Origin of the sequence: Psychrobacter sp. LFX-11D (genome assembly GCF_904846475.1) — a bacterium.
In the GTDB taxonomy this organism is placed as follows: domain Bacteria; phylum Pseudomonadota; class Gammaproteobacteria; order Pseudomonadales; family Moraxellaceae; genus Psychrobacter; species Psychrobacter cryohalolentis.
The window spans coordinates 115,343-173,013 of sequence record NZ_CAJHAV010000001.1; the positions used below are offsets into that span (position 1 = coordinate 115,343).

The 57,671-nt window shown below is 42.6% G+C and carries 50 protein-coding genes (2 of these 50 running past the window's edge); 15 read left to right on the plus strand and 35 right to left on the minus strand.

The window, feature by feature from the left end; genetic code table 11:
• The 4 genes from JMX75_RS00515 to JMX75_RS00530 form a co-directional block, all read left to right on the plus strand.
• Positions 1-80 carry the 3' end of a flavin reductase family protein gene (locus JMX75_RS00515; protein WP_133103926.1) on the plus strand. 1,243 nt of this gene lie to the left of the window's left edge, so only the last 80 of its 1,323 coding nucleotides appear in the window; its start codon lies off the left edge, out of view; the stop codon is at positions 78-80.
• A gap of 129 nt (positions 81-209) precedes the next feature.
• Positions 210-1,556 (plus strand): fatty acid desaturase family protein, encoded by a 1,347-nt coding sequence (locus tag JMX75_RS00520; protein ID WP_133103927.1) that lies wholly within the window; start codon positions 210-212, stop codon positions 1,554-1,556.
• Between the two features lie 182 nt (positions 1,557-1,738).
• The gene (locus JMX75_RS00525; protein ID WP_020442517.1) at positions 1,739-2,032 is read left to right on the plus strand and encodes a GNAT family N-acetyltransferase; all 294 of its coding nucleotides are present in this window, start codon (positions 1,739-1,741) and stop codon (positions 2,030-2,032) included.
• Between the two features lie 304 nt (positions 2,033-2,336).
• Positions 2,337-2,630 carry a 4a-hydroxytetrahydrobiopterin dehydratase gene (locus JMX75_RS00530; protein ID WP_133103928.1) on the plus strand — a complete coding sequence of 98 codons (294 nt, stop codon included), beginning with the start codon at positions 2,337-2,339 and terminating at the stop codon, positions 2,628-2,630.
• A gap of 147 nt (positions 2,631-2,777) precedes the next feature.
• Here the strand turns inward: JMX75_RS00530 and JMX75_RS00535 are convergent, their stop codons facing one another.
• Positions 2,778-2,933 (minus strand): DUF1328 domain-containing protein, encoded by a 156-nt coding sequence (locus JMX75_RS00535; protein WP_011512513.1) that lies wholly within the window; start codon positions 2,931-2,933, stop codon positions 2,778-2,780.
• A 455-nt stretch (positions 2,934-3,388) separates the two neighbouring features.
• Here JMX75_RS00535 and JMX75_RS00540 point away from each other — a divergent pair, with 455 nt between their 5' ends.
• On the plus strand, positions 3,389-4,687 hold the full coding sequence (locus JMX75_RS00540; RefSeq protein WP_133103929.1) for a saccharopine dehydrogenase family protein: 1,299 nt from the start codon (positions 3,389-3,391) through the stop codon (positions 4,685-4,687).
• Between the two features lie 464 nt (positions 4,688-5,151).
• The gene (locus JMX75_RS00545; protein WP_133103930.1) at positions 5,152-5,559 is read left to right on the plus strand and encodes a hypothetical protein; all 408 of its coding nucleotides are present in this window, start codon (positions 5,152-5,154) and stop codon (positions 5,557-5,559) included.
• A 135-nt stretch (positions 5,560-5,694) separates the two neighbouring features.
• Here JMX75_RS00545 and JMX75_RS00550 read toward each other — a convergent pair whose 3' ends face one another.
• The gene (locus tag JMX75_RS00550) at positions 5,695-8,217 is read right to left on the minus strand and encodes a Tex family protein (protein WP_133103931.1); all 2,523 of its coding nucleotides are present in this window, start codon (positions 8,215-8,217) and stop codon (positions 5,695-5,697) included.
• A 418-nt stretch (positions 8,218-8,635) separates the two neighbouring features.
• On the opposite strand from JMX75_RS00550, the gene ompR reads away from it, so the two are divergent.
• Positions 8,636-9,400 (plus strand): two-component system response regulator OmpR, encoded by a 765-nt coding sequence (gene ompR, locus JMX75_RS00555; protein ID WP_011279439.1) that lies wholly within the window; start codon positions 8,636-8,638, stop codon positions 9,398-9,400.
• A 43-nt stretch (positions 9,401-9,443) separates the two neighbouring features.
• Positions 9,444-10,631 carry a CobW family GTP-binding protein gene (locus JMX75_RS00560; protein WP_201530545.1) on the plus strand — a complete coding sequence of 396 codons (1,188 nt, stop codon included), beginning with the start codon at positions 9,444-9,446 and terminating at the stop codon, positions 10,629-10,631.
• A gap of 120 nt (positions 10,632-10,751) precedes the next feature.
• Here the strand turns inward: JMX75_RS00560 and JMX75_RS00565 are convergent, their stop codons facing one another.
• The 4 genes from JMX75_RS00565 to ubiG all read right to left on the minus strand — a co-directional run bounded on the left by JMX75_RS00565 (position 10,752) and on the right by ubiG (position 13,695).
• Positions 10,752-11,018 (minus strand): DksA/TraR family C4-type zinc finger protein, encoded by a 267-nt coding sequence (locus JMX75_RS00565; RefSeq protein WP_011512508.1) that lies wholly within the window; start codon positions 11,016-11,018, stop codon positions 10,752-10,754.
• Positions 11,019-11,141: 123 nt separating this feature from the next.
• Positions 11,142-12,017: a YciK family oxidoreductase gene (locus tag JMX75_RS00570; protein WP_227672970.1), complete on the minus strand. Its 876-nt coding sequence runs from the start codon at positions 12,015-12,017 to the stop codon at positions 11,142-11,144.
• Between the two features lie 102 nt (positions 12,018-12,119).
• Positions 12,120-12,830: an HAD family hydrolase gene (locus tag JMX75_RS00575; protein WP_201530546.1), complete on the minus strand. Its 711-nt coding sequence runs from the start codon at positions 12,828-12,830 to the stop codon at positions 12,120-12,122.
• 34 nt (positions 12,831-12,864) lie between these two features.
• Positions 12,865-13,695: a bifunctional 2-polyprenyl-6-hydroxyphenol methylase/3-demethylubiquinol 3-O-methyltransferase UbiG gene (ubiG, locus tag JMX75_RS00580; protein WP_201530547.1), complete on the minus strand. Its 831-nt coding sequence runs from the start codon at positions 13,693-13,695 to the stop codon at positions 12,865-12,867.
• 376 nt (positions 13,696-14,071) lie between these two features.
• On the opposite strand from ubiG, the gene JMX75_RS00585 reads away from it, so the two are divergent.
• Positions 14,072-14,692: a thiol:disulfide interchange protein DsbA/DsbL gene (locus JMX75_RS00585; protein WP_011512504.1), complete on the plus strand. Its 621-nt coding sequence runs from the start codon at positions 14,072-14,074 to the stop codon at positions 14,690-14,692.
• A 150-nt stretch (positions 14,693-14,842) separates the two neighbouring features.
• On the opposite strand, the gene yjgA is transcribed toward JMX75_RS00585, so the two are convergent.
• The 8 genes from yjgA to mazG all read right to left on the minus strand — a co-directional run bounded on the left by yjgA (position 14,843) and on the right by mazG (position 22,503).
• The gene (yjgA, locus tag JMX75_RS00590; RefSeq protein ID WP_011512503.1) at positions 14,843-15,355 is read right to left on the minus strand and encodes a ribosome biogenesis factor YjgA; all 513 of its coding nucleotides are present in this window, start codon (positions 15,353-15,355) and stop codon (positions 14,843-14,845) included.
• A 67-nt stretch (positions 15,356-15,422) separates the two neighbouring features.
• The gene (gene rapZ / locus JMX75_RS00595; RefSeq protein WP_181209381.1) at positions 15,423-16,385 is read right to left on the minus strand and encodes an RNase adapter RapZ; all 963 of its coding nucleotides are present in this window, start codon (positions 16,383-16,385) and stop codon (positions 15,423-15,425) included.
• A 59-nt stretch (positions 16,386-16,444) separates the two neighbouring features.
• Positions 16,445-17,308 (minus strand): pantoate--beta-alanine ligase, encoded by an 864-nt coding sequence (gene panC / locus JMX75_RS00600; protein ID WP_201530548.1) that lies wholly within the window; start codon positions 17,306-17,308, stop codon positions 16,445-16,447.
• Between the two features lie 51 nt (positions 17,309-17,359).
• Positions 17,360-18,160: a 3-methyl-2-oxobutanoate hydroxymethyltransferase gene (gene panB, locus JMX75_RS00605; RefSeq protein ID WP_201530549.1), complete on the minus strand. Its 801-nt coding sequence runs from the start codon at positions 18,158-18,160 to the stop codon at positions 17,360-17,362.
• A 67-nt stretch (positions 18,161-18,227) separates the two neighbouring features.
• Entirely contained in the window at positions 18,228-18,794 is a 567-nt protein-coding gene (gene folK / locus JMX75_RS00610; protein ID WP_201530550.1) for a 2-amino-4-hydroxy-6-hydroxymethyldihydropteridine diphosphokinase, read from the minus strand.
• A 34-nt stretch (positions 18,795-18,828) separates the two neighbouring features.
• Positions 18,829-21,090, minus strand: a complete 2,262-nt coding sequence (gene pcnB / locus JMX75_RS00615) for a polynucleotide adenylyltransferase PcnB (RefSeq protein WP_201530551.1) — start codon at positions 21,088-21,090, stop codon at positions 18,829-18,831.
• 164 nt (positions 21,091-21,254) lie between these two features.
• A complete protein-coding gene (locus JMX75_RS00620; protein ID WP_227672969.1) occupies positions 21,255-21,566 on the minus strand; it encodes a ComEA family DNA-binding protein in 312 nt (103 codons plus the stop codon).
• A 73-nt stretch (positions 21,567-21,639) separates the two neighbouring features.
• Positions 21,640-22,503, minus strand: a complete 864-nt coding sequence (mazG, locus tag JMX75_RS00625) for a nucleoside triphosphate pyrophosphohydrolase (RefSeq protein ID WP_201530553.1) — start codon at positions 22,501-22,503, stop codon at positions 21,640-21,642.
• A 156-nt stretch (positions 22,504-22,659) separates the two neighbouring features.
• Here mazG and JMX75_RS00630 point away from each other — a divergent pair, with 156 nt between their 5' ends.
• A complete protein-coding gene (locus JMX75_RS00630; RefSeq protein WP_201530554.1) occupies positions 22,660-24,147 on the plus strand; it encodes a phosphomannomutase CpsG in 1,488 nt (495 codons plus the stop codon).
• 150 nt (positions 24,148-24,297) lie between these two features.
• On the opposite strand, the gene JMX75_RS00635 is transcribed toward JMX75_RS00630, so the two are convergent.
• The 13 genes from JMX75_RS00635 to sdhC form a co-directional block, all read right to left on the minus strand.
• Positions 24,298-25,710, minus strand: a complete 1,413-nt coding sequence (locus tag JMX75_RS00635) for a UDP-glucose/GDP-mannose dehydrogenase family protein (RefSeq protein WP_201530555.1) — start codon at positions 25,708-25,710, stop codon at positions 24,298-24,300.
• Between the two features lie 37 nt (positions 25,711-25,747).
• Positions 25,748-27,415 (minus strand): glucose-6-phosphate isomerase, encoded by a 1,668-nt coding sequence (gene pgi / locus JMX75_RS00640; RefSeq protein WP_201530556.1) that lies wholly within the window; start codon positions 27,413-27,415, stop codon positions 25,748-25,750.
• Positions 27,416-27,418: 3 nt separating this feature from the next.
• Complete coding sequence (locus JMX75_RS00645) at positions 27,419-28,303, minus strand: UTP--glucose-1-phosphate uridylyltransferase (protein WP_181209372.1); 885 nt, start codon at positions 28,301-28,303, stop codon at positions 27,419-27,421.
• A gap of 53 nt (positions 28,304-28,356) precedes the next feature.
• Complete coding sequence (gene galE, locus JMX75_RS00650; protein WP_201530557.1) at positions 28,357-29,397, minus strand: UDP-glucose 4-epimerase GalE; 1,041 nt, start codon at positions 29,395-29,397, stop codon at positions 28,357-28,359.
• Positions 29,398-29,504: 107 nt separating this feature from the next.
• Positions 29,505-30,380, minus strand: a complete 876-nt coding sequence (sucD, locus tag JMX75_RS00655) for a succinate--CoA ligase subunit alpha (RefSeq protein ID WP_011512490.1) — start codon at positions 30,378-30,380, stop codon at positions 29,505-29,507.
• 104 nt (positions 30,381-30,484) lie between these two features.
• The gene (gene sucC, locus JMX75_RS00660; protein WP_011512489.1) at positions 30,485-31,651 is read right to left on the minus strand and encodes an ADP-forming succinate--CoA ligase subunit beta; all 1,167 of its coding nucleotides are present in this window, start codon (positions 31,649-31,651) and stop codon (positions 30,485-30,487) included.
• Positions 31,652-31,851: 200 nt separating this feature from the next.
• Positions 31,852-33,303 carry a dihydrolipoyl dehydrogenase gene (gene lpdA / locus JMX75_RS00665; RefSeq protein WP_201530558.1) on the minus strand — a complete coding sequence of 484 codons (1,452 nt, stop codon included), beginning with the start codon at positions 33,301-33,303 and terminating at the stop codon, positions 31,852-31,854.
• Positions 33,304-33,574: 271 nt separating this feature from the next.
• Positions 33,575-34,807, minus strand: a complete 1,233-nt coding sequence (gene odhB / locus JMX75_RS00670; RefSeq protein WP_201530559.1) for a 2-oxoglutarate dehydrogenase complex dihydrolipoyllysine-residue succinyltransferase — start codon at positions 34,805-34,807, stop codon at positions 33,575-33,577.
• A gap of 155 nt (positions 34,808-34,962) precedes the next feature.
• Positions 34,963-37,848, minus strand: a complete 2,886-nt coding sequence (locus tag JMX75_RS00675; RefSeq protein ID WP_201530560.1) for a 2-oxoglutarate dehydrogenase E1 component — start codon at positions 37,846-37,848, stop codon at positions 34,963-34,965.
• A gap of 811 nt (positions 37,849-38,659) precedes the next feature.
• Positions 38,660-39,370 carry a succinate dehydrogenase iron-sulfur subunit gene (locus tag JMX75_RS00680; protein ID WP_011512485.1) on the minus strand — a complete coding sequence of 237 codons (711 nt, stop codon included), beginning with the start codon at positions 39,368-39,370 and terminating at the stop codon, positions 38,660-38,662.
• 207 nt (positions 39,371-39,577) lie between these two features.
• Positions 39,578-41,428 carry a succinate dehydrogenase flavoprotein subunit gene (sdhA, locus tag JMX75_RS00685; RefSeq protein WP_201530561.1) on the minus strand — a complete coding sequence of 617 codons (1,851 nt, stop codon included), beginning with the start codon at positions 41,426-41,428 and terminating at the stop codon, positions 39,578-39,580.
• 445 nt (positions 41,429-41,873) lie between these two features.
• The gene (gene sdhD / locus JMX75_RS00690; RefSeq protein ID WP_227670405.1) at positions 41,874-42,260 is read right to left on the minus strand and encodes a succinate dehydrogenase, hydrophobic membrane anchor protein; all 387 of its coding nucleotides are present in this window, start codon (positions 42,258-42,260) and stop codon (positions 41,874-41,876) included.
• A 17-nt stretch (positions 42,261-42,277) separates the two neighbouring features.
• Complete coding sequence (sdhC, locus tag JMX75_RS00695) at positions 42,278-42,664, minus strand: succinate dehydrogenase, cytochrome b556 subunit (protein ID WP_191691306.1); 387 nt, start codon at positions 42,662-42,664, stop codon at positions 42,278-42,280.
• A gap of 1,033 nt (positions 42,665-43,697) precedes the next feature.
• Between sdhC and gltA the strand changes: the two genes are divergently transcribed.
• A complete protein-coding gene (gene gltA / locus JMX75_RS00700) occupies positions 43,698-44,978 on the plus strand; it encodes a citrate synthase (RefSeq protein WP_201530562.1) in 1,281 nt (426 codons plus the stop codon).
• A gap of 79 nt (positions 44,979-45,057) precedes the next feature.
• Here gltA and JMX75_RS00705 read toward each other — a convergent pair whose 3' ends face one another.
• Positions 45,058-46,011: a hypothetical protein gene (locus tag JMX75_RS00705; protein WP_201530563.1), complete on the minus strand. Its 954-nt coding sequence runs from the start codon at positions 46,009-46,011 to the stop codon at positions 45,058-45,060.
• Between the two features lie 100 nt (positions 46,012-46,111).
• Positions 46,112-46,609 (minus strand): type IV secretion protein Rhs, encoded by a 498-nt coding sequence (locus JMX75_RS00710; protein ID WP_201530564.1) that lies wholly within the window; start codon positions 46,607-46,609, stop codon positions 46,112-46,114.
• A gap of 329 nt (positions 46,610-46,938) precedes the next feature.
• Between JMX75_RS00710 and JMX75_RS00715 the strand changes: the two genes are divergently transcribed.
• Positions 46,939-48,228, plus strand: coding sequence for a replication-associated recombination protein A (locus tag JMX75_RS00715; RefSeq protein WP_201530565.1), 1,290 nt, complete (start codon positions 46,939-46,941; stop codon positions 48,226-48,228).
• A gap of 312 nt (positions 48,229-48,540) precedes the next feature.
• On the plus strand, positions 48,541-49,653 hold the full coding sequence (gene ribBA, locus JMX75_RS00720; RefSeq protein ID WP_011512477.1) for a bifunctional 3,4-dihydroxy-2-butanone-4-phosphate synthase/GTP cyclohydrolase II: 1,113 nt from the start codon (positions 48,541-48,543) through the stop codon (positions 49,651-49,653).
• Positions 49,654-49,758: 105 nt separating this feature from the next.
• Here the strand turns inward: ribBA and JMX75_RS00725 are convergent, their stop codons facing one another.
• The 6 genes from JMX75_RS00725 to JMX75_RS00750 form a co-directional block, all read right to left on the minus strand.
• Positions 49,759-50,244, minus strand: a complete 486-nt coding sequence (locus JMX75_RS00725) for an acyl-CoA thioesterase (protein WP_201530566.1) — start codon at positions 50,242-50,244, stop codon at positions 49,759-49,761.
• A gap of 90 nt (positions 50,245-50,334) precedes the next feature.
• Complete coding sequence (locus JMX75_RS00730; protein WP_201530567.1) at positions 50,335-51,285, minus strand: hypothetical protein; 951 nt, start codon at positions 51,283-51,285, stop codon at positions 50,335-50,337.
• A gap of 128 nt (positions 51,286-51,413) precedes the next feature.
• Complete coding sequence (locus JMX75_RS00735; protein ID WP_201530568.1) at positions 51,414-52,391, minus strand: uroporphyrinogen-III synthase; 978 nt, start codon at positions 52,389-52,391, stop codon at positions 51,414-51,416.
• A gap of 112 nt (positions 52,392-52,503) precedes the next feature.
• The gene (hemC, locus tag JMX75_RS00740; RefSeq protein WP_201530569.1) at positions 52,504-53,541 is read right to left on the minus strand and encodes a hydroxymethylbilane synthase; all 1,038 of its coding nucleotides are present in this window, start codon (positions 53,539-53,541) and stop codon (positions 52,504-52,506) included.
• A 183-nt stretch (positions 53,542-53,724) separates the two neighbouring features.
• Entirely contained in the window at positions 53,725-54,462 is a 738-nt protein-coding gene (locus JMX75_RS00745) for a LytR/AlgR family response regulator transcription factor (RefSeq protein ID WP_201530570.1), read from the minus strand.
• 195 nt (positions 54,463-54,657) lie between these two features.
• Positions 54,658-55,809 (minus strand): sensor histidine kinase, encoded by a 1,152-nt coding sequence (locus tag JMX75_RS00750; protein ID WP_201530571.1) that lies wholly within the window; start codon positions 55,807-55,809, stop codon positions 54,658-54,660.
• 116 nt (positions 55,810-55,925) lie between these two features.
• Between JMX75_RS00750 and argH the strand changes: the two genes are divergently transcribed.
• Both argH and JMX75_RS00760 read left to right on the plus strand, forming a co-directional pair.
• Positions 55,926-57,299 carry an argininosuccinate lyase gene (argH, locus tag JMX75_RS00755; RefSeq protein ID WP_011512470.1) on the plus strand — a complete coding sequence of 458 codons (1,374 nt, stop codon included), beginning with the start codon at positions 55,926-55,928 and terminating at the stop codon, positions 57,297-57,299.
• A gap of 145 nt (positions 57,300-57,444) precedes the next feature.
• Positions 57,445-57,671: the 5' portion of an oxidative damage protection protein gene (locus tag JMX75_RS00760; protein WP_011512469.1), read on the plus strand. Its footprint extends 64 nt past the window's final position; 227 of the gene's 291 nt are visible here — the first part of the coding sequence; its start codon is at positions 57,445-57,447; its stop codon lies off the right edge, out of view.

Below are 57,671 nucleotides of genomic sequence, written 5' to 3' on the forward strand. Positions count from 1 at the left end.
GTAAGATAAGTAATGATGGCTATGAGTCTATTCAAACCTGCATTAATGTACCAATGACTGATGTCATATTGGATATTTAAAAAATATTATCAAGGATAAGACAGCCTTGCATAAACATTTATTTGTAATGTTTATTAAAACTGACACCGATGATTAAACCGAACGTTGTGCTTGCGATTTATTGATGCACCTTCGGATAAGGACTATCTATGCGCTTATTACCCCCTATATTTAAAGCTAAATCTGCAGTCTCTGCTATAACTCCGTTAATCGATGCACCATTCAAAACCACGCGATATCCGACGTTAACGGGTACGCCGTTACCAAAAGTGCAAACCGAAGCGCTCGCTAATGAATTGAATACACTGTATCAAGGCGTGATGGACTCACTAGGCAGCGATGATGCGCGCTATATTCAGCGTGTTTATGGGACGGTGGTATATAGCGAGGTAATTTCACGGGCATTACTGGCATTTTCTGGGCAATTATCATCAAAACGTAGCAAACTTAGCGTTTGGCTACTTGGCACGTCCTTACTGAGTTTTAGTAAAATTTTAAACAACATGGAGCTTGGCCATAATGTCATGCATGGTCAGTATGATTGGATGCAGCACCCTCACCTTAACAGCCAAAAGTTCGATTGGGATATCGTTTGCCCTGCGCCCCTATGGCAGCATTCGCATAACTACTTGCATCATACTTTTACCAATATTGTCGGTCGCGACCATGATGTCGGCTACCACTTGATTCGCGTTACTGATGAGCAGCCTTGGACGCCAAGCGATCGCTATAACTTATTTAAGACGATGATATTGGCATTAGGCTTTGAATGGGCCGTCGCCTTCCATGATATTCAAATCAGTGTCGACGAGTACGCAGACGTACCAAAACTGACAGACATAATGCAGCCAAAAGCTCGTGCACTATTTGGCAAAATCGCCCGACAAGTTGGTAAAGATTACATTGCTTTTCCTACGGTGGTAGGTCTGACATTAGGTCGTGGTAGTGCTTTGACGACTCTAAGCGGTAATATCACTGCCAATATCGCTCGTAATCTATGGACATGGGCAGTGATATTCTGTGGTCACTTTACCGAGCAGGCTCATATGTATACCCATCTTGATGCCAATGAGAGCAAAGGTGATTGGTACGTGCGTCAAATTCTCGGCTCTAGCAACATTCAAGGTAATAAATGGTTTCATATTTTGACCGGTAATTTATCGCATCAAATTGAGCATCATATCTTTCCCGATATGCCTGCTAGGCACTATGCGAAGATTGCACCAAACGTACAAGCCATCTGCGATAAATACAATTTAACCTATAATACTGGGCACTTTAGTCATCAATTTCAACAAGTAATTGGACGCATTCGCCATTTTAGTAAACCAAATAGCGATGAATGGCATACTTATACACAATCGATATCAAATAATGATAGAAGCATTACCAACAAAAGCAGTAATAACCATGCCTCTAACAACGCTACTGAGACATTACGTGGTTTTAGAAGGTTTCTCCCTCAGGTTGTGCGCCAAGCTATGTTTTATGCCTGATTTTTTATTAACGAGACTGGCATAGTCTTTAAGCTTGAAAAGAGCTTTTAGAATAGAAGCCTGTTAAAAATATTAACATTTGCCCTATCTACTCTTACGCTAACAGCCTAGAGATGTAAACTAGAAATCTGCACAATAACAAGAGTAGAAATAATTATAATATTTGAAAATAGGGAGTTTTTATGAGTAACGTCGGTACAAAATCAGATATGAATATCGTCCATAATGAGGCAGCGAGACGCTTTGAGACTTCGATCGATGGGCAGACAGGTTATATCAGTTACAAAGAGCGTGAGGATAAGCTGGTATATGATCATACTATCGTCCCACAGGAGTTAGGTGGTCGAGGGGTTGGCTCGGCATTGGTAAAACATGCATTGGACTATGCTCGTGAAAACAATAAGAAAGTAGTACCGCAGTGCTCGTTTGTTGCCTCGTATATTGATAAAAATCCTGACTACAAGGATCTACTATAGTTCAAACTATTGAATAAGTATGTTTAACGATAAATAGCTACGATAGTTTGCTCTATTAACCGTTATACTAGCGCTATATACTCTCAATAATAACGTCATAGCCCTCCTATCTTCTTGATACTTCTATTATATTTTTTTAACCAAATATATAATAAAATGTCAGTGACAGGTGGGTTTTTTGTCCTATGACTTTTTATAAGCGTTTATTACATTCGTGAAGGCAAATAAAACTTACAGTAGTTGCCACACTATTTTATCGTTAATAATGATTTTTCTATCCACCATAATAATAAAGGATATCACCATGAGTAGTTTATCTAATCAACAAGTCGATTTGCAGTTAGAAGAATTACCAGGCTGGCAGCGCGAAGGTAATGCGATCGTAAAAACCTACCACTTTGGCGATTTTGTTGAAGCTATGAGCTTTATGAATCAAGCTGCTTTTCATGCTGAGGCCTTAGAGCATCATCCTGAATGGAGTAATACCTATAACGTAGTAGAAGTTCGCCTGACTACTGGCGATACTGGCGGCATCACCAGCCATGATGTTCGTTTAGCAAAACGCATGGAACATATCGTCCAGCCCAAACGCCTATAAATATCACGCTGTGCGCTCACTATGTATCACTTAGCAGATAGCTATATTTTAGCCATAAAAAAAGACCTCAGATAGTATCTGAGGTCTTTTTTACTAGCCAGTTTTCTAACTGGCTAATGTCTTTATAGGACGAGTATACTTTTCCTATTACATACGGCGGCTAACAAATGCCACGATGAATAGAATGACTGCTAATGCTAACAAGATATAGGCGAAGTTTGCAGACAATCCAGCAACACCACCAAATCCTAAGAAACTTGCTAACAATGCGATTACGGCGAAAATAATAGCCCAACGAAACATAATGATTCTCCTAAAATAGTAATTGAAAAGTCAAATAATAAGGTTGCTATAGTAATTACTAACTAACTCTTACATTACCAACCTCAGTCATCCGATATTTTGCTTTTTATTTTTTTACAGCTCTTAGTGTTTAAAAATATAGATAATGCTTTAGATAGTGCTTAGGAATATAGAGTAGCAATGATTTTCAATCTAAAAGGTTCATTTTGGTAATAATGTCGATAGGTTATGTAAACTTTGTAGCAAATCTTACCATTTAAAGATATTTTCAGTACTTATGTGTGGAAACGGTAAATAAACACTTAAGTACTACTAAGTCTATGAGAAAATTATTCAAAGATATTACGCTCGATTTTACAAATATTATTTATGATGCTTTTTTAAGCTCAATTGAACTTAATGATCATTTTCTTATAACAATCATTTGACAAAGCACACTAACAAGGAAGATAACGATGAATACGGATATAGCAAAGAGTACCAACTCATCAGGTAATAACAAAAAATCTAGTAGTGAAAAACGAGCTTATGCGGTGGTTTTATATGGGGCGACCAGCTTTGTTGGGCAAATCACTGCCCATTATCTGGCAAATTTTTTGTCTGCTAACAAAGATAAGAGCGGCTCTGAAATTAATTGGGCGATAGCAGGTCGTGATCAAAAGAAGCTCAACGAGTTGCAATCTAAACTGGCAAGCAAAGTAGATATTATTATTGCCAATAGCGATGATGCGGCAAGCCTTGATGCAATGACTGAGCAAACACAAGTCATTATCTCAACCGTTGGACCCTATCTTAAATACGGCGAACCGCTTATCAAATCGTGTGTTGATAATGGCACAGATTATGTTGATCTCACTGGTGAGGCAATATTTATCAAAGATATGATGGATAAGTATCAAGAGGCGGCAAAACAAAGCGGCGCCCGTATCGTCAACTCTTGTGGCTTTGATTCTATCCCATCAGATTTAGGCGTTTACTTTACGCAAAAGCAAGCAGAAGCGAAGTTTGACAGTGCTTGTGATGTGATTCATATGCGTGTGAAAGCCGCGAAAGGCGGACTATCAGGCGGTACGATTGCCTCAATGGCAACCATCTTTGAGGAAGTTGGACAAGATAAATCTCGTCGTAAGCAAGTGGCAAATCCTTATTTGCTGAACGATGATAAAGATGCGCCAAACGTACGTCAGAGCAATGTCAGCAAACCAGAATACGATAGCGAACATAAGCGCTGGCTTGCACCTTTTGTGATGGCAAGTATCAATACGCGCATTGTGCATCGCAGTAATCAGTTGCTTGGTTATGAATATGGACGCGAATTTAAATATGATGAAGCAATGTGGATGAAAGATGGTATCAAAGGTAAGCTGACGAGTTACGCCTTGAGTGCAGGCTTGCTCGGCTTTGCCACTGCCATGATGATTACGCCAAGCCGCGAGTTATTATCCAAGCACGTGTTGCCTAAATCAGGTTCAGGACCTTCTAAAGAAGAGCAAGAAAACGGCTATTTTGATATTCGTCTCTTTGGACAAACACCTAACAAAGACAGTATTACTACCAAAGTAACGGGTGATAAAGATCCAGGCTATGGCAGCACTTCACGTATGTTGTCGCAAGCGGCATTATGTTTAGCGCAAGATATCAGCAAAGAAGAAGTGAAGGGTGGTTTTTGGACACCTGCTTCAGCAATGGGCGACAAGCTACTTGGACGTTTAGAGAAACACGCTGGTCTGAGTTTTGATGTAATTGATAGCTAAACCTATGTCTTAAAAAGCAGTTTCTATACTATTCAATTAATAGTATTAAAATAACCGCATTTTGGTCACAAGGTGCGGTTCTTATCTAACAATAACACTACAATAATTGCACGATATCACTTATTAGTAGGAGTCTGTTAGATTTTTCATGGATGTACCACTGAATGTTTAGTATTTAAATTGTTATTATTGCGCTTAGTGTTTACGACGTCTTTTATATCTGACGTCTTTTATATCTATAGATAACGTTATGTAATGACCAGAATTTTTATACGAATCAATCATGATAGTCGCCTATTGATTATCATGATTTTATTTTTTCTATAGATTATATATTAGTTATCTTAAATATATATATTCTTTATTCTACATAGATAAGCACCATATCAGACCGCATTTAATCAAAGTTATCTCTACGACCATTTTAGCTGACATTATAAAAATATAAATTGAGGATTAAATAAATGAAAAACCATACTCTAGCTTTATCATTACTGATTGGCGCGGCACTTACTGTTCCGGCAATGGCAGCTCCAGCTGATACTAAAGCCGCTAAAAAGACGACCACCACTGCTGAGATGGCTGTTGAAGCCAAAGTTGAAAGCACAGGCAATGAGACTGATGCAAATACTTCTAAAACAAGCAAAATGACACCGTTTGCGATTAGCGAAACTCAAACGATTTCGCGCGCACGCGTCAATAGCAATATTAGTCAACAGCCAATGACTACTGAGATAAAAGCGCCAAACGGTCAACAACCGATGACTACCGAAATAAAAGCACCTGCAGAAGCTTTACAAAATTCAGAATTACAAACAACTGAGATTATCTCTGAAGATGTAGTGTTAGATGTAGAAGAAGATGAGCTATAAGTAAATATCTAAGTAATTATACTAAGTCGATTCTTGAAATAAATATAATGATTAAAAAACACCATTGATATATTTGATTTAATAAAAAGGCAGCCTAATGGCTGCCTTTTTTGTTTCTATTTAGAATAAGACGTCTTATTTCTTAACTTTAGTCACACCTGCTTCTTGCAATAGCGCGCCGAAAGTACCCATTTTGCTAGGCGCTTCTGCTTTTTCCGCACGAGGCGCCTTACTGCGACTGTCGCTATTATTGCTGCTACTAGGTTGACGCTTAGGCTTAGACGGACGCTTATCGCCAGCTGGACGATTGCTGCGCGGACGACTGGTATTCTCATCATTATTAGTAACATTTGCCGTCGCAGGTTTCGCTGCTGGACGTGCAGGTTTTTCAGCTTCAGGTTTCATACTAAAACCAATACGACCGCGTTTTTCGTCAATAGAGATGACACGGACCGAGACGATATCACCGGGCTTGACGCGGTTCATCGGGTCTGCGACAAAGTCATTGGCCATTTGCGAGATATGAACCAGACCATCTTGATGCACGCCAACATCGATGAAGCAACCAAAGGCAGTCACGTTGGTAACAACCCCTTCTAATGTCATGCCTTCGCTCAAATCTTTAATGCTGTTCACATCTTCACGGAAGTTAGCCGTCTTAAACTCAGGACGTGGGTCACGAGCGGGCTTAGCAAGCTCATCTAAAATCGCTTTTACGCTAACATTTTCATCATTAGCAGCTAGCGCTGTGGTATCGATGCTGTTTAATACACCATCGTTACCGATAACTTCTGGCAAGGCTTTACCTGTTTGGGCAAGTAAGCTGTCGACCAGCGCATAGCTTTCTGGATGTACACCAGTTGCATCAAGTGGATTGCTACCATCATGTATGCGTAAGAAGCCTGCGGCTTGCTCAAAGGTCTTAGCACCTAAGCGCGGCACATTTTTCAATGACTCGCGGCTATCAAAAGCGCCATGCTCTTTGCGATAGGTAACGATTTGCTGCGCAACATTTTTATTTAAGCCAGCAATGTGCGCCAAGATAGCGGGGCTTGCCGTATTCACATCAACACCAACGGCGTTAACGCTGTCTTGTGTGACTTTATCAAGACTATCTGCCAACTGAGCTTGATTGACATCATGTTGATATTGACCAACCCCAATGGCTTTTGGATCTACCTTGACCAGCTCTGACAATGGGTCTTGTAGACGACGAGCAATAGATACTGCCCCACGTACAGAGACATCTAAATTACCAAGCTCATCAGTAGCAAGCTCACTGGCAGAATAGACTGACGCGCCAGATTCATTCACGATGACTGCTTTGGCTTTTAGCGCATCATTTGCTGCCAAAATCTCTTTAATCATCGCATCGGTTTCACGGCTTGCCGTACCATTACCGATAGCCACTAGATCCACATTATAAGTACTTAATAATTCATCGATAACCACTTTGGCTTCAGTCATTTTATTATCAGGCGCAAATGGATAAACCGTTGCGATAACAGGCTTGTCTTCGCCATCTAACATTACATGACCTTGGGCATCAACAATCGCCATCTTAACACCATGACGGATACCGGGATCAACACCCAAAATAACTTTGCGACCAGCAGGTGCTGACATCAATAAATGCTGTAAATTATTGGCAAAAACATCAATCGCAGCCGCTTCTGCAGTCAGACGCTTTTCAGTCAATAAACGATGCTCGATATGTGGACGCCATTTGTCTTTCCATAAGCTGCTCGCCGCTTCTGTCAAAAATTCTTGACGCTCGGTTGGCGCTTTAGCATCAATCTCAAAATGCTTAATAATTTTTTCGATAAAAGGCGCATCTTCGCCTTCGATTTTTAGACCCAAGACGTTTTCTTGACGACCACGTAGCATCGCTAATAAGCGATGATTTGGCAAACGGGCAAGGCTTTCGCTATGCTCAAAGTAATCTTTGAACTTTTCACCGACTTCACGCTTTTCTTCACTGGCAACGCTCGATACGATACTGGCTGTTTTGGCAAAACTGCTACGTAAATGATCTAACAAGTCTAATGCTTGCGTCCATTCATCTACGATAATGGCTTGTACACCAGCAAGTTGCTTCTCGATATCACTAAAATCAACTTCAATCTCATTACCGCTTTCATCAGTAATGCTTGATTGTACTTGATAGTCTGCTAATGCATCGGTTGGCGTCACGTTTTGCGTTAACACTGCTTGTGCAGCAATATCAAGACCAGCAGCACGTGCTTTGGCAGCTGGTGAACGGCGACGTGGACGATATGGCAAGTAGATGTCTTCAAGCTCAAGTTTTGAGGTTGCATTATCAATACGTGTCTGCAGCTCGTCGGTCAAATTGCCTTGTGTGCTTAGTAATTCAATAATTTTAAGGCGACGGGTTGCCATATCACGTTCATAATTGAGAGACTTCTCTAGAGCTCGCAATTGCGCATCGTCGAGATTCTGCGTCTTTTCTTTGCGGTAACGGGCAATAAACGGAACGGTCGCGCCTTCATCGTACAGTTTGACAAACGCATTGACTTGAGCAGTCTTAATGCCAAGCGCGCGAGCAAGCTTGTCGTGAATATTCGCGTGTGTGGTTGCATCCAAAACCTGTGCATTTGTCGAGGTTTGAGATGGCGTTAAGGTATCAGTGCTACTCATAGACGTATCAATCGTTGAGAAATGTAGTTTTGCATTATAGCAAAAGCTGCATGAATAGAAATCCTTTTTATCTTTTCGTTATTTATCGTGTTATTTATCGCAAAAATCGTTTAATGAGCACACTCTTGACGCTTTATTAAACAAACACCTACAGCATTTGCCTTTATCAGTGATGCAATTATGACTGCAATCTTATACACTAAAGTCTCATCAGCACAAATATTGCTGTGTACCAACGTACTGAACAATAGTTCTCATTTTTATATTTTTTTGCCAATCGATGGAATGATGCTCAAATAGTTGCACTAATAAATGGTAAAAGTGGTATTCACACTGTTTTTATTGAGAGTAAATATACTGACTGGTGCGTTTTAACAATAATTTTTGCTAATAATAATTTTTATAAGAGGATGCCTGTATGTCTGAAAATAACAGCCCCGATACCTTAACTCAGCGTATTCTAGTCGTTGATGACGATGCACGATTGCGCTCTTTGTTACAGCGCTTTCTAGAAGACGATGGGTTTGTTGTCCGTACTGCCCACGATGGCAGTCAAATGGATAAGCTGCTACAGCGTGAGCTTTTTTCATTAGTGGTACTTGATTTGATGCTACCAGGCGAAGACGGTATCAGTATTTGTAAGCGTCTGCGCGAAGATAATGGCGACATCCCTATTATTATGCTCACGGCTAAAGGTGGCGACGCTGATCGCATCGCGGGTCTAGAAGCGGGTGCGGATGATTATCTACCAAAGCCATTTAATCCAAAAGAGCTATTAGCACGTATCAAAGCAGTACTTCGTCGTCAAAATCGTGAGCTACCAGGGGCACCAAGTCATCAGCTTGAAGTAGTAGAATTTGGTCCATGGACACTTGATTTATCGACACGTACGCTCAAACGCGACGGCAATGTTGTCACCTTAACGACGGGTGAATTCTCGGTACTAAAGGCATTGGTTCAGCATCCACGCGAGCCATTGACCCGTGATAAGCTGATGAACCTTGCTCGTGGTCGTGAATGGGGCGCGATGGAGCGTTCAATTGACGTTCAAGTATCACGTCTGCGCCGCTTAATTGAAGACAATCCTTCACAAGCACGTTATATCCAGACTGTCTGGGGCGTAGGATATGTATTCGTACCTGACGAAGCAGAAGTCGAAGCAGCTAAGAGCGAATCACTTTAAATTTCTAAGTATTGCTTGTGTCCGTTGATATATCATACTATTAATGGGTAATCCTATTAATACAACGGGCGCAACATTGAAATTCTCTATTATTCATCAAAATATACCCTGCACTTTGGTGACAGGGTTTTTGGGTTCTGGCAAAACCACACTTATTAATCAATTGATTGCCGATAAATCCACTGATGAGCGTTGGGCATTATTGATTAACGAGTTTGGTCGGATTGGTATCGATGCAGCCTTGGTTTCAAGCTCACAAGATAGCAATTCCGCTCAAAATGATATCGCCATTCGTGAAGTTAGCGGCGGCTGTATTTGCTGTACCAGCCAGTTACCTCTACAAGTAGCTATTGGTCGCTTGCTGAGTGACCATCATCCGCAACGTCTGCTTATTGAGCCAACAGGGCTTGCTCATCCACGTGAGCTTATACGGCAGCTGAGCGCGCCGCATTGGCAGACGGCTCTAAAGATGCAGGCGGTCATAACTGTACTTAACGCTCTGCAGTGGCAACGAGAAAAATATCGTGCTCACGAAGGGTTCCAAGCGCATATTCGTGATGCCGATGTCTTGGTCATTAATCGCTATGCCCAATTAAGTACTGACGATAAGCAAGCATTACAAGATTGGATAGCAGAGTTAAATACGCAAATCACTATTATTTGGGCAGAGTCTGATGATCAGACCACAATTAACGATATAAGCACATCGAATGACTATTCAGCAGTGTTAAGCACGCAGCTGAACAAGCATAGCCAGACTATCTCACAACAGCGGACAGTCAGTATCGCTCAGCCGAAAAAATCTGTGATTAGCTTGCAGCCGCTGAGTCATTCATTATCGAATAAGTCATTATTCAACCCTTCCACAAACGATAATAATATTCAGGCAGACAAAGACATCGAGCTGCCCTATCGTTATCATGAAATACAGCAAGATATCGTAGTTGCAGGTTGGCGATTACCAGCGGACTATAAATTAAATGCTGATAAGTTACAGGATTGGCTGCTAACGCTACCAAACTGGCAACGCATCAAAGGCGTATTGCATACGTCTAATGGCTGGCTACAAATCAATTTTACGCCTGATAGCTTGTCTACAAAGACAGTGAGCGTACAAGCCGACAGCCGACTAGAAATTATTTTGCAAACAAGTACTGGGCAAGAAGATGCGATAGAGGTTAAGCTAGATTGGGAAGCCTATGACCATGAACTCATGGCGTTGATACTATAGTTAATGATTGCATAGCCATCTATTGTAGTGATAGAAAGATTGTTGATAAAAATAGAACCACTAAAAAAGCCCACACTATTTTGGTAGTAGGGGCTTTTTTATTGAGCAGCATTGGTTTTATTAGCGTAACTGACTGTCTTTACTGCCACGGCGATTAAACAATTCCGCAGCTTTTGCTTCTTGCTCAAGCTCAGATTGACAGCCAACACAATGCTGCACACCCGGTACTGCGATACGGCGAGCTTCTGGAATCGCCTTACCACATTCATCACAAAACTCTGCGCTTTTACCTGTCGGTAATGCACGGCGTGCGCGCTCTAGCGCATCGTTAACGGTGGCATCCATTTGCTCATGCTCAGCACCATCTCTTGACCAACCACCTGCCATATTATTATCCTATTTATTTTTATTAATTATGCGTATTTTTAATCAAGCATAAAGGTCTTTGATAACAAATAGATGGGGTTAAATATCAGCAATTTCAATCTACCTGCGCAGACAAATTGTCGCTCAATCCTTGGGTTGTAACTCAACCACTTGTCCACGTACCCCGATACTCTCATCACTCATCAAGCACACATAACCTGCCATAATATCTTCAGGAGTTTTCAGACTCATCGGATTTTCACCTGGATAAGCGTGAGCACGCATATTGGTGCGAGTACCACCCGGATTGATACAGTTAAAACGCAGATTGGTGGTGTTTTGCGTCTCTTGGGTAAAGATATCGCTCATTCCTTCTACCGCTTGCTTAGACAGCGCGTAAGCACCCCAAAATGCGCGAGGATGCGTACCAACGCTGCTAGAAGTAAATACGATAGAACCATGCGGTGCATCTTTGAGTAACGGTAGTAGCGCTTGGGTAAGCATAAAGGTCGCTGTGAAATTAATCTTCATGACTTGAGCAAACATATCTACATCGTACATCTCAAGTGGCGTCAATGGACCAAGCATCCCAGCATTATGCAATATCCCATCAAGCTGACCAACTTCTCTATGAATCAAATTTTCTAGCTTTTGCATTTCTGCATAGGTAGCCCCTTCTAGATTCATCGGTAACATAGCAGGTTGCTTACCACCAAAGCTCTCGATTTCATCATAGACATATTCAAGCTTGCTACTGGTACGTCCTAATAGCAGCACCGTTGCGCCATAGCGTGCATAGGTCAATGCAGCGACCCGACCAATGCCATCGCCCGCACCTGTCACCAAGATGGTCTTGCCATCTAAGCAGTTTTCAGAGGGTACAAAGTCACGAATATCCCCGTGGGTTAATTTGGTTGCAGACGATTGCAATTCAGTCTGATGGCTTTCAATATTATTGGCTATATTGTCGGCTGAATGGTTTGCCGACTGATTCGCTAATGGGTTGATATTGTCACTCATGGCGTTACTCACTACTTATCGTTTAATAAATGGGATGGTTAACCATTATGCTATGTTGTTAAATATTACCTGATAACACGCTGATCTTATGGCTCATTGGAATTATAAATAGTCGAATTTACCAGAAGAAAGCAGTAATTTACTCAACTGCTCAGGGGTTTCCGTAATATAATCTGCGCCCCATTTCTTCAGGTTGTTTTGATCTTCAGGCGGAATATAACCATAAGCGGCCAGAATCGTGGGCATACCAGCGGCATTACCAGCTTCGATATCACGGATATGATCGCCAACATAAATCACACTTGCAGCAGCGCCGCGAGGGATACCAAGCTTCTCTAGTGCCGCATACATAGGCTCTGGGTCAGGTTTAGGGCGTGATACGTCATCAGGACAAACCAAAACTGCACAGCGCGTATCTAATTGCATGTTTTCTAATAACAGCTCTGACAAATAGCGCGGTTTATTGGTCACTATACCCCACGGTACACCTTTTTCTTCAAGAGCACTTAAAACGTCCTCAAGCGTGTCAAAAACATGACTATCTACACAAATATCCGCTTCATAATCGTCTAAAAACTGCTGACGAAACTCAAGCAACGTCTCTTCGCTAAAGTCTGTTTGCTCATTATGACGTAGCATAAGCTGCACCATCGCTGAAGCACCTGCCGATACTTGCTCACGAATCTCTGTCTCAGACGGCGCTTGCCAGCCGTTTTCTTGGCTCATTTTGCCAATAATACGTACAAAATCGGCAGCAGTATCTATCAATGTCCCATCTAGGTCAAATAAGACCGCTTTTACAAATTGGCTCATTACGAAGGCTCTTAATTAAGGTGATAAAAGGGTATTAAGCGAGAGGTTTCTGTACTGCTATCATATAGTTGACATCGACGTTTTGAGCTAGCCAGTAACGCTTGGTCAATGGATTATAGTGCAGTCCAATGATATCTTGGCGCGCAAACTCTGCATCAATTGCCATTTTATCGAGCTCAGCTGGCGTAATAAACTTGGCATAATCATGCGTACCGCGATCAAGCAAGCGCAATACGTACTCTGCACCCACGATAGCAAACAAATAAGATTTTGGATTACGGTTGATCGTTGATAGTAAGCATACGCCGCCTGGCGCCAACAGCTTAAAACAAGCATCTACAATAGCGGCTGGATCTGGTACATGCTCTAGCATCTCCATACAGGTAACCACATCAAACTGACCAGCATGGGTAGCAGCCAATTGCTCAACCGGAATATGCTGATAGCGCAAGGTATCTTGTAAGTTGCTTTGTTCAGCATGGAGGCTTGCTGCTTTAAGATTTTCTGTCCCAAGATCGATACCTGTCACATCTGCGCCGCGACGTGCCATCGATTCTGACAAGATACCACCGCCACAACCGACATCAAGAACCTTTTTACCCGCCAAGCCCATCTCTGCCGTTTTTTGACTATCAGCACTCACGTAGCCACGCTTCACATTTTCCTCTATCCAGTTTAGACGCAGCGGATTGATTTCGTGTAAGGTAGCAAAGGCACCGGTTTTATTCCACCACTCACCCGCCAATTTATTAAATTTTTCAACTTCGCTTGGATCGACATTGATAGCGTTTATGGTATCGTCAGCCATGCCACTATCATTTGCTTGAGTGTGCAAAGGCTGCCCAGAAAATAAAGCTTGGCTCATAGTTTTTCCTTTATTGTTATAGTATGTGACTAAAGACTCAATATTAACATGCGAGCCGCAAAGCTGCCGTAAGTACATCGTCACCGATTGAGAACTGCTTTATTGATGCTCTAAACGTCAATAAAAATAGAATAACAGGCTATAAGTAAGATACCTTAAATAATGACTGACAGCATTACAACCATTAGTTAAGAATCCGGTTCACAAACTGCCGCATTTTACGCTATTATAGTTGCTATTCTATAGTAGGTCGACTCAGTTGACCTATCGTCGTCTATTGACTTTGTCATTGCTTATTTGCTTTGGTATTTATATGACTATCAAAGCTATAACTATTAAAGCAAACTTCTGAATGTCGTTATTTCAAGGAATAAGTATGAAACGTATCATCGCATTAACTGGTTTGGCTTGCGCTATTGGATTTGCCAATATGGGTGCACAAGCTGCCAATTATGTCGCAGGAAAAGACTATCGTGTGTTAGATAATCCAGAAAAAATCAGCGGTGATGCTATCATTGTGCGTGAGTTTTTTTGGTATGGTTGCCCGCATTGTAATGTCCTTAATCCACACATGGAAAAATGGGCAAAAAACAAAGATAAAGATGTAGCCTTCTTTAAAACACCCGCAGCATTAAACCCTGTTTGGGAAGCCAGTGCCCGTGGTTTTTATGCCGCGCAATTACTGGGTTTTGAAGACAAGACCCATGACGCTTTATTTGATGCCGTACATAAAGATGGTAAGCAATTATTTGACCAGTCTTCATTAAGCAAATGGTATGCCTCAAAAGGTGTGAACGAAAAGAAATTTAATAGCCTTTACAACTCTTTTGCTGTTGGTACCAAAATCGGTCGCTCGCAAGCAGGCGCTAAGCGTTATCAGTTATCGGGTGTGCCAGCCGTTGTTGTGCAAGGCAAGTACGTGGTAACCGGTGAAAGTGCTACCGTACCTAAAGTAGTTGATTTCCTAGTCGACAAAGTACGCGCAGAGAAAAAGTAGCATTAGTTTTTTAAAAAAATATAAAAACGCTACTTCTGATCAATTAAAAAAGCCAATCTTTACTGATTGGCTTTTTTGTATTTTAGTATTCTATCTTTAGTGTTTTATAGGTACCCACTAACCAAATTCGCTTGCCTATATCTCTCATCGCTATTTTTTTAGATTCGTTAAAATAGCGACTTCACGGATATAACTGGCCAAATCTGCTTTTGACTCCGCCATTAGCTCCTCGTCGTTTGTATGCTTAGCGTACTCAATCCAGAGCAATAGCTGATACATACTATGCTGCTCAGAGGCTTTATATTGTTTGACGAACTGCTTGAGCGTTCCTTCATCATTGATATTTAAACGCTCATACCAGCTCTCTATCTTAGAAACCTGCTCTTTAGGGAAATAGGCATCAAATAATGCTTTTATCAGCTCATGGCGATTTTCTTCAATCATAAGCTTGCCAACGCGCTTGGTCTGACGATTACGCGCATTGGCACTGGTGATATCGGCGAGCGCCATTAATTCCGCCATAAAATAATCACTGGCAGGTAAAGCTTTAAGTTGTTTCTTCGATAAGCTGGCAAGCGGTATCGACAACTGTTGCAGGCGCTCATGAGCTTTTTTGAGCTCTGTGCGCGAGACGCGCATATCTTGTTCTGACCAGTCAATCATAAAAGCTTTCCATGTTTAAAAATAAATAATAGGTATAAAAAATTAGGTATAAAAGGTTTAGCAAACGCTACCAGCGATGCTTTTCACGGTGTTTCGCCGTCACGGTCAAGCCTTCTGGCAAGCTATTTTGCAATCTGTCTTGTAAGTGTTTGGTGATAAATACCGAGCGGTGCTTCCCACCGGTGCAGCCAATGGCAACCGTTACCGTATGACGATTATTATGTAAAAAATCAGGTAACCAACGATTCAAGAATGTAGCGATATCTCCCGTCATCTCAGCAACCTCTGGATAATCGGCAAAAAACGCACCCACTTCGGCGTCAAGACCTGTCGCCGAGCGCAGTGTCGGATTCCAATGTGGATTGGGTAAGATGCGTACATCAAAGACAAAATCTGCATCGATAGGGCTGCCGTACTTGAAACCAAACGATAGTAAATTAATCACGATTTGATTATCTACACCCACATAATCACGCAGACGCTCTTTTAGCTGATGGATATTGAGCATACTGGTATCTATCTTGATATCGGCATGCTTGAATATCGGCTGCAAAAGCTGTATCTCTTTCTCAATAGCTGCTGGTAGATTATAAACGTTGTTTTCTACGCCTTTGGTATCTAACACCATCAACGGATGGATGCGGCGCGTGGCATTAAAGCGTGCAACCAGCGTCTCTTCTTGCGCCGTCACATACATCACCGTGACCGCCTCTTCTCCATAGGTCTGCTTTAAACTGTCATGGATTGCATCAAAGTTAGATAAATCTGCGCGCGGCGTACGAATATCCACCCCAAGGGCAATGCGCTTAATTCCACTATCACAGACCAGCTTTTGCGCCGCTTCAGGCACAAGAGACAAAGGCAAATTATCAATAGAATAAAAACCCAGATCTTCAAGGATATTTAGTACCGAGGTTTTCCCTGAGCCTGAACGTCCTGACACTACCAATATACTCAGTTTATCACCAGTGGATTCGTTAGAATCTGTTAGCTTTGATTGAGCATTATGGGTGTCTTGATTTACCTGCATGTTCCGTCATCCTTATAAATTGCATCCCGCAAATTACAATGTTATAAATAGCAGCGTGATCAAACTTTATTAATCGTGACCAATCGATTGTCTAACAAGCGTGCACGACCTAGCCATGCAGCCACTAAAATAACCAAGACTTGATGGTTATTGATACTCTCATCATCAACAGCCGTTAGCTCAGTTGTTTTTACTTCTAGATAATCAATCATAAACCCCGCACTAGTAATACGCTCGTGAGCTGCTGTCAAAAGCACCTCTAACGGTTGTTTATTATCACTAATCTGTTTGGCTAAATACTGCAGCTCCTGCTGTAAGATAGGCGCTGTTTGGCGCTCAGACTCGCTTAAATACTGATTGCGCGATGATAACGCTAAGCCATCAGTAGCACGAATAATAGGCGCGCCAATAATATCGATTGAATAGCTCAAATCACGAACCAACTGCTTAATAATGGCTAATTGCTGATAATCTTTTTGCCCAAATACGGCTATGTTAGGTTGCACGATATTGAAGAGCTTAGAGACAACAATACCGACACCATCGAAATGATTGGGGCGAGTTTTGCCACATAGTTGCTCAGTAATAGTCCCAGCGAGAATAGTGGTCGGCGGCGGTAGTACCGGATACATCTCATCAATAGTAGGAGCAAAAACATAGTCAGCGCCAACCGTGGTAAGCTTCGCGACATCTTCATCTAAGGTACGAGGGTAGCTATCAAAGTCTTCACCAACCCCAAACTGCGTTGGATTGACGAAAATACTAACCACCACGATATCTGCATGCTGTTTGGCAATTTTTACCAGCTCCAGATGACCATCGTGTAGATTACCCATTGTAGGTACTAAGGCAATGCGCTGCGCTGTTCGGTAAGGCTGCAGAGCAACGCGTAAGTCTGAGATATGGTAATGAATCGTCGGCATGGTTAACTGCTCTTTTACTGATGGACCTAATTACTGAAATTCTATATTTGCTTAGCTAAACTGGTGCTGCTCTGTTGGAAAACTACCTTCCTTTACTGACCGCTGATACAAGGCAAATGCGCCTTCGATACTGTGCTCAGTGTTACGCTCATCAGTCAGAAAATCATGGATGAAACGCGGCGCGCGACCATGAACCATACCGAGCATATCGTGCATGACCAATACCTGACCATCGGTATCGGCGCCTGCCCCAATACCAATCACTGGCACAGCAACGGCTTCCGTTACCGCTTTAGCAAGCTCAGCAGGGACGCATTCTAGTACCAAAAGCGCTGCACCAGCGTCAACCACAGCTTTTGCATCGTCAAGGAGTTTTTGACCTGCTTCATTGCCGCGACCTTGAACTTTATAACCGCCAAAAACGTTTACCGACTGTGGTGTTAAGCCTAAATGCACGCACGTTGGCGTACCTGCTTGCGCTAATGTTTTAATCAACTCGCAAAGCTCACGACCACCCTCAATTTTAATCACATGAGCGCCTGCCTGCATCAGCTTGCGGCTATTAGCAACGGCTTCAGGCAGTGTCACATAGCTCATAAAAGGTAAGTCCGCTAAAATAAGAGCCTGCTTATTGCTACGGGAGATATTAGCAGTGTGGTAAGCCATATCATCGACGGTAACAGGCAAAGTTGAATCATGACCCTGCACCACCATACCCAAGCTATCACCGATTAAAATCGTATCAATCTGCGCTTTTTCCATCATGCGCGCAAACATGGCGTCATAACAGGTCAGACAAGTAAATTTGGTACCGTCTTCTTTAAACTTATTTAAAGTAGATAACGTTGTCATATCGTTATATCATCCTCAATACTTATGAATATCAATCAACTGTCATTCACTTTAAATGAATGTCTCTTTATTTATGACTTGACGCATCATGTTCTAACAGCTTCAAACCTGCCCAATCGCTGCTTTGGGGATAGTCGATTATCGACTTTCCTACAATCATTAGCTCAGGTGCGAGCTCTCGTAACGGTATCAAAACAAAATTACGCTCATGCAAACCCACATGGGGTATCGTTAATGTTGGCTCAGAAATCCGCTTATCGCCGTATAACAATATATCCACATCAAGACTACGCTCACCCCAATGACGCAGGCGGGCGCGTTTTGCTTGCTGCTCCAACTGTTGGCAAAATGTCAGCAGCTCAAACGGCGTAAATATAGTTTCAAAGCCAGCAACGGCGTTCACAAAATCTGGCTGATCTTGCGGTCCCATCGGTACCGAGGCATAGAATGAAGAAATACGCACAGTGCGTATCTTTTCTTGCTCTTGCATCATCTCAAACGCGTGCTGTAAATGATCAACAGGCGCCCCAAGCTCATTTGCCAGATTGCTACCCAAGCCAACATAACAAGTGACCCAAGAGCAAATGGCGATAGATTTGCTATCAAAATCAGTATTATTAAAGCGCGTGTTCATCGTTATCACTTTACTCTTATATTCGCTGTCAACGTTAAACGTCATTGACGCTTGGCTGACGACGGCGACGTTTCGATGGCACACGGCCTTTATTGGCATTCATATTACTGTTAGCTACTTTATTAGCATCTTGGTGTTCGTTAGAACTTTGATTAGTAGCACTTTGACTACTAGCGTCTCGTTTAGCTTTAGTAGACTTAGTACTTGATGCTTTAGCGGGTTTCGGTGCTTTATCAATGACGTTATCAGTAGAGCCAACAGCTAATTTAGGCACTTTTTTTGCGTACTTCCCAGATGATTTCTCATTACTACTAGTGTCTAATGTCGTTGCTTCTTTAGCACTGCTAACCTCTGCGACAATATCACTATTTTCAATCACAGTAGGCTGACGACGACGGCGCTTGTGCGGTATCGGCTCATTATTCATACTAACAAGTGCTGGTGACTGCGCGACGTTGCGCTCTGCATAAGCGGAGCTACGAGCATTAGTTGAAGACACCTGAGTATTCACTGACTCTTTTGGTGCATGCGATCTATTAGTTAAGTCACTCGCTTTATTAACAGCTTTTTCTTGCGGCTGCGATTGACTATCAGCCGATGCCTTTTTACTAACTGTTGCTTGCTCAAGCACTTTTTGAATAGGCGCTTTTTGCGTCGCTTTAGGCAGTGCTTTATCTGAACCAGATAGCTGCTTTTTCAAAGGCGGTACGACGTTGCCCTGTTCTATGACAAACAATGGGGCAGGTTTCGGCGTGTGCTGCTGATTGCTACCATTATTACTGCTCGCCAAAGACAATTGCTGCAACTGTGCCAGCTCATTATTGTCTTGTGTGAGTTGCTGCGGGCTATAACTTTTCCTATTAGCAGAAGTATGCTGACTGGCACGGCGACGACGTGATGGCACATTTGAGGCATCATTAACCATTGCTGGTTTTGCATGACCATTACTCAGCGCTTTATCTTGATAGTCACTATCTAACTGACTTAACTTAGCATTGTCATTCGAATTCTGCTGCTTTTGACGATTGCGTCCACGACCACGCTGACCTTGTTTATAAGCACCACGGCGGATATTTTCATCAAAGTCATCAATCGCTTGATCCTGCTGCTGCTCAGTCAAGGTTTGATAGGTCTGCCACCACTCGCCCATATCGTTAGTCGATTCAGAAAGTGGATGCTCTGCATCACCGCACTGCTCGCGCAATAATAAGAAATCAAAACCGGCACGAAAACGTGGATGCTCAGATAGCTGTACAATCTGTTTGCTACGCGGCGCGGCCAGTTTTGGCTGCAATATCCAGATATCACGAATAAACTGTTCAGCAAATTTTGGAATGGCAGTCTTGATACGTTGACGATCAATCACTTTGCCTGCTGCATGCATTTGTGCATCCGCAAAAGGCATATTGCGCTTTTTGGCTTTTTCTAGTTGATGTAAGTAGTTCTCCCACAGCAAAGCGGCATAAAAGAATGCTGGGTTGATACTTTTGCCAGCAGCAATACGTTTGTCGGTATTAATAGCGACTTGCTTAACTAAGGCACTTGGCTCAGAAGGCGGATAAATGATGAGGCTATCAATCGCGCCTGAATCAAACAATAACGGTAATAATGGTACTAAATAACCACCGGTAAACATCTTTTGCGTTTCATCATACAGACGGTGCGGAGAGATTTGCTCAAGTAATGACCAGTTGCCATCATGGAACTGTGCGGCTAATTCGCTATCAAACTCAAAACCCAATTTTGCTTTGAAACGCAAGGCACGCAGCAATCTGACCGGATCTTCTTCGATACGAATCGGTGCATTGCCTAATAAACGGATAATTTTATTGTCAATATCTTCAAGCGCGTCGCAAAAATCATGAACTATGCCTTTAAGCGGCTGATAATAAAGGGCATTGATAGAAAAATCACGACGGGCAAAGTCTTGTTTGATATCACCCCATACATTGTCGCGCAGAATCATACCGTCTTGATTGGTATTAGAATCATTGATAGGTGGGCCACGGAAGGTGGCTACTTCGATAAGCTCACGCCCAGAGTACACATGCGCCAACTGAAAACGGCGACCGATAATACGGCAGCGCTTACCAAAGACGTCTTTAATCTCATGAGGCTTGGCATCAGTGACCGCGTCAAAATCTTTTGGACGCAGTCCTAGCAAGGTATCACGCACGCCACCACCGACGATATAGGCGTCAAACCCAGCTCGGGTTAGGGTTGCGATTACTTCGGTAATAGAATTGGGTAATTCAGATTTATTCAGTTCTAACTGCTTGGCGGCACGCTCGGCCATGCATCTACTCCTTGCCTTTATTCTTAACCACCCTGACGAACACAGCGTCAATCAGGCGGATGTACATGCTAGTTTAACAAATTTTGACCATGGTGGGTGTATTTAGACAGTTACTTACATGCTATTTTGTCAATATTGGGGTTAATTAAAGTAAAATACAGCGATTAATCTTGCACGGTCAAACGTCCTCGATTTTTATCAACGGTTTTTGCGCCAATACCCTTTACCTTTGTCAATTCATCAACCGTTCTAAAACTGCCAAACATCTCACGATATAGGATAATGGCTTGCGCCTTATTGCTACCGATACCATGTAGCAACGTAAGCTCACCTTCTGTTGCTCGATTAATATTAATGATTGACTGCATACGTGCTTGAGTTTGCGCTGTCTCTTGCGTCAATAAGTAGTTATAAGCACTTTGGGCATTATCAAAACACGGTGCTGCATTAGCAGTATTAATTGACGTAAAAATCATAGAAAGCATGCCCACTAAATAGAAACCCCTTTTTTGGAGTAATTTAGGGAGCAAGGTAGCGAGTAAATACTTACTAGGTGCGTTCATGTTGTTTAGCCGCTTCCCATAATGCGTCCATTTCATTAATATTGCTATCTTCTAAGCGCTTGCCAGCAGCGGCTAGTTGATCTTCAATATAGCCAAAACGCGATTTAAATTTATGTACACAGGTCAGCGTTGCTGTTTCCGCATCAAGGTCTAATTTGCGTGCCACATTAACTAGCGCAAACATGCAATCACCAATTTCCTTTTCAATATCAGCAATATTGGCGTTTATATCGTCTTTTGATTTATCTAATAGCTCAGCTTTTAACTCACTCACTTCTTCATTAAGCTTATCGAACGCACCGCTGACACCTTCCCAATCAAAACCCAGTTTTGACGCCTGTTTTTGTACATCCTGCGCCTGCATCAGCGCACTACCTGCTTTGGTATTGTCCAAACGACGCTGTGGTTTGCCACGTGCAGCGCGGGCTTGTTGCTCTTCCGCTTTAATCTCATCCCAGCGTTCTTTTACCCCGGCTTCATCTTTAAGCGTTTCTGCTTCAAACACATGCGGATGCCGGCGAATCAGCTTTTCTTGTAAAGTGGTAATCACATCACTCATATCAAAGCGCTCTTGTTCAGCGTACATCTGACAATGAAAAACCACTTGCAGCAGCACATCTCCAAGCTCGCCTTTGATGTCTTCATCATCATTACTTTGTACCGCTTCGCCGAGCTCATAGGCTTCTTCAATCGCATACGGAATTAAGCTATGATTGCTTTGCTTTTTATCCCACGGGCAATCGCTACGCAATCGCGCCATTAAGGACAACAAATCCGCTAATTCGCCACTTGCTTTTGGCGTTCCTAGTACCGGTGTTGGCACTTTAGCTTTATTTTTTGGGTTACTCATAAAAAAACACTCTTATACTTTTATTGGTTATTAAATAGAACCATATTAAGTTTATAACGATTTTGTCGTTAGTGTAGCATTGAACACTGATTAGCTTATAATTGAGTAATCTACTTAATTATCATCTCACTGCTTAAACGCAAGGATTTTATCGTTATGCCCACATCCGATACGAATAATGCCAGCTATGCGACTCAAACCCAGTTCGCACCGATTAAAATTGATTCATTTAAAGCTTACGATATCCGCGGCGAGCTTGGCGTCAATCTCGATGAAGACATCGCTTATCGTATCGGACGTGCTTTTGCCCAGATTTTATTCGAGCGTTATAGCACAGCTGATGCCCCCTCTGACTTACAAGACGTAAAACCAGCTATCGTTATTGGTAGCGATATCCGTCATTCAAGTGAACAGTTAAAACAAGCCTCCATCAAAGGTATGTTAGATGCTGGCGTCGACGTTATCGATTTGGGTATGACAGGAACGGAAGAGGTCTACTTTGCTACTAGCTATTATCAGGCGTTGGGCGGTATCGAAGTCACAGCAAGTCACAATCCGATTAATTATAATGGCTTAAAATTGGTAAAAGAGCACTCAAAACCGATTAGCGCCGATGATGGCTTGGCAGAGATTCAAGCATTGGCAGAATCAGGGCAATTCATCACTGACAATACGTTAGGCAACCTACAATTACTGACGGACAAGAGCGCCTATATCGATCATGTAATGACTTTCATTGATACGGATAAATTAAAACCACTTAAGCTGGTTATCAATTCAGGCAATGGTAGCGCAGGGCCAGTGGTTGATTTATTAATCGATAAGTTATCACAAGCTGGCGCACCGATTGAAGTCATTAAATTGCATCATGCCCCTGATGGCAGCTTTCCAAACGGCATCCCTAACCCGATGATTTTGGCTAATAGAACCGCCACTCAGCAAGCTGTTTTAGCCCATAAAGCCGACCTTGGCATTGCCTTTGATGGCGATTTTGACCGCTGTTTCTTATTCGATGAATACGGCGAATTTATCGATGGTAGCTATGTCGTTGGCATGTTGGCACAAGCCTTTTTAAATAAATATACGGGCGAGTCGATTGTTTATGATCCACGGGTAATTTATAACACTGAAGCAGTCATTCATGAGCATAATGGTAAGGCGGTTATTAGTAAATCTGGGCACTCATTTATTAAGCAAGTCATGCGCGATTCTGGCGCAGTGTATGGCGGCGAGATGTCAGCGCATCATTATTTCCGCGATTTTTTCTACTGCGATAGCGGCATGATTCCTTGGCTGCTAACCATTGAGTTATTATCGATTACTGGTAAAACCTTGTCAGAATTGGTCAGCGGTTATATTGCAGCCTATCCAAGCTCAGGTGAGCTGAACTTTCATCTGACTACTCATGATGCGCAGGCGATTATTAAGGCAATCGAAGAAAAGTTTAGTGCCGACAATCCAACCAAGTCGATGCTTGATGGTTTGAGTTTAAATTTTGGCGAATGGCGTTTTAACTTACGCGCCTCAAATACTGAACCATTAATTAGATTAAATATTGAAAGTCGCGGTAATAAGGATTTACTACAGACCAAGACTCAGGAGATTCAACAATGGCTTGCCAGTAAAGGTGCTGTACCTGCTTAATATGAATAGCTGCTGTGCTGAATAAAGACATTCTAAACTTATAAAAATAAAAAAAGCGCCGATTAATTTTTATATTAATCGGCGCTTTTGTTTAGCTTTAATCTAACAACTGTTTGTCTACTGAGCTTATTTTATACCTGATAGAGAGCCTTATTTAGCGCGACCAATCCCTATATAGTCGCCGACTAGACCATCTATCTGCGTTCGTGACAAGGCATTTTGCGCATCGAATACGGGCATCGCTTGCTCATTAAGCTTAGCAATATCCAGTCGGTTCTCTGGTAACCAACTGATAATAAAGATTGCCTGCGCCTCATTAAGCTGTTGATAAGGATTGTTTATCAATTCAAGCAATGGCTGCTGCTTATAAAGCGCTGCTAGCTCCGTTTGCGCTTTATCGCTATAAACCAGCGTGCGAATATTATAAGACCACAATAATGCCAATAAAGGATGAATCGCCGACTCTGCCGTCCGTCCCGAGCCTGCTTTATAACTACCACCCCAAATCATGACCGTTTTATTATCGATAAAACCGTCAAAATACTGCCAAAATTTGCGGAATATCAGCTCTTTTTGGTCTTCGTTGATATGGATAACCGATTGCAATAGCGGCATGGCCAAGCTCTGTGCTTGACTTGATTGCTGTAGCTGAAGCAATTCTGTCGGTAGCGTATTACCACCAAACCCCCAGCCCGCCTGCAAGTAGCTACTGCCCACGCGCTCATCAAGCCCCATGATATGGCTGACTTTCTGGATATCGACTTGTTGACTATCCGCCAAGCGCGACATCTCATTCATAAAACTGACCCGCGTTGCGAGCATCGCCATGATGCTACTACGAGCAAATTCGATAGTCGCGATATTGGCATAATGAGTAGCACGCGCATGCTGCATTAATGGCTGTAGCATACCCAAATGATGACGACTATTGGAGGTTTTTTCACCGAGTAGCCATAGTGACGGATTTAACATCGAGCTATAAGCGTCGCCATCTTTTAAGAAAACGAACGGTAGATAATAGACCCAAGCACGCTTTAAGCGCTGAGACAATGCATCTATAGTGCCAAGCTGCTTAATGCCACTCATTATGAGCGGTTGTGTCTGCTGTTGACTGTGATTAAAAGCGGTAAGCCAATCATCCTCTACCCATACCGAATCTACACTGTCTAAAAACAACCAATATAGGATTACTGATTTTGGTTGATTTACCTTTTGCTGCTCTTCGATAGCCTTCGTATTGCTATGATCTGCTACTTCATAAAGCTGTATAAGCCTATCAGCGTTATTAGGCAGCTCATAACTAACAATATGCTGTTGCTGCGTATACATTTGCCATAGTGCCTGCAAATGATGCTCAAAGCCATATTGATGTAGCTGCTGCGCCAATATCTCTTGGTCTGCGTATAAATGCACTTGCTGACCAAGACTTGCCAGTACGACAGCACTGGTCACCGCCTCAATACTATGACCAATAAGTACACAGACAGCAGATTCTTTTGCCAAATCGCTAAACGAATTGGATTCAGATTGGGGTATATTTTTATCCATAGTCTCGGCGCTCATGAGTATACCTTTAGTCGTTATTAATATAGCAGCGCTCTCAAGAAAGCTGTTTGATGTGTTTTAATAGCTGATTGGTTGAGGTATCGAATGGTGCGTTGCCCTCTTGCTGCATTGCATCATGAACGGACTCTGCCATCTGCTTACCCATCTCAACGCCCCATTGATCAAATGGATTGATATCCCAGATACTGGCCATGACATAAACCTTATGCTCATAAAGCGCGATTAACGCCCCTAAGCTATGCGGAGTAAGTTCATCAATCAGCAAGGTTGTAGAAGGCTGGTTGCCTCGGTAGTATTTATATTTATCAGCATCGCAAGCAATTTGACTATCCGTTTCAGCGATAGCAGCATTACCAAAAGCCAGTACACGGCTTTGAGCCAAACAATTGGCTAAAGACAGTTCATGCTGCTGTTGTAGTGGCGTATTTTTTGCCTCATCACTGTAGCGACGTACACAAGCGATAAAATCACAAGAGACTTGCTGCGTTCCTTGATGTAGCAGCTGATAAAAAGCATGTTGGGCATTGGAACCAATTTCACCCCAAAGAATAGGACAGGTATCATAATCAATACGATCACCATGCTGGGTCACCGATTTACCATTACTTTCCATCTCTAGCTGAGTTAAATAACTGGGTAAATAGCTTAAGCGCCCATCATAAGGCAGCACAGTATGAGCATTTACCTGCAAAAAGGTGCTATTCCAAACTGCGATTAAGCCCAATAATACCGGTAAGTTTTCTGCAAAATCCGCCTGCGCAAAATGCTCATCCATACTATGCGCGCCTGCTAACAGCTCTTTAAACCCAGACATACCGATACGAATAGCTATGGCAAGACCAATCGCTGACCATAAAGAAAAACGACCCCCTACCCATTCCCAAAGCTGCAACTGGTGCTCAGGATGAATACCCCAATCACTCATTTTTTCACTATTGGCGGAGATGCCAATAAAGTGGCGACGCAATACACTGTCTTCAGTGCCCGCACGCAGCTTTGCGGTTGCAAGCAGCCATGATAGTGCCGTTTTGGCATTGGATAAGGTATCAATGGTACCAAAGGATTTAGATGAGATAATAAATAAAGTGGTTTCAGGATTTAGATGTTTTAGCAAATTATCCAGCTGCGTGCCATCCATATTGGAGACGAAATGGACCTCAACACAGGTATCTGCCCACTCATCAAGGGCAGTGGTTGCCATCAGTGGCCCTAAGTCAGAACCCCCTACACCGATATTAACAACATCTGTAATCGCTTTACCTGAAAACCCGCGCCATGTCCCACTGCGTACACGCTCAGATAAGCGTTCAACTTGCCCCAAACTTTGATGGACATCAGCGACTACATCTTGATTATCAAGTTGTAAGTTTGCTGTGGTGGGCAATCGTAGTGCAGTATGCAAAGCGGCACGTTCTTCACTGGTATTCACCATCGCCCCTTGTAGCAAGGACTGAATACGAGCAGACAATTCACAACTATTTGCCAGATTTAATAAACTTTCTAGCACAGTATCATCTAGACATTGCTTGCTGTAGTCCATATACAGCGCCCCACTTTGAGCACTAAAACTTTGGGTACGCGTATTATCTTGTGCAAACAAGGAAGCCAATGACCACGACGAATCAGCGCAGATTTCTAGCTTCTGCCAATATTTAGAATGGCGGGCACTGCTATAGACTTTATTGTCTTTTGTATCGTTCATTAACTACTCTTCATCGGCTAGTTGCTGCTGAGCGAAATATATAAAAGCTTGCATATAAGAGCGCATATCGCCAGCATCATAACTGTTACCACGCATGGTCGTGACATTGACACCATATTCACTGATAAGTGCGTCAATAGCATCTGTTAGCTGAATCTCTCCGCCAACTGAGGCTTGGGTATTCGCCAGATAATCAAAAATATGATGACTAAAGACATAACGACCGACGACAGCGAGTCTTGATGGCGCATCAGAGAGATTTGGCTTTTCTACAAAACCTGCCACTTTAAAACTGACATTCTCATCTGTTTTATCATCTATATCGCCCTCATCCATAAGCGCTTCACTTAATTGAGCGATACCGTATTTGTGCACATCTTTATCGGCCACTTTATCGACCAATATTTGCGAATGGTTATCTTCAGAAAAAGCGTCAATCATAAACGCCAAATTGTCAGCAGACATATCACCATTAAAAGGATCAAGCACCACATCTGGCAGCAGTACTGCAAAATCATGCTTACCAATGATTGGGCGTGCGGCAAGCACCGCATGACCTAAGCCCAATGGCATACCCTGACGTATCATCGATATAGTCACATCATCTGGTAGCCAGTTTAAGCTATCTGCTAGCTCGTTCTTACCTTTAACACGCAATTGATTGTCAAGCTCGGCATTGAGATCAAAGTAATTTTCAATAGCACTTTTTTGTGCATGACCAACCAAGACAATGTGCTTAATACCGGCAGCAATGGCTTCTGCCACCACATAATGGATGGCAGGACGATTACCAAGCGGCAGTAGCTCTTTGGGTACGGATTTAGACAATGGCAACATACGAGTACCAAAGCCTGCAACGGGTATCACCGCGTGAGTAATTTTTTTCATAAGGATTAATACATACTTAATAAGAATGGATAAGGGTCTATTTTCTATAATACTTATATTGAGTTATAACCATTTGGATTCATGCTTTGCCAACGCCATGTATCTTGACACATATCAGTAATAGATAAGCTTGCCTTCCATCCTAATAATTCTTGTGCTTTATCAGCACTAGCATAGCAACTGGCAATATCACCAGCTCGTCGCCCAACGAACTGAAAAGGAATATCTTTAGCTGATACGGCAGAGAAAGCTCTAACTAACTCTAATACAGACGTTCCCTTACCTGATCCTAAATTGATCGGAAGAAAACCTAAGCTTTGCTTTTGCTGCTTTAGATAATTGAGCGCGGCGACATGACCTTGTGCGAGGTCAGTGACATGGATAAAGTCACGTACACCCGTACCATCGACGGTAGCATAGTCATTGCCAAAAATGCTTAATTTATCAAGCTTGCCGACCGCAACTTGTGAGATATATGGCATTAAATTATTTGGAATATCATTGGGATCTTCGCCAATTTGTCCAGATGGGTGCGCGCCAACAGGATTAAAATACCTCAAAGGAATAAGGCTCCAGCTGTTATCTGATAGCGCTAAATCTTCTAGAACATGCTCAACCGTAAGCTTACTCTGTCCATAAGGATTGGTACAGGAACGTGGAGAGTCTTCATTAATGGGCAGAATTTCAGGATCACCATAGACCGTAGCTGATGAAGAAAAGACTAGTTTTTTAACCTCATATTCAGCCATGATTTTAAGTAAGGTAATTGTACCACTCACATTATTATCATAGTACATCAAGGGTTTAGCTACAGATTCGCCAACCGCTTTTAAGCCAGCAAAATGGATCACGCCAAAAAATTGATGCGCTGCAAATACTTGCCTGAGTGAATCAGCATCACGTATGTCGCCTTCGATAAAGTCGATAGGCTGCCCAATAAGGCTAGAAACACGATTTACTGCCTCAAAACTGCTATTGGATAAATTGTCGTATATCACCACCTCGTAGCCTGCTTCATGCAGTGCAATACAAGTATGTGAACCGATATATCCTGCGCCGCCAGTCACTAATATTTTATTTTTATAATTTTCCATATTGATATCCAAAGCAATTTTCAAACAAAAAAAGACACCCCATTGTAGGGGTGCCTTCATTATTTTTCAACGTCATTTGAGTATTAACAGTCAGTTAGCTGCTGATACTACCAACCTGTCACTTCTTTTAGCTTCTCGCCCAATTTTGATGGGTCACGCGTGTAAGCAATACCTGCCGCTTCGAACGCTTTAAATTTATCTTCAGCTGTACCTTGACCACCAGAGATGATAGCGCCGGCATGACCCATACGCTTACCTTCAGGAGCAGTTACACCAGCAATATAGCCAACAACTGGCTTAGTTACATGGTCTTTGATATAAGCGGCTGCTTCTTCTTCAGCAGTACCACCGATTTCACCGATTAAGATAATTGCTTCAGTTTGTGGATCTTCTTGGAACAATTTCAATGCATCAATCTGGTTCATACCAGGGATCGGATCGCCACCGATACCGATACAGGTTGATTGACCAAAACCAAGTTTAGTAGTTTGAGCAACGGCTTCATAAGTCAAAGTACCAGAGCGTGAGATGATACCCACTTTACCTGGCAAATGGATATGACCTGGCATGATGCCGATTTTGCACTGACCTGGGGTGATAACGCCTGGGCAGTTAGGACCGATTAGACGTACATCGCCTGCTGTTTCAAGGTAGCGTTTGGCTTTAAGCATATCAAGCGTTGGTACGCCTTCAGTGATCACAACAATTAGCTTCACACCAGCGTCAATTGCTTCGATGATAGAATCTAGTACAAAAGGGGCTGGTACATAGATAACAGAAGCATCTGCTTGAGTAGCTGCCATTGCTTCAGACATGGTGTTGAATACTGGCAAACCTAGGTGCGTTTGACCGCCTTTACCAGGGGTTACGCCGCCAACAACTTTTGTACCATATTCGATGGCTTGTTCTGAGTGGAACGTACCATTTTTACCGGTAAAACCTTGCACCAATACTTTGGTGTCTTTATCAATTAATACACTCATTATCTTATCCTTGTATGCGGTTGTCTGGTAGGCGCTTGCCTATCCTGCCACGTTAAATGTTAACGTCGGTAGAATAACAGCAAACGCCTTATACTCTTGAGCAATTAAGCTTTAACAGCGTCAACAATTTTTTGAGCGGCGTCTGATAAACCTTGAGCTGAGATCAATTTCAGACCAGATTCTTCTAGAATTTGTGCGCCAAGCTCAGCATTGTTACCCTCTAAACGGACAACAACTGGTACTTTGACGTCAACTTCTTTGATCGCAGCGATAATAGCTTCTGCAATCATGTCACAACGTACGATACCACCGAAGATGTTGATCAGAACACCTTCAACGCTGCTGTCTTCAAGAATAATCTTGAATGCTTCAACAACGCGATCTTTAGTTGCACCGCCGCCAACGTCCAAGAAGTTAGCAGGCTTGCCGCCGTACAATTTGATGATGTCCATCGTAGCCATTGCAAGACCGGCACCGTTTACCATACAACCGATATTGCCTTCTAGGGCAACATAGTTTAGATCAAACTCAGCCGCTTTAAGCTCACGCTCATTTTCTTGTGATTTGTCTTGTAGCGCAGCAATCTTAGGCAAACGATATAAAGCGTTTGAGTCAATACCAATTTTGCCATCAACACAAACGATCTCGCCATTTTCGCGAACCGCTAATGGGTTGATTTCAAGTAAATCAATGTCGTTTTCAACGAATGCTTGATAAGCACCACTCATTAATTTAACAAATTGATTGATTTGCTTGCCTTCAAGACCCAATTTAAACGCGACTTCACGCGCTTGGAATGGCAATAAACCAACCAATGGATCAATATTTACTTTAAAGATTTTTTCAGGGGTTTCTTCTGCAACTTTCTCAATCTCAACACCGCCTTCCGTTGATGCCATAAACGTCACGCGACGTGAAGAGCGATCAACAACAGCACCAAGATATAGCTCGGTTTGTACTGGATACATATCTTCTGCAACCAATACGAAGTTAACTGGTTGACCAGCAGCATCGGTTTGATACGTTACAAGGTTTTTACCGATAAGCTCATCAGTCACTTGCTTTGCTTCTTCACGAGTCTTAACCAGTTTCACACCGCCCGCTTTACCGCGACCACCAGCATGAACCTGCGCTTTGATGACTGCGATATCAGTTGGAGTTTTGTCAAAAGCTGCTGCTGCTTCGTCGCCACTGTAAGCAATGATGCCTTCTTGAATTGGCAAGCCATAGCTTTTCAATAGCTCTTTTGCTTGATACTCATGTAAATTCATTGATTGAATCCTTTATTTTTACCATTAATAAAAAATGAAAACTCATACATCGTAGAATGCTCTACTGTATGTTAGACCAACTCATCATTCAAAATAGTCATTCAAAATAGCTATTCGAACAATGCGATGGTCATGTCATCATCTAATAACCATTTAAGACACTTAACATATCTTTATACAAATATTTTTAGCCATTAAAATTATTTACGTTTTTTACGCTGAATCGCGTGAATCGCACGACCATCCGCAGACAATGCTGCTTCATGGACGGCTTCAGAGATCGTTGGATGCGCAAACGTCATCAACTGCAAATCTTCGATGCTTGATACAAATTCCATCGCAATCATACCTTGATGGACGATATCGCCTGCACCAGCAGAAATCGCATGCATGCCTAATAAACGATCTGTTTTGGCATCAGCAACGACTTTGATAGAACCTTGAGCTTCACTTTGAGCAAGAGCGCGACCGTTTGCAGCTAGGTTAAATGAACCTGTTTTGACTTCATAACCGGCAGCTTCTGCTTCTTGCTCTGTCAAACCAACCCATGCGATTTCTGGATGCGTATAGATGACGTTGATAATAGTGTCATAGTTAACTTGAGCTTTTTCGCCATGAATACGCTCAACAGCCATCATGCCTTCTTCCATGGCTTTATGCGCAAGCATAGGACCGCGTACCAAATCACCGATAGCATAAACGCCATCAAGATTGGTTTTGCACTGATCATTGACATCAATCAAACCGCGTTCGGTCAATTGAATACCACTGTCTTCGCCAAGTAGTTTCTCAGAATAAGCGCGACGACCGACACAAACGATCAGCTTATCAAAGCTCTCTTCACTAGATTCGCCTTTGGTTTCGCTAGTAACGATGACTTGATCACCTTTCACTTCAGCATTGGTCACTTTGGTATCGACACGGATATCAAGACCTTGCTTTTTCAGCATTTTGCCCGCTTCTTTAGCGATGTCTTTGTCAGCAGCAGCCAAGAAGCTAGGTAGTGCTTCATATACCACAACTTCTGCACCTAGACGACGCCATACTGAACCAAGCTCAAGACCAATTACGCCAGCACCGATTACGCCTAAACGCTTAGGTACAGCAGTGAAGTCAAGCGCGCCAGTAGAGTCAACGATACGATCGCCGTCAGTTTTGGCAACTGGAATATCAATCGGCACTGAACCAGCTGCAAGAATGACGTTTTTAGCAGTAATCGTGGTTTCTACTTCATCAGTAAGGGCGGTAAATTTAACTTTTTTATCAGCACCTTTACCATCTTCTAATGTGCCCCAGCCTTGTAGCCAGTCAACCCCATTACCTTTCAATAACGCAGCAACACCGCCAGTTAACTGCTTAACGATGCCTTCTTTACGAGCAATCATTTGCTCGATATCGATAGCAACATCACCAGTAGTAATACCATGCTCATTAAGGTCGTGCTTAGTCGCTTCATAGCGATGTGAGCTATCAAGCAATGCTTTTGATGGGATACAACCGACGTTTAAGCAAGTACCGCCAAGTGCAGGCTCGCCTTTATAGACACGTTTTTCGATACAAGCGACGCTCATGCCAAGCTGTCCTGCACGGATTGCTGCTTCATAACCACCAGGTCCGCCGCCGATGACGACTAAATCATAACTGTCTTTCATAATACGTTCCTATTTTAATTTTAGTTTAATGTTAGGTATCATATAAACCAATTTTATCTCGTTAGTAAACCATCGACTTATCTGTTCGATAACCAATACGATATCTAAATGCTAGATAATAGATGCGTTTAAAAAGACGATAAAGATAGTTGCTGAGTATGCTTAGCTCATTGCTCATAAGATAGAACTGAAAAAGCTAAAAGGCATTAAAAGATAATCTATACAAAGCTAAAAAGCTTGTATCAGTCATGACTGATACAAGCCTAAAAACTTAAAGATCTAAAAGTAACATAGTAGGGTCTTCAACCAATTCTTTCAGTGTTACCAAGAATTGTACCGCTTCTTTACCATCAATCATACGATGGTCATAAGACAGTGCAAGATACATCATTGGCAAGATTTTAACTTCACCATTAACCGCCATAGGACGGTCATTGATCGCATGCATACCCAAGATAGCGGTTTGTGGTGGATTCAAGATAGGTGTTGACATCAATGAACCAAATACGCCACCGTTTGAAATCGTAAAAGTACCGCCAATCATGTCATCTAGACCAAGTTTGCCTTCTTGTGCTTTACCACCAAACTCACGAATCTTGGCTTCAACATCTGCCATGCTCATACGATCAGTATCACGCAGTACTGGTACGACTAGACCACGGTTAGAAGATACGGCAACACCGATGTCATAGTAACCATGATAAACGATATCATCACCGTCTAATGACGCATTCACAGCTGGATAGCGTTTTAGTGCTTCAGTCGCCGCTTTTACGAATAACGACATAAAGCCTAAACGTGTACCATGACGCTTTTCGAACTGATCTTTATACTTGGTACGCATATCCATCAACGGTTTCATGTTGACTTCGTTAAACGTCGTTAGCATTGCCGTTTCTTGAGAAGCAGCTAGCAGACGATTCGCGATTGTTTTACGTAGACGTGTCATTGGTACGCGTTTTTCAGTACGCTCGCCAACTGCTTCAGCAACAGGACGACCACTATCAGAAGTGATTGAGCTGTCCGCTTTCAACGTTGGGTTTGACATGTCAGTTTTAGTCACACGACCGCCGCGACCACTACCTTCGACGTTTTTAGGATCTACGCCAGACTCTTTGGCTGCTTTACGCACTGCAGGGCTTTGATCTTTATGATCAGATTCAGCAGACGCTTGTACTGGCTCGCCGCCATCTGTTGCTTGCTTAGGTTGTACTGGCGCAGCTGGTTGATCTGGATCAACGGCAGGAGCAGCTTCAGCACTGGCGCTAGCACCAGCTTCAAATTCGGCAATCAGCTCATCAGACAATACGGTGTCATCTACTTGCTTAACGATTCGGGTTACAACACCGTTATCAGGCGCGACCACTTCTAATACAACTTTATCAGTCTCGATTTCAGCTAATAGGTCATCACGGTTTACTTGCTGACCTTCAGTGACATGCCATTCAACGATTGTACCATCGGCAACCGATTCTGGAAAAACGGGGGCTTTAATTTCAGCCATCGATATACTCCTTAGATTTGGATATTACTATTTATAATTAAGTCGTGATAGGCAGTCAGTGCCATTTAAAATGTGATATTTAAATTGTCTTACTGGGTACTGACTGTCATCGCCTGATTCATTGATTACATACAATCTGTTATTTATATAAGCTATTAAATAGACAGCTCATCTACACTGATACCAAGACCACCAGCAATTAAATCTTGTTGTTGCTTAACGTGTAATTTTGCTGATCCTGTCGCAGGCGCTGCACTGGCAGGACGTGCAACTGGCTCCATCACTTTTGCTCTGGTTGGATGCGGTACAACAATGCGGAACATATGCGGTGCTAAGTAATACCAAGCGCCTTGGTTCAACGGCTCCTCTTGCGTCCAAACGATTTCTTTTAAGTTGCTGTATTTTTCAATTTCAGCAATTAAGCGTTTTTCTGGTAAAGGATAGAGCTGCTCAATACGAACGATTGCGACATGATCTAAACCTAAAGCACGGCGCTGCTCAAGCAAGTCATAATAAACTTTACCGCCACATAGCACCATACGAGTCACGTTGTCCGGATTTTGCTGATCCATCTCTGGCAATACTGTTTCAAACTTACCATTTGCCAATTCTTCTAATTGAGAAGTCGCAAGCTTATGACGTAGCAAGCTCTTTGGCGACATCACGATTAAAGGTTTACGAATCGGGCGAACCGCTTGACGACGTAGCGCATGATAAATCTGTGCAGGCGTCGTTGGTGTGATGACTTGCATGTTGTCTTCAGCACATAGCTGCAAGAAGCGCTCAAGACGGGCTGATGAATGCTCAGGACCTTGACCTTCAAAGCCATGCGGCAATAGCATGGTCAAGCCGCAAACACGCTGCCATTTGGTCTCGCCACTCGCGATGAATTGGTCGATAACTACTTGAGCACCGTTAACAAAATCACCGAACTGCGCTTCCCAAACCACCAATGCATTTGGCACCGTGGTCGCATAACCATATTCAAAAGCTAATACCGCTTCTTCTGATAGCAATGAGTTATAAGTGGCAAAGCGTGCTTGATCTTCACTCAGGTGAGCAAGTGGCACATACATGCTGCCATCTTCAATATTATATAGCTCGCTGTGACGATGTGAGAACGTACCACGTCCTACATCTTCACCAGTAATACGTACCAGCACTTTATCGTTATCGACCAGTGATGCGTATGCCAATGTCTCAGCTGCACCCCAGTTCAAAAGCTCTTCGCCAGTTTGCATCGCTAAGCGCTGCTCAACCACTTTTTGTACTTGGCGCTGTAGCTTGTAACCTTCAGGCATTTGTGCCATGCGGCGACCATAGCCTTTTAATACTTCGATGTCGACACTGGTATCCCAATCATCAACCAAATCGTGACCCAAATAAGGTTTCCAATCGACAAATAGCTGCTCGTTAGGCTCGTTTACTAATGAATTAGCAACATATTCACCGCGGTCTAATGATTCACGATACTCATCTTCTAAACGCGTCTCATCTTCTTTACTCAGCAAACCTTCTTCGATTAACTGTTTTGCGTAAATAGTACGAGTCGTTGGTAGCTTTTTGATCACTGCATACATGAGTGGCTGAGTAGCTGAAGGCTCATCCGCCTCATTATGACCATTACGGCGATAGCAGAAAAGATCTATAATGATGTCTTTGTCAAACTCATGACGATAATCTAACGCCAATTGCGCGGCAAATACCACAGACTCAGGATCATCACCGTTGACATGCAAAATTGGCGCATGAACCATTTTTGCCACATCAGTACAGTATTCAGTTGAGCGTGCATCTTCTTGACGGCTGGTGGTAAAACCAACTTGGTTATTAATCACAATATGGATGGTGCCGCCCGTCGTATACGCACGGGTTTGTGACATCTGGAATGTCTCTTGTACCACGCCTTGACCAGCAAACGCCGCATCACCATGAATGACGATTGGCAATACTGAATTGCCCGTCTTATTTTCATGAAGTGGCTGATCATTACGACGTACTTGACGCGCACGTACTGAGCCTTGTAATACTGGCGCAACGATTTCAAGATGTGACGGGTTAAATGCCAACGCTAAATGCGCCTCCCCACCTGGTGTCATCACGTTCGATGAAAAACCATTATGGTATTTAACATCGCCTGAGCCCTTTTCTGGCTGAACTTTGCCATCGAACTCATCAAACAAATCAGCAGGGTTTTTGCCCAAGATATTTACCAATAAGTTTAAACGCCCACGATGCGCCATACCAATGACCATCTCTTTTGTACCATAACCGCCAGCACGTTGAATGATTTCATTGATCGCTGGAATAAAGCTCTCGCCGCCTTCCAGACCAAAACGCTTCACACCCGTATATTTACGAGCAAGATATTTTTCTAAGCCTTCTGCTGCCGTCAAACGCTCAAGAATAGACAAACGTTTTTCTGTATCAAAAGAGATATGACCTAGATTGGTTTCTAGATATTTTTCCATCCAGCGCTTTTCTGTGCTGGTGGTCACATGCATATATTCTGTGCCGATATAACGGCAATAGACGCGCTCCATGATTTCAATGATTTCACGTAACGGTGCTTCATTTTTACCGATATTTAGATCATTAGTCGGAAATACTGTATCAAGATCCGCTTCAGAAAGATTGTGATAAGCAAGAGTCAAATCCTCTACTTCCGCACGTGGATGCAGACTTAATGGATCTAACTGCGCACGGCGATGACCGCGACGACGGTAAGCTGAGATGAGTTGCTGTACACCCATTTGCTTATTGTCACCAACATTGTTGCTATGACTGCTAGCCAAGCTATTGGTATCAGTACTGACCTTATTAGCCGTCTGATTACGGGCTAACAATAAAAACTGGTCTTTAATGGCGTTATGCGGCGCATCATTTGGCGATTTGTATTGTTCAAAATACGTTTGCCAATCGCTGCCAACACTATTAGGATCTTCTAGGTATTGCTCGTAGAGAATATCAATATAATTGGCGTTATCAGCGGCCAATTCTGTTTGATCTACGCTCGCTGCTTCTTTAGTTATACTATTCATAATAATCGTCTATTTGATAGATAAATGAATGGAATCGTGCTTATTGTTGTGAAATTTGTTGTATACAGGCGGCTGAGCTATTGAATAAATAGCTTTTTAACAATGAACAATCAACATAGAACACCATTCAAATTATTTGTGAACGTTCAGTTTTCTTATGTCGCTCGTCGCAAAACATTAATTTATATATAATGCTACAAGTTATAACTAAATTGTTATCTATAGCATTTTTTTAAATTTTTTTGTTCAGCTGGCTCATTTACAAGCCATTTCTGCTGAATAACTTGGCTATTGTAGCTCTGCAATGACTATTTGACAAATGATACACTGCCGTATAGCGTAACATGGCAACAATTGCAGCCATAGTTTGTTTGTTCAATACTAAGTATTTACACAATGAATATCTATTATCACTTTACGCAATTCATAGGTGATTAACTTCCTGCATATTGATACATCACTGCTATGCATCGGTTTTAACCTCAGTATTATATACCTTCTATCATCGTCATTCACCCCTATAATCTTATAATAACCAAGCATTTTTTATGCTTAGCTATTACTACTTATAATTATATAGGCAGATGGAGCAGATAACAGGTTGTCTTACATATAAGCAACGTATTGTTAGTATGGCCTTACTTGTCATCATTATTCTGATGCAAATTCAAATATTGTTCTAAGACGACTTAACAAGCATGGTGACTTTACGCTATTGTTTTGCTTATTTTAACGAATAAAAAACACCACCTTATCTCAGGTGGTGTTTTTTATAGCGCTATTATAAAGCTAATTGAGCTTAAAAGGTATATTAACCTGCTTGATCAAGCAACAAATTACGCAGATGACCGATAGCTTTAGTTGGATTCAAGCCTTTTGGACATACTGATACGCAGTTCATGATACCGCGGCAACGAAATAAGCTGAATGGATCGTCTAAACGAGCCAGACGCGCGCGCGTATCACTGTCACGGCTGTCAGAAACAAAACGATCAGCATGCAGTAGTGCTGATGGTCCTAAGAACTTATCAGGATTCCACCAGAATGATGGGCAGCTGGTTGAACAGCAGGCACATAAAATACATTCATATAAACCATTTAACTTGTCACGTTGCTCAGGTGACTGCAAGCGCTCAGTCGCAGGCGCTGGCTGATCATTAATTAAGAATGGATGTACTTTTTCGTACTGCTCGTAGAATTGGTTCATATCGACGACCAAATCACGAACCACTGGCAAACCTGGTAACGGGCGAACGGTTACTTTTTCTGGCAAAGTATTCATGTTGATCAAACATGCTAGACCATTTTTACCGTTAATATTCATGCCATCAGAGCCACAGATGCCTTCACGGCACGAGCGACGGAAGGTAAGAGTTTCATCTTCCTTCTTTAGGCGTAATAACACGTCAAGCAACATACGATCTGAGTCTAATAGCTCAATCGTATAAGTTTGCATGCGCGGCGCTGCGTCCAGATCAGGATCGTAGCGATAGATTTCGATGGTGCGAGTACCTCGGCTCATAATGCTAAACTCCACACGTCGGTGATGGCGGGCATACAAGGATTGCAACATAGTCGCGCTGGCTATTAATCTGTACTGACAAGAATGATCAAATACTGATTAATAGGGCGCTAGCATGAGCTTGTAGCTGGCGGTCACCTTTTTAATAAATGAATAAAGGATAAAACGTTTATGCTGTCTATACACATCAGGCGCAAGGCGTCTGACTTAGTAGACACGAACCTTTGGCTCGATATAATCAACCGTTAATGGAATTTTACGAACCGGCTTATAGATAATCTTATTGCCTTCAGAATACCATAAGGTATGCTTCATCCAATCATTATCGTTACGACCGTTTGGTGCGTATTCATCATCTTCAGGACGATCATAGTCAGAGACACTGTGCGCGCCGCGGCTTTCATGACGCTGGGCCGCCGATATCATCGTCGCTTTTGCTACTTCGTAAAGATTGCCTACTTCAAAAGCTTCAATACGAGCAGTGTTAAAGACTTGTGATTTATCAGCCAAATGAATCTGATCAATCTTTTCGCCTAGCGCTAGGATTTTTGCAACGCCTTCATCCATCATCGCTTGTGTACGGAATACACTGGCATGCGTTTGCATGGTTGCACGAATCTCATCGGCAACGTCTTGCGCATTGTAGCCTGAAGTTGACTGTTGCAGCTTGTCTAAACGACCGACTGTGTAATCAAGGACGCGAGGATCAAGTGGCTTATAGTTATGATCCGCATGATGGAATTCATCAACGATATGCTTACCTGCAGCGCGACCAAAGACTAATAAATCAAGCAGTGAGTTGGTACCTAAACGGTTGGCACCGTGAACACTGACGCACGCACATTCGCCAATGGCATATAGACCTTTAACCACGTTACCTTTTGCATATAGACCATCTTCATCCGTACCTGCTTCTAGATCCGGTACAATCACTTGACCATGAATCGTAGTTGGAATACCGCCCATCATGTAGTGAATGGTTGGGATAACGGGAATTGGCTCTTTAGTGATATCAACGTTAGCGAAGTTCTTACCAATCTCAAATACTGATGGCAGACGCTTCATGATGGTTTCAACGCCTAAATGGGTCATATCCATTACGATATGGTCAGCATTTGGACCACAACCACGGCCTTCTTTGATTTCTTGGTCCATAGAGCGTGATACTAAATCACGTGGTGCTAAGTCTTTTACGGTTGGGGCATAACGCTCCATAAAGGCTTCGCCATCTTTATTACGTAAGATAGCGCCTTCACCGCGGCAACCTTCGGTTAATAGTACGCCGGCACCATGAACGCCCGTTGGGTGGAACTGCCAGAACTCCATATCTTGTAATGGAATACCTGCGCGAACCGCCATGCCAATACCGTCACCAGTATTGATATAAGCGTTGGTAGATGCGGCAAAGATACGACCTGCGCCGCCTGTCGCTAATACAGTGATTGGCGACTGGAATACCGCAACAGTACCCGTTTCTTGTTCAATAGCGATAACGCCATTGATGTTACCAGCGTCGTCTTTGATCAAATCAAGGGCAATCCACTCGATAAAGAATTCAGTACCTTGCTGTAGGTTTTTTTGATATAGCGTATGCAGTAGTGCGTGACCGGTACGGTCAGCAGCAGCACACGCACGTTGTACGGCTTTTTCGCCATAGTTTGAGGTATGACCACCGAATGGGCGCTGATAAATCGTGCCGTCTTCGTTACGGTCAAACGGCATACCCATGTGCTCAAGCTCATACACCACTTTTGGCGCTTCACGGCACATGTACTCAATAGCGTCTTGGTCACCTAACCAATCTGACCCTTTAACGGTGTCATAAAAGTGAAAGTGCCAGTTATCATTGCTCATATTACCCAAACTTGCACCGATACCGCCTTGAGCAGCAACGGTGTGCGAACGGGTCGGGAATACTTTGGTCAAGACTGCAACCTTCATGCCCGCTTCCGCTAAATGCAATGAAGCACGCATACCTGAGCCGCCGCCACCAACGATGACCGCGTCGTAGTTCAGGGTTTTAATATTACTAATGGTATTATCTTGTCTAGTTGCCATTACGGTTTTCCTAATGCCTGTTAATGCTTAGAAGTAAATAAAAAGGTTGCTCTGTATCTTATTGTGCGTTAACGCTAGCAAGCTTTTGCTGCAACGCTACTGACAATAATCAAAATACAATACAGACAGCCTTCAACCACTTAATTTGCATATCTATCGTTATATTGGGCTTGCTCACTTTTTCACAGCTTTTATCTATTAAATAAGCGTCATTTACCGTATCAGTAATTGTGAATTTAGTGGGCGCCCAACGCTATGATTAGCTATGACTATTTTGGCTACTAACGGATTTCTTATCGTCTGAGCACTTTAAAGTACGTTATTTAAAATAAACGCTTTCAAATAAGCGAATCATCGCCAATGCTGTCAGGTTCGTCCGTTGTTATGGTTAGATATTCAATTTATAAAAATCAGATAAATCAATATCTAAATCTATGATTAATGGTTAAACCGCAACAACACCGAAGCCGTTACCCCAAAAAATCATAATGCCCCAAAATAGGAAAACTAAAATAGCGATAATCATTAATGACTGTAGCACTAAACGTAGACCTGCTGCGCTTGAGCCCAGTTTGCCAGTGGTAATATAGTCAGTAAATACCGTCCACATACCAACCCAAGCATGACCAGCCAACGCCAAAACGGCCAATAAGCTGAACAGACGCATCGGTAAACTGGTCATAAATTCTGACCATTCAACGAAGCTTACATTGCCATGAGTTAAGAAGAAGCCCAGTAATACCACACTGTATACGGCTAAAACCACACCACTGATACGCTGGATAATCCAATCACGTGAACCTGAGCCGGTTAGACCAGTAGCGCTTTTGATTCCTGAATCATTTTTCATTAGAACATCACCCATACAAATGACGCGACAATTAAGATTGCTGCAATTACAAAGCTAATCATAGAAGCGGCACGGCCAGATTTTAGCTCCTCATTCATACCCATATCAGCAAATAAATGCTTGATACCCATCACAAAGTGATAAGCGATGGCGGCGACAAAAATCCACGCCAAAAAGCGAACAAGGACATTGTCAAATATGGCTTCAAAACTCTCAGGCGACGCCAAAGAATTCTGTAATATCCATAACATGACAGGAATAAGTAGAAATAAAATAATGCCAGAGATACGATGCAAGATTGAAGCTATCGCAATCGGTGAGCGATTAACGCTAATCACTTGGCTTAAGGGCAGATCAATAGGTCGGTTGCTTTTCACAGCGGGCATCCTTTTTGCGGTTATACTCCTGTATCTGCTATCAACGCTTGGTACAAATACACTTCTATAAGCGGCGAGCAACACATGAGATGAATAAGGTAAGGAAGGGCTAGCTGACGTTATTTTATTTGCGCTAAATCTGAAAGCATACGAAGATTGACAGGGTCATTATGGGCATTCAACTATCGCTCAATAAACCCTTTCAACAATAAGCTTTCTACATATTAACAGACCACAAAACGAAGCACGGGATAAATCGATTAACTATTCTATTTTTACTGGTTCCCATTAACAAAAAAAAGACAACGCCATGGAGTCATCTCTATGTTATCCTTTTTTGTTAAGGTAAACTTCACTGTAGGCTATTTAAAAATAGAACAGTTAACAAGAATATTCAAGCGATAAGCTCGGTCTTGGTCTACAAAGTGATTATTCAATCGTAACAAAGTATGAGTGGAGCAAAGCCCCTTACCTACTTTATTAGGACAAGTCATCAATTTGCGCAAAGCTAGTGCCAGTTAAATCCCTCTAATTATAAAATGACTGAGCCCTAATTACAAATTTATCCCCTAAATAGTGGTTATTAGAGATTTATTAACAAAAAACTGGCTATTTGCAATATGAATTCATTAGTATTACTCAGGCTTAGTGACCTATAAAGCCAAACGAATGTATCAGCTAATGATGCTCTGTCTGTTTTATAGTAAATATTAGAAGATATCTCAGAAGAGTACTTGTTTAAAACTGTCTCTTTATATCTAGGTTAATAATAATCATTACGCTATGATAAATAAGATGGTTTACAGTCAAATTACCTACTAGACATATTTTGATACAAAGTTTACAACCGATAAGCACTACTAGCGCACGTCTATTGGTGGTCTAGCAAGTAAAAGTCTTTTCAAAACTTAAGTAATAACTGCTAATATAGCCTGCATATTAAATAGGTCACATTCATTTTGGCCATTTGACTATTTATGACGCGAGGGTGTGCGTCACTATTATTTTTGTTCTAACAAGTTAAAACAATGGAGATTAAATTATGGCTGATAATCAAGCCACATTGACCTTAGATGGTAAGGACTACCAACTTCCTATTACTGAAGGTACTTTAGGGCCGTCAGTTATCGAAGTTGCTGCTTTCCAACAAGCTGGCTATTGGACCTATGATCCAGGCTTTATGGCAACTGCTCCTGTCGAATCGAAAATTACCTTCATTGATGGTGGTAAAGGCGAGCTATTGCATCGCGGCTATCCTATTGACCAGTTAGCAAACAATGCAGAATATCTAGAAGTGGCTTATGCACTGATTCATGGTGATCTGCCTAACGCTGAGCAAAAAGCCGATTTCTTTGAAAAAATTCGTAAGCATACTGGTGTTCATGATCAATTGCGTAAGTTCTTTGAAGGCTTCCGTCGTGACGCCCATCCAATGGCAATTATGGTTGGTGTCGTTGGTGCCTTATCTGCGTTTTATCATGAAGATTTAGACATCAGCAATGAAGAACATCGTGAAATTACCGCGATTCGTCTCATCGCTAAAATGCCGACACTTGCGGCAATGAGTTATAAATACTCACAAGGCGAACCGTTCATGTATCCACGTAATGATTTCAATTATGCGGAAAACTTCTTATACATGATGTTTGCCACGCCTGCTGATGTTGATTACCAAACCAATGACGTCATCACTCGCGCCATGGACAAAATCTTTACTTTGCATGCTGACCACGAGCAAAACGCGTCAACGTCTACGGTACGTCTAGCTGGTTCTACTGGCGCTAACCCTTATGCGTGTATCGCTGCTGGTATCGCCGCCCTTTGGGGACCATCACATGGCGGCGCGAACGAAGCCGTGCTTGAGATGTTAGATGAGATCGGTTCAGTTGAAAATGTGCCTGAATTCATGGAAAAAGTGAAAAGCCGTGAAGTGAAACTGATGGGCTTTGGTCATCGCGTTTATAAAAACTTTGATCCACGCGCACAAGTAATGAAAGAAACTTGTGACGAAGTACTAGGCGCATTGGGTATCAATGATCCTAAGCTTGAGCTTGCTATGGCACTTGAGAAAATCGCTTTAGAAGACCCGTTCTTCGTTGAGCGTAATTTGTATCCAAACGTTGATTTTTACTCGGGTATTATCCTTAAAGCCATCGGTATCCCAACGTCAATGTTTACCGTTATCTTTTCACTAGCTCGTACTTCTGGTTGGATCAGCCATTGGTTAGAGATGCACAGCGCACCGTTCAAAATCGGTCGCCCACGTCAGTTATACACTGGTGAAACGCAGCGCGATTTCGTTAAAGTTGAAGATCGTAAATAGTAATTAAGCATTTGTAAAAATAAACAGTCATAAAAAATCTCGCCATGTGCGAGATTTTTTTATGGCTAAATTTAACGGATTACTTAAATTCTTTTAGCGTTTGCTCATATTTAGCGATTTGTTCATCATAACCTTCAATCGTTTCATTGAATTTCGCCATTAGCATCTCAAATTCTTGTTGTTGGGTTTGTTTCATTTTTTGCATATCTAGTACTTGCTGGGCTTCTATCTGCTCCCAAACTTGATGCTGAATAATTAAACGTGCCAATGCAGGGCTTTTAGCACTGACTCTGCCAGCAATTTCTGCATCTTCAAAAAGCTGTGGTACTAAAGTGGCGATATTAATCAAAGTATCCGTATCCTGCGCATTCAGTGGCGTGGTCACTGGCTGATAAAGCGCTTCCATTGCTTGCTCATAGCGTTCTATAATCTGCTTTTCAGTTAATATCACAGGCTTACGTGGCTCTAAGCTAATACGCTTTAATACCGTTAAATCGCGCTCACCAACTTCGGTACTGGTGTTAATTTCATCGTTTGTGTTAGTATCTGTCGCAGAGTTGCCATTTGCTGCATCCTTTGCAGCTGCTACCAGATCTTGTGCTAGTTGTGGCGTAGCAGCTATAGCTCCTTGATCGCTGTTGTTAGCTGGCTGATTATTGCCAGTTGCAACAGTAGGCTCATCGACTAATAAAGTATTTTCACTGTCTGCAATATCAGCAGCTTGTAGCGACTCGTACTCTGCTTGCAGACGCCCCTGCAATGCCTGAAACTGGGTAACATATAAAGGTTGGAACTGCTCAATACGTGCGGCAGCAGAATCACTTTGCGCCATCGGTTGACTGTCTTCTTCACTTGTTTGGGGCTTATCCGCTACATTTTCTTCTGCTGCTTGCTGCTGACATCCGCTTAACAATAAGACACCAGTCAATGCCGCCGCCAGTAAGGCATTTGAGTGCTGTGGACACTCAATACCTTTATTAGTAAGGTTACCATAAACACCATTATCATGTTTTACTAGCCAAAATTTAAACATCTGAATTTATTTCCTGTGTTAAAAACAAAAATATCACATAGCTATATAGAGGTTAAGAATCAGTCGCGGTATGTTCTACTAGGCTCAAGATTAGTCGCAATTAAACCACTAAAAATGGGATACAGCCTGCAAGATCTTGACAGTATTGTCCGCGCTGACGACGGACAAAATAGTCTTGTACCATGCGTGCCTGCTGCTCGATACCATATTTAAAAAAAGGCTTACCCACTTTTAGCACATAATTATAGCGACGATCGATAATAGCACCGCGTACCACCTTCAAGCCTTGTTGCAGCTGCCACACATGTGTCAACTCATGTATCAGCCAACCTTGTTTGCCCAATGGCGCTTGGCTGAAATCATCTATCCAATCTGATGCATGAAAATAAATATGACCATTAGGACTCACAGCGTAATGTTTGAGTACCCACCATGCTGTTTTCAGCTGAACGTCATCAAGTCTGAGGCTGTCACCAAAAACCGAACGTGCAAGAGTAATTTCACCTTCAGTAAGAGACCGCGCTAGTTGTTTAGCAGTTACTAAGTCAGCAGATGCTGAACTACGATTTAATAGACGCTTAAAAATCGACTGCAACATGACTACTATCATCCTTTATCTGTGATCTATCATTTTCGTAAAGTTAGTTAACACCTTAATAGGGATAATATAGATATAAGTAAAGCGTTAAAGACATAAGCTGTACATTTAGCTGACTTTTATTAACGTGAATCTGCGTTAGCCTAGCTTTTATAATAATGTTAAAAACATCATGAATTATTACCTTATTTATGACTTATTGCTTAATCGCAATAAGGACAGCATTATAAAGACAAATATGGAAAACAATAATTTGACTTTGAATACTATGGATAACTGTTTAATCTTATAACAAAAAGCCTTGAATAACAGAAGATATAGAGAATTTTATGCCACCTAATTTTCATGCTGATACACCCCTCGCCCAGCGTATGCGCCCGACCACGCTTGATGCCATTATTGGTCAAGAGCACTTGTTAGCAGTAGGTGCTCCGCTAAGGCGCTTGGTAGAGCAAGGACACCTACCGTCTATTATTTTGCATGGGGAAGCAGGTATTGGCAAAACAACTATAGCTATGCTTTTGGCGGATGCCGTTGAACGACCTTTCCATGCACTATCTGCTTTGAATACTGGGGTTAAGCAGTTACGCGAGGTATTAGATACTAAGGATTCATTGAGTTTTGAGTCGCCAGTGGTCTTTATTGATGAGATTCATCGGTTTAATAAAGCTCAGCAAGATGCGCTACTGGGCGCTGTAGAGTCTGGTGATATTACCTTGATTGGCGCGACCACTGAAAATCCTTCCTTTAGTGTCAATAATGCGCTGTTATCACGTTGCCAAGTGTATCGCCTAGAGCCATTGACGCCTGAGCAAATCAGTGCGGTATTACAGCGGGCGCTTTTAGAAGATAATATACTGAAAAACCTATCGGTCGATTTGCAGGCGCAAGATACGATTAGCCAGTTGGCACATGGTGATGCACGAAAAGCCCTTAATTTATTAGAGCTTGCTATTCAGACGGCTGATACCAATCAATCACCGCTCATCATCGATGATGCACTGGTCGCCCGTGTCGCCCAGACCGCACTCGTACGCTATGATAAAGATGGTGAGCAGCATTATGATATGGTATCAGCCATGATAAAGTCAGTGCGCGGCTCAGATCCTGACGCGGCACTATATTGGATGGCGCGTATGCTAGTGGGCGGTGAGCCGGCTGACTTCATCGCGCGGCGTTTGGTCATTTTAGCCAGTGAAGATATCGGCAATGCCAACCCTAATGCTCTACTCCTTGCTGATGCGGCATTGCGCAGCGTGCAATCCATCGGCATGCCAGAATCACGTATTATCTTGGGGCAAGTGGTGGTCTATCTGGCAACCAGTGCCAAGAGTAATAGTACTTACAACGCTATCAATGCTGCGATGAGCTTGGCAGAAAAAGACGCCTCACCTGTGCCGCTACACCTACGTAATGGCGTGACCAAATTAATGCGTAATCAAGGCTATGGACAAGATTATGTCTATCCCCACAATTATCCCAATCATTATTATGCGCAAAGTTATTTACCAGACAATTTAATCGGTACGCGCTTTTATGAATTTGCAGACAATCAGCGTGAGCAGCATAGCAAGCAGTTTATCGATTGGCTGAAAGACCAAGCGGCCAGTAATGACTAATCACTCAAAATATGACTGATTATATGCACTGATCTATCAATTGTCGTTACCATTAGTGATACTAATCACGGTTTCAGACAGACTGGCCTATATAGTTTCGAGATGAGGCAGCACAGTGGGATGAAAAGCGTTAAAATGTCCTCATAATGATGTATAAGCAATGATTAGATAACGTCTACAGTTGATCAATTTGATCCAGCGCGTTTTGCTTGACCACAACAGCGCTTTGTCGCATCTACTGCTACAATAGGCAGATAACGCTTTATATCCCATATTGACACCTATTTATACAATAAAATATTGAGATCTACTATGAGTTTAAATACGATTCCTGAGATTATCGAAGACATTCGTGCAGGTAAAATGGTCATCTTGATGGATGATGAAGACCGCGAAAACGAAGGCGATATTATCATGGCAGCGACCCACGTGCGCCCTGAAGATATCAACTTTATGATTACTCATGCACGTGGCTTGGTCTGTTTGACCTTGTCACAAGCACGTTGCCAGCAGTTGGCACTGCCACTCATGTCTGACCGTAATGAGGCAAAATTTAGTACCAATTTTACCGTTTCTATTGAAGCGGCTGAAGGCGTGACTACGGGTATTTCAGCCGCTGACCGCGCGCGTACCATTCAAGCAGCTGTCTCCTCTTCTGCAAAACCAGAAGACATCGTTCAGCCTGGGCATATTTTTCCAATCATGGCACAGAATGGTGGTGTCTTGCACCGCGCCGGACATACCGAAGCAGGTTGTGATTTGGCACGTCTTGCCGGACTTGAGCCAGCAGCGGTGATTGTAGAGATTATCAATGCGGATGGCACCATGGCACGCCGTGATGATCTTGAAGTATTTGCAAAGGAACATGATTTAAAAATTGGTACGATTGCTGATTTGATTAACTACCGTATTGCTAATGAGCAAACTGTCGAAGAAATTGCATCGCATCCGTTTGAGACCGAGTATGGCACTTTTACCTTACATCGTTTCCGTGAGTTCGGTGCGACTGAAACCCATTTAGCTTTGGTTAAAGGCGATGTGAGTCAAGGTATTAGCACTGTTCGCGTCCATGGTTTCCATCCTCTACGCGATTTATTCGCTGCCAAAAATGATACCACTGGTCGTAGCGGCTGGAGCGTACGCTCAGCATTAGAAGAGATCAGTGCATCAGAGCGTGGTGTCTTGGTTTGGATTGGCAATCATGAGCCGACTGACTTAGGTGATGCCTTGGATAAGGCGGCATTGAATGAAGCTCTGTCTACCATCACACAGCAACCATATCGCAGTATTGGTGTTGGCGCACAGATTTTGCGTCATTTAGGGGTACGTGATATGCGCCTCTTGTCATCACCAATGAAGTTTTATGCCTTATCAGGTTTTGATTTGAACGTGGTTGATTTTGTCCATGCACCAAAGCAAGATTAATAGGCTTAATTAATAGAAACTTATGATCAATAAAAAAGGCGCATCAACTGAGGTTGGTGCGCCTTTTTTATTATTTGCTCAAAGCTTAACCACAAAGCATCATACTTAGAGTTGTGGGATATGACCGAACGTTGCTTCTAGAGCTAGTAGTCGTTCACGCTCCTCGTTCGTCCATGGCTTTTTATCTTGACCATTGCTCTCCAAGCGCACTATCACTGCCTCAGCGGTCGCAACGATGGCAGCTTGTGCCATACTATAATAGCTGTACTCGATTACTATGCTGGTGGTACCCAAACGCTGGCAACGAACGCCTAATAACAAGGTATCAGGAAAAATCACTGGGCGCAAATACTGGCAGCTTGATTGTGCCAATACCGTAACCATATTGCCATCAAACATGCCCAGCGCCTGCAAATAGTCAATACGGGCTGACTCAGCGTAGCGATAGTACACCACATTATTTAGGTGATTAAAGGCATCCATTTCACCCCAATGAATCGGCTGCTGATGGATAATAGGATAATGCGCTAGCTCTTCAGGACGATGATTATCCAAATTATCAATGATAGATGTTTGATTGAAAAGTTCCATAACTGCCTGTCTCTTATTTTTATAATACTTTAAAACAATAATACTTTAAAACAATAATACTTTAAAACAATCGTATAAATCAGTAGTGCATTAACGTTGCGGCTTATTTAAAATCTGTGAGGTTAATAATGGCGATGCTTTTGGTGCATTAACAATCAGTCTATCCAAATCTTCGATCACTTCTGGCATATTCTTAGGAGAGGATTTGGTCTGCAAGTCATTTTTTTCTGACTGTTGCTTGTTATCGATAGAAGCCTGTGACTCTGCTTGTTTAGGCATCAGCGTTTGCAGCTGCTTACGTGCTTGATTTAAATACATGACTAACTGATCACGATCATGCATGTTGCTGGCTTGGCTGGCTAGATTTAAGGTCATGATGGCTTCATGAATCGTCAGCTGCCGACGCGTTAAACGGCTATTGTCAGTAAATTGGCTCGTCGTTGTGTTTTTCTGTGGTGCACTGTTGAGCTCAGTATTAGCAGCACGCTCATGGCGATATAAAAAATCTTGGATATTTTGAATCGCAAGATTTTGTAGCTGCCAAGAGCTTGGCTGAGCGCTTCTCGCTTGTAAGCGCTCAATATCTTTAACCAAGCTTTGCTTGATGACGACCGTTAGTGCAGGCGCAATCTCGTTACTTTTTTGTGAAAGCTGCCAATGTAGACCTTGCAATAAATCAATCGCCGCACTGCCATTACTGTCTGCCAGCAACCTATCAGCAGCTTGTATCTGGATACGTAATAAATCAAGCTGATTTTGAGCTTGGCTATTGACTGCTGCACTAGTCGCTGGCAGCGTTTGTTGACTCATCGCAAATAAGCGGTCGTCCATCTCATTTAAACGGCTGACAACTTGCTCATTACTTTGCAAGCGCTCATTGACCGTATGCTGAAAACGCTGCTGACTGATATATAGCCACAGTAAGACGCCTATCAACAATAAAATAACCACCCATTGCAAGCGTAACAAGAACATATTTGCTTGCCGGCGCTGCTGAAGAGCAGAAGGATCTTTCGATAACGATTCAGAATTCATTGGCATAAGGCCACACCGTTCATGATTGATAAGGTTAAGCGTAAACAGTTGAGCAAATAATTTAAGTAATTTTAGAGTAGTAGCACGTTACGCTAAACGTCTCTTTTTATCTCAAATTAACTGTATTTCAAATATTATAAGCTGGTTGTCTTAATAGCAGTGAGAATGGTTTCTGGCGCTAAATCCTCTACGCGCCAATAACTTAAATTTTGCTCAGCAACCATATTGGCTAAGCGCTCACCCAATACCACATAAGAAAAGTCTGATAGTTTAAGTGGCGCATTGACTGACATTACATGGTTTTTTTCTGTTACATCGAATGTTTTGGCAGCCTGAACGATACTTTCCCAATGCTCAAATGCGGTACCACTACTTACAATGACAATAGGTTTTGCTTGCTGCGACGCGGTTATGCCAACGGTCGCATTTCGATTATTGAAATCTTGTAGCCATTGCTGATACTGCATCATGGCATCAATAGGCATTTTGCGCTCGTACCAAGCAATGCTATCGATATGCACACCGCGCGCTTGCAAAGTATCGACCAATAATCGTCGTCCACCAAGACCTCGCCACACGAGTAGCTTATCCCCCGCCTGCAGGCTATCAATCTCAGGCATCGCCAGCATACCTTCGTTATTAGCAATAGCAGGCTGCAGTACTTGATAACTGGCGTTTGCTAACTTTGCCTCATTTAACACAGCAGCAGTCGCTTCACCAACCGCAATCAGATGGCTTGGCGCTACTAAAATATTAGAGCTACCTTCTATAGCCTCTACTGCTTTATCAGTCGCGCCATTAGCTTGGTGCTCACGCTCAAGCAACTGCCAAATAGCCAAACCTGAGGCTGCCGCTGTCGGGCTAACGATGACCAATGCTTGATACTCGCCTGCTAGCCACTGGCGCATCAGTATCATATCACTATCAGTGGTCAAACGCGGTTGCAGTGTCAACATCGGCATATCAACAACCGACATACCTGCCGCTTGTAAATGTCGCGTCAGTGGGGCGGCACGCTCGACTGGGCGCGTATTGATGACGATCTGCGGCAGCAATAATGGCGTATTAATTGGTTGATTTGAATCCGTGGACTTAGATGATGACCAAGACATAAATATACCGTGAAAAAAGCAAATAGAGTTAGCACCATCATAGAGTCATCTAAACCATGATAACTCTATGACTGAGTTGATAATGATGATCCAGTGTTATACAGACTAGCTATTACTCAGGATGATAGATCGCTGATAGAATCTCACCAGCACCAGCTTGCAATAACATCTCAGCAACTTCGATACCCAACTGGTTTGCTTGGGCTTCTTGCTCAGCTTGACTGCCTGTTAACGTCTGGCGCTTGTCCACCTTAAGCAGCTCGCTACCATCTTCTTGACCAACGCGACCGCGCAGCCATAAGGTATCGCCAGCATCGTTGTTACCATTGTCATTATCATTGCTATCATTATCAGCAGCCAATGCATCTGCCTTTTGTAATACAGCATAAGCGGCGATAGGTACTTGGCAACCGCCCTGCAGATGACGATTTAATGCGCGCTCAGCGATTAAGCGGATACGGGCTTTGTCGTCATTGAGTGGTGCCAATAATTTTAATACGTCGGCATCATCTTCACGACATTCAATTGCTAACGCGCCTTGCCCAACTGCTGGCAAGCAAATATTGATATCCAACTCACTACGAATACGTGCATCAAGCTCAATGCGCTGTAGACCACTAGTCGCCAAAATAATCGCATCATACTCGCCCGCATCTAACTTGCTTAGTCGCGTGCCGACATTGCCGCGGAGGGTTTTAATTTGCAAATCGGGACGATAAGCTTTGATTTGACACTGACGACGCAAACTTGCAGTACCGACTACCGCCCCTTGTGGCAACTCATCGATACTATGATAAGTATTCGATACAAAAGCGTCGGTTGGTGAAGCACGTTTGCAATAAACGCCTAGCGTCAACCCTTCTGGTAAATCCATGGGCACGTCTTTGAGTGAGTGCACTGCGATATCTGCTTGCTTGTCATACAGTGCTTGCTCAAGCTCTTTAACAAATAAACCTTTGCCGCCAATTTTAGCCAGTGGCGTATCCAAAATTTTGTCACCTTTAGTGACAATTTTTAGCAGATTAATTGTCATCTCAGGATACAAAGCTAGTAATCGATCACGAATATGCTCAGCTTGCCATAATGCCAGTGGGCTCTGGCGCGTAGCGATATTTAAGGTAGTCAAAGCAGGTTGCTGCATGGTGCTCATAAAAGGCCTCAATAATTTTAATACTAAACGGTCATTGCTCGACGATAATGTGAGTTTTTCGCCCAAGATGGGGCATAAAAATGGTTTATAACGATAATAATGCAAAAAAAATACCCCTATTTAAGCATAAATAAGGGTTTGATGATATGGCGTGATTATTTTAGGAGACAAAGTGAGGCATGCTTAGATGTTTTGAATCTTTTCGCGCAGCCCTGGTAAATGGCGGCGGCTCACTGCCAAAGTCTCATCAATTCCTTTAAAATGTAACTGATATTGGCCGGCATCTAAAGTCTCTAAAAAATCTAAATATTTGATATTGATGATAGCGTTACGATGTACCCGGAACAGCTTGTCTTCAAACTCTTGCTCAAGCTCTTTTAAGGTGTCATCAATGAGCACGATGCCATCCTTGTGCCGTACTTTGACGTACTTCTGATCTGCCGTAAAATAGTAGATATCTTTGAGTTTTATCAGCTCAACACCGCGATGGGTACGCGCTGCAATATGTTCGCGCACTGGACGAGACGTTGGACTTTCAAGTTTACGAATCTCATTGAGCTGCGCCGCATTGAGATTGGTGGCTTTTTCTAGGGCTTCGAGCAACTCATCTTTATTGGCAGGCTTTAGCAAGTAACCAATGGCATTGGCTTTCAAAGCGGCAATGGCATAATGATCATAGGCCGTCACAAAGATGATTGCGGGCGGATGTTCCAGCTTAGCAAGCTCTTGCGCACACTGTACGCCATCCATCTCAGGCATACGAATATCTAGCAATATGATGTCTGGCTGCTGAGATTTTACGGCACTAATGGCTTCGATACCCGTCTTTGCTTGGGCAACCACCTCATGACCTGACTCTTTAACAATCCTAACCAAACGTTCACGAGCTAATGGTTCATCATCACAAACTACGATCCGCATGCAAGCTCCTTTCAAGGGCATACTTTGAACATATATTTAAAAATATCAATAATATATTAGCACTTATAACCTATCATCTAGTATAGGGAAATAATGGTTTTTGATAATAGATTTACCTTAATCAGACTTATTATCCGTCCATACTATTCGTGCGATATAATAAATGCTGCAATAAATATGCCACGGTTAAAAAAGCTATAAGCTAACGTCCTGTAGCGGATAATCGATAGTGGTCATAATCTGTTTGCTTGTCACCCTACTTTGGATATCTGCACTCTGACCAAAATACGCTTGTAAGCGCTGCGCTTGAATATGAAAATCCATATGTTGGCGCAAATCATGATGGATCATTAAACTATTTTTAGGTAATTGCACGTTAATGGTGATTGCCACACGGTGCTGTAGCCACGTGACATGAATATCGATATATACAGTTTCAGTGCTCCTCTCAACCACATTCAGCAGCATTTTTTCAATCACGCTCTGTAAACTCAAAGCGGTGATGACCATGTCATACATGGTATTTTCATCAGGCAGCTGCCAACTTACTACCAACTTGTCTGCCAATCGAATCGCCTCAATGGCCAAATAATGCTCACAAAGTGCCACCTCTTCTGCAAAACTGATCTCGCGCGCGCCATTAAAGCTGGCACGAAATAATACTGAAACGTGTTGTAATAAATCGGCAGCGCGAGAAGGATTGGTCTCAATCAGTGACATCAAGGTATTGATGGTATTAAAAAAGAAATGCGGTGCCAGACGCGCTTTTAATACATCATTTTGGGCGGCAAGCTTTTTTTCAAAAGATTGCTTCAACGCCATCATCTCACGATAACGACGTAAAAAGATCAGCAATCCCGTAATAGTAAATCCTGCAATAATTAAAGTATTAAAGATAACGGTTGAAATAAAAGCAGTGAGAGTAAAGGTAAAGGCGCCTGTATTGATCATCAATAACAGAACCAATATCAACGTGATAATGGCACTGATAGTAATGATGAACAGAACATATAAGCTCACCTTCAATGTACGCATACGTTTAAAAACAGGGCGTAGATAGTCAATGAGATAAAAGGAAGGCAGTAGTGTTAAGGTGGTTTGGATAAATCTTGCCGTCATTTTTATGGCAAATTGTGTTTCATTGACAACGCTATGACGATCGACAATCGCTAAAAAAAGCGACCAAAAAAAGATTGCCAGCAGCCATTGCCAAGGTTTCATGATTTCCATGAGCTTGGGTATAAAAAACTCTAAGCGCTCCGCTAGTAAGGCAACCTCATCATTTGCTATACTTGAGTTCTTATTCTCTTGACTTGTCTTAGACTGATATGAACGCCAATTCTTCAAACCTTAGTAATCCTGATTCAAATAAAAATTCATCTGCTTCTGAGTTTAGCACAGATGCTTCAATAACAAACGCTGCCGCACAGAACAGCCCTACTACTAGTAGTCAGGGTCAGCAGATGTGGGGAGGACGCTTTAGTGAAGCGACCGACAGCTTTGTGGCAGCCTTTACCGCATCGGTTGGTTTTGACCAGCGCTTTGCCCGCCACGATATTCAAGGCTCAATTGCCCATGCGACCATGCTCAGAGAATGCGGTATCTTGGAAGCTGATGACGTTGCAACGATCATTGATGGATTGCATCAAGTGCTACGCGAAATCGAAGCCGGTGAGTTTAATTGGTCGATTGCGTTAGAGGACGTGCATATGAACGTCGAATCGCGCCTGACCGATATCGTCGGCGCGGTAGGCAAAAAGCTGCATACCGGTCGCAGCCGTAATGACCAAGTGGCGACTGATATTCGTCTTTGGTTACGCGAAGAGACTGATAATATCATTGCGCTATTGGTGCGCTTGCAAAGTGGCTTGCTAGATTTGGCTGAGCAACATACTGATACCATCATGCCAGGCTTCACCCATTTGCAAACCGCGCAGCCGGTCAGCTTTGGTCATCATGTCATGGCATGGTTTGAGATGCTATACCGTGATACCGAGCGCCTAGTCGATGCCCGTCGTCGCATTAACCAAATGCCGCTTGGTAGCGCGGCACTTGCTGGTACGACTTTTCCAATTGACCGTACCATTACCGCTGAGCTATTAGGTTTCGAAGGTATTTGCCAAAACTCGCTAGATGCCGTATCAGATCGTGATTTTGCCATCGAGTTTACTTCGGCAGCATCTATTTTAATGATGCATATGTCACGCATGAGCGAAGAGATTATTCTTTGGATGTCAGCACAATTTAACTTTGTGCAGATTCCTGACCGCTTTTGTACCGGCTCATCTATCATGCCGCAAAAGAAAAACCCTGATGTACCAGAGTTGGTTCGTGGTAAAGCCGCACGCGTATTTGGTCAATTAATGACGCTACTTAGCCTAATGAAAAGCCAGCCGCTTGCTTATAATAAAGACAATCAAGAAGACAAAGAACCGCTATTTGATTGTGTTGATACCTTGACCGGTTCATTACTAGCATTTGCTGATATGCTACCAAATATCACGCCGAATAAAGAAAATATGCGCGCCGCCACGATGAAAGGTTATGCAACTGCAACTGATTTAGCGGATTATCTGGTGCGCCGTGGCGTAGCGTTCCGTGATGCTCATGAAGTGGTCGGTAATGCCGTCGCTTTGGGCATTGCTGAGGGCGTTGATTTAAGCGACTTATCTCTTGCGCAACTCCAGCAGTTTAGCGATGCGATTGGTGAAGACGTGTTTGAGTATTTAACCTTAGAAGGCTCACTTGCCGCGCGTGATCATTTGGGCGGTACTGCGCCGAATCAAGTCAAACAAGCCGTCAGCCGTGGTCGTACTCGATTGGAATTATTCGCTTAATATCTGTTTAATAGTATTAGCGCTTTATTATTAAAAATGCCCGCCTTCGTTGCGGGTGTTTTTTTGAGCATAATCAGGTACAGTATTAGGTAATATCATTTGTTATTAACCTCATTAAAAAAACCATTATAAACAGGAGTCATTCATGACCGAAACCTTTAACCCACAAGCCAATACCGTTTTTTGCCGCAAATATCAGCAAGAGTTACCAAAAATGCCGCATCCGCCTTTTCCGAATAAAAAAGGTCAAGAACTGCAAGAAACCGTGTCTGAAAAGGCTTGGAAAGAGTGGCTTGAGCAGCAAACCATGCTGATTAACGAAAACCATCTTAGTATGCTGGATCCAAAAGCGAAGCAATTTTTAACTGAGCA

Excerpts from the sequence above, each read along its gene's own strand:
- ompR (WP_011279439.1), top strand. The coding sequence starts at position 8,636 with ATGTCTGAAAATAACAGCCCCGATACCTTAACTCAGCGTATTCTAGTC.
- sucC (WP_011512489.1), bottom strand. The coding sequence starts at position 31,651 with ATGAATTTACATGAGTATCAAGCAAAAGAGCTATTGAAAAGCTATGGC.
- JMX75_RS00635 (WP_201530555.1), bottom strand. The coding sequence starts at position 25,710 with ATGAGCGCCGAGACTATGGATAAAAATATACCCCAATCTGAATCCAAT.
- JMX75_RS00530 (WP_133103928.1), top strand. The coding sequence starts at position 2,337 with ATGAGTAGTTTATCTAATCAACAAGTCGATTTGCAGTTAGAAGAATTA.
- panC (WP_201530548.1), bottom strand. The coding sequence starts at position 17,308 with ATGCCGACGATTCATTACCATATCTCAGACTTACGCGTTGCTCTGCAG.
- pgi (WP_201530556.1), bottom strand. The coding sequence starts at position 27,415 with ATGAACGATACAAAAGACAATAAAGTCTATAGCAGTGCCCGCCATTCT.
- JMX75_RS00675 (WP_201530560.1), bottom strand. The coding sequence starts at position 37,848 with ATGAATAGTATAACTAAAGAAGCAGCGAGCGTAGATCAAACAGAATTG.
- sdhC (WP_191691306.1), bottom strand. The coding sequence starts at position 42,664 with ATGCCCGCTGTGAAAAGCAACCGACCTATTGATCTGCCCTTAAGCCAA.
- JMX75_RS00545 (WP_133103930.1), top strand. The coding sequence starts at position 5,152 with ATGAAAAACCATACTCTAGCTTTATCATTACTGATTGGCGCGGCACTT.
- JMX75_RS00540 (WP_133103929.1), top strand. The coding sequence starts at position 3,389 with ATGAATACGGATATAGCAAAGAGTACCAACTCATCAGGTAATAACAAA.
- lpdA (WP_201530558.1), bottom strand. The coding sequence starts at position 33,303 with ATGAAAGACAGTTATGATTTAGTCGTCATCGGCGGCGGACCTGGTGGT.
- pcnB (WP_201530551.1), bottom strand. The coding sequence starts at position 21,090 with ATGGCCGAGCGTGCCGCCAAGCAGTTAGAACTGAATAAATCTGAATTA.
- JMX75_RS00645 (WP_181209372.1), bottom strand. The coding sequence starts at position 28,303 with ATGAAAAAAATTACTCACGCGGTGATACCCGTTGCAGGCTTTGGTACT.
- JMX75_RS00520 (WP_133103927.1), top strand. The coding sequence starts at position 210 with ATGCGCTTATTACCCCCTATATTTAAAGCTAAATCTGCAGTCTCTGCT.
- JMX75_RS00570 (WP_227672970.1), bottom strand. The coding sequence starts at position 12,017 with ATGAGTGACAATATCAACCCATTAGCGAATCAGTCGGCAAACCATTCA.
- JMX75_RS00560 (WP_201530545.1), top strand. The coding sequence starts at position 9,444 with ATGGGTAATCCTATTAATACAACGGGCGCAACATTGAAATTCTCTATT.
- JMX75_RS00575 (WP_201530546.1), bottom strand. The coding sequence starts at position 12,830 with ATGAGCCAATTTGTAAAAGCGGTCTTATTTGACCTAGATGGGACATTG.
- JMX75_RS00725 (WP_201530566.1), bottom strand. The coding sequence starts at position 50,244 with ATGGAACTTTTCAATCAAACATCTATCATTGATAATTTGGATAATCAT.
- sucD (WP_011512490.1), bottom strand. The coding sequence starts at position 30,380 with ATGAGTGTATTAATTGATAAAGACACCAAAGTATTGGTGCAAGGTTTT.
- mazG (WP_201530553.1), bottom strand. The coding sequence starts at position 22,503 with ATGAGTAACCCAAAAAATAAAGCTAAAGTGCCAACACCGGTACTAGGA.
- JMX75_RS00620 (WP_227672969.1), bottom strand. The coding sequence starts at position 21,566 with ATGATTTTTACGTCAATTAATACTGCTAATGCAGCACCGTGTTTTGAT.
- JMX75_RS00565 (WP_011512508.1), bottom strand. The coding sequence starts at position 11,018 with ATGGCAGGTGGTTGGTCAAGAGATGGTGCTGAGCATGAGCAAATGGAT.
- JMX75_RS00705 (WP_201530563.1), bottom strand. The coding sequence starts at position 46,011 with ATGTTTAAATTTTGGCTAGTAAAACATGATAATGGTGTTTATGGTAAC.
- JMX75_RS00585 (WP_011512504.1), top strand. The coding sequence starts at position 14,072 with ATGAAACGTATCATCGCATTAACTGGTTTGGCTTGCGCTATTGGATTT.
- JMX75_RS00715 (WP_201530565.1), top strand. The coding sequence starts at position 46,939 with ATGCCACCTAATTTTCATGCTGATACACCCCTCGCCCAGCGTATGCGC.
- sdhA (WP_201530561.1), bottom strand. The coding sequence starts at position 41,428 with ATGGCAACTAGACAAGATAATACCATTAGTAATATTAAAACCCTGAAC.
- JMX75_RS00710 (WP_201530564.1), bottom strand. The coding sequence starts at position 46,609 with ATGTTGCAGTCGATTTTTAAGCGTCTATTAAATCGTAGTTCAGCATCT.
- rapZ (WP_181209381.1), bottom strand. The coding sequence starts at position 16,385 with ATGCAGGTAAATCAAGACACCCATAATGCTCAATCAAAGCTAACAGAT.
- JMX75_RS00745 (WP_201530570.1), bottom strand. The coding sequence starts at position 54,462 with ATGCGGATCGTAGTTTGTGATGATGAACCATTAGCTCGTGAACGTTTG.
- folK (WP_201530550.1), bottom strand. The coding sequence starts at position 18,794 with ATGAACACGCGCTTTAATAATACTGATTTTGATAGCAAATCTATCGCC.
- JMX75_RS00735 (WP_201530568.1), bottom strand. The coding sequence starts at position 52,391 with ATGTCTTGGTCATCATCTAAGTCCACGGATTCAAATCAACCAATTAAT.
- JMX75_RS00525 (WP_020442517.1), top strand. The coding sequence starts at position 1,739 with ATGAGTAACGTCGGTACAAAATCAGATATGAATATCGTCCATAATGAG.
- JMX75_RS00630 (WP_201530554.1), top strand. The coding sequence starts at position 22,660 with ATGCCCACATCCGATACGAATAATGCCAGCTATGCGACTCAAACCCAG.
- odhB (WP_201530559.1), bottom strand. The coding sequence starts at position 34,807 with ATGGCTGAAATTAAAGCCCCCGTTTTTCCAGAATCGGTTGCCGATGGT.
- galE (WP_201530557.1), bottom strand. The coding sequence starts at position 29,397 with ATGGAAAATTATAAAAATAAAATATTAGTGACTGGCGGCGCAGGATAT.
- panB (WP_201530549.1), bottom strand. The coding sequence starts at position 18,160 with ATGACAACGTTATCTACTTTAAATAAGTTTAAAGAAGACGGTACCAAA.
- hemC (WP_201530569.1), bottom strand. The coding sequence starts at position 53,541 with ATGAGCACCATGCAGCAACCTGCTTTGACTACCTTAAATATCGCTACG.
- JMX75_RS00680 (WP_011512485.1), bottom strand. The coding sequence starts at position 39,370 with ATGAGCCGAGGTACTCGCACCATCGAAATCTATCGCTACGATCCTGAT.
- argH (WP_011512470.1), top strand. The coding sequence starts at position 55,926 with ATGTGGGGAGGACGCTTTAGTGAAGCGACCGACAGCTTTGTGGCAGCC.
- JMX75_RS00550 (WP_133103931.1), bottom strand. The coding sequence starts at position 8,217 with ATGAGTAGCACTGATACCTTAACGCCATCTCAAACCTCGACAAATGCA.
- ribBA (WP_011512477.1), top strand. The coding sequence starts at position 48,541 with ATGAGTTTAAATACGATTCCTGAGATTATCGAAGACATTCGTGCAGGT.
- JMX75_RS00535 (WP_011512513.1), bottom strand. The coding sequence starts at position 2,933 with ATGTTTCGTTGGGCTATTATTTTCGCCGTAATCGCATTGTTAGCAAGT.
- ubiG (WP_201530547.1), bottom strand. The coding sequence starts at position 13,695 with ATGAGCCAAGCTTTATTTTCTGGGCAGCCTTTGCACACTCAAGCAAAT.
- yjgA (WP_011512503.1), bottom strand. The coding sequence starts at position 15,355 with ATGATTGACTGGTCAGAACAAGATATGCGCGTCTCGCGCACAGAGCTC.
- JMX75_RS00730 (WP_201530567.1), bottom strand. The coding sequence starts at position 51,285 with ATGCCAATGAATTCTGAATCGTTATCGAAAGATCCTTCTGCTCTTCAG.
- gltA (WP_201530562.1), top strand. The coding sequence starts at position 43,698 with ATGGCTGATAATCAAGCCACATTGACCTTAGATGGTAAGGACTACCAA.